The organism is Flavobacterium erigeronis (genome assembly GCF_054075165.1).
In genome coordinates this window covers 115,343-172,867 of record NZ_JBSKGP010000004.1, presented here as the reverse complement: position 1 = coordinate 172,867, position 57,525 = coordinate 115,343, and the positions used below count along the sequence as shown (strand labels likewise).

Genomic DNA, 57,525 nt, shown 5'->3' with positions numbered 1-57,525 from the left:
ACTTTATGATCATAATCGATATGCACCGCAATAATATTTCCTAATTATTAATCATCGGATTCAAATTTTCATCTTTATTTCTTAAATCCAATCCGCCTTCGTAAACTGATTTCAGATTGGTCAAATAAAAATGCCAGCCATTGGAACAGCCCAATCTAATGTATTGTTTAGAATAATCATCTGTTGGAATATTGTGGTGACGAAGTTCTACAATCGTATAACCTTCTGCTTCGCTTAGTTTTATATCCACTAGACAGCTTCCCTCAAAAGTAAACTGCAATTGGTCTTGTCCGTTGGCAGAAACGATTTTTCCTTTCATTGCGTCTTTGTACAAATGCCAAATCCATTCGTAACTAGTGTCTGTTAGAGCATTTTTGTCTTTGTCTAATGGTTGCTGAGTGGCATCAAAAAAAGAAACTTTTTCTAGAAACCATTTTTCCAATTCATTGGCTTTTGTCCAAGCATTATAAATATCTGAAAGAGTAGCTTTGACAGCTATTTTTTTTGTGAAAGAAGTCCAGTCGAAGTTTTCCATTACTGATTTTTTTAGTTGTTATTTTTTATTCTTATGAAGCTTTGGTAATTAGTTTTTTTTAAGGGTATTTTTTAATATTCTGTAATAATTTCCAATCAGGACATTGAAGATTTGCGGTTTTCAGCTTCAGATTTTCAATTCCGCCCAGATCTATAATCCAGTTTTCGATTTTCTCTTCAATATCAAAAACATTCCCTATCATATCTGATTTTCCACGAATTCCAATTGCTGGATAACTTTGTTCTAAAAAGTTGTTGAAAGAAATTAGAAAGACTTCTATATCATCGCTATCTACGTTTAAAATAACTGGTATTTCTCTTCGAATATATTCCAGGCAGATTACAATTAAATCATAATCCCAATTTAATTTTTCATAAATATTAAGTTCGATAGGAGTAAAACCAATATTGTTAGTCGATTCCATAATTGAAAGTGTTATGAAATATCACTTTTTCAAATGATTATTTGTTAACTATCAAATATATAAAATAGAATTTACTTTTATCTTTTATTGCTAATTACATGTTTGATTAAAACCGTCTGTGAATATTTTAGAAGCACTTCTCAATTATATAATCAAGTAGATTGTTTTTCTTTTTATAAGAAAAAAGTCATATCTTGCAAACTGATTATAATCGTATTATGATAACGGCAAATACATATTTAGTAAACAGTTCTTTAATGTGCTTAATGAGCGCATTGCTGTATTTGCATGACGATACTTTCTTAAAAAGCTCAAAAGACTTTATTCCATTTGCCCTGTCCTAACTCTAGACAGGGAATTTTCCATTAGTTATAGTTCGTTTTATAAATTTCCATTTTATTCAGGATATGATACGCTGAATGAGATAGAACTGCTCGGTATTCAGTGAAGAGTTGCATTTCATGCCTATGTAAAATGGAACAAATAAGAAAGTCATGTTACAAAATATAATACTAACAACAGGAACATACGATTTAATAAAAGACCACGTAAGAAGAAAAAAAGTTACCGTACAAGAAGAAGAATTATTGCTGAATCAATTAAAAAATGCCTCTCAAGTATTGCGTAAAAATCTGCCTGAAGACATTGTTTCGATAAACCGAAAAGTTACTTATAAAGACCATTTGAAAAATGAAGAAAAAACGATTCTTCTAGTTGGTCCTGCAGAAGCAAAAGCAAGCAAAAACAAGATTTCGGTTCTTTCAGACGAAGGAATTGCAATGGTGGGTTACAAAGTAGGCGACGTTGTAGAATGGCCAGCTAAAAAAGGAAATTTAAAATTAGAGATTTTAAAAGTAGAAGCTTAATATCTTTTTTAGTTTATTAAAAAACATCCCAAAAAGAAGATTTCTTTGCGGGATGTTTTTTTATAATAAAGATATGGAATGTAAAATCTTAATAACAAGATGTATACTTCAAAATCATCGTTCATTGAATGATTAAAATAAGTAAATTAGTTGCTCCAAAATTAAACATAACCAATTGTAAATGAGTATGAAACAAGCGGGAACTATAAATGAAGTCATTCTGTTATTGGACGAAATAATAGAAAGATCAAAACTGGAGCAAAGCAATCTCGGTTTATTTGCTATTTTATATCGTGAAGTTACGGTAAAAGTAAAAGAAGGCATTCATGCAGGCGCTTTTCAGAATGGCGAACGGATGGAAAAACTAGACGTTATTTTTGCTAATAGATATCTGAAAGCGTACTATCAATATCAAGCCAAAGAAAAACCATCAGAATGTTGGGGATTTGCCTTTGAACAAGCCGAAAATTTCTGGCCCATTGTCCTACAACATTTACTGCTCGGCATTAATGCGCATATCAATCTTGATTTAGGAATTGCTTCGGCTGAGGTAAGCACGGTAGAAGATATTGAAGATTTAAAACATGATTTTGACCAAATAAATTTCATTCTTAGCAGTCTAGTCGCAGGTGTCGAAAAATGCCTGATCAAGATTTGGCCAACGCTCACGTGGATTCTAAAAGCAACAGGAAAAATAGACAATTTCTTTATCGATTTTAGCATGGAAACCGCAAGAAACGGAGCGTGGAAATTTGCGAATGAATTTGTAGCTGTTCCACAAAAGGAAAGAGAAGCCTGCACACAATTAAGAGACCAAAGAATAACCGAAATCGCCCGATTGGTTTCAAATCCTGGATATTTTGTTAGCGCGGTTTTCAAAATCATTCGCATATTTGAAAGAGGAACTGTCGCTCAAAAAATAATAGATATGCAGATTATGGAAGAGAAGAATATGGAGTGTGTTGCGGCGTGATTTTGTGAAAGTTCAAAGATGTAAATAATAAAAAATTATCCTCCTTCTGCTGGTGCGAGCGTTTCGCTCGTACCTACTTTGCGTTCACGAGCGAGACGCTCGCGTGGGCGGGGTGATTTGAGAAAAACAGCTGGAATTTTGAAGAAATGTCTAGTCAAACCATAAAATAAAGGGTTAATCCAAAAAAGGTAAAGAAACAAATATAATCAAGGAACGTCACCTTCCTTTCATCTAAAAGATCATACTTACCGTATTTTGCTGGTACAACTAACTCTTTTTTCTGAATTGTTAAGCTTATAAATCGTAAAAATTGGTAAAGTAATAATGAAATAATAGTGCTTCTTAAACCAAGAGATGCATGGCCGTTTACAAAAGCTAATTCAGGATCATTTCTAAGAGAAAGAAATAGACTAAAATGTATAATTCCTATTGTAAGCCAGATTAAAAAATAATAAAAATTTCGAAGCGCTCTATATTGACCACCATAAATAAAAAATTGAGTTCCAAAAGTATAGAAAAACAATACTTGTTTTCGATCAAACTTGTTTAAGAGGAAAAAAGTCAATAAGAAAAAAGAAAGCAACAAATAAACACTAAGGGTAATGTAATTCCATTTGTTTAATTTGTAGCAACGAAATAATTTTTTTTCCATTAATGACGATTTGTTTTTTACTTTTCAATGCAATTTGCTTATAAATCCTTTAATCAATTCGCTTGGATGAATTGTTGAAGCTTGAGCAATTTTAAACAAAGTTTTCGATTTTATTTAATACTTTCTCTCTAATTGCTATAATAAGTTCTTGATAATTCTCAAAATGATCTGGACTAATTAATAATTCTTCACCGTTTTCTAGATATAGTTTGCTTTCAAAGTAACCTGTACTTATTTGTCCTGCACGAGAATAAGATCCTTGAACCCGTTCTGTTTGAACTCTTAAAATGGAAGAAAAAGGGATAAATTCTATTTTAGACGAAGCTAAAGTTGTTCTTTCTATTCCTTTTTCTGAAACAGTAATTTCGTTAACCGAACTAAGTTTATTAATATGAAAAAATATACTTAAAGCTAAAAAGAAAACCGATGCTAAAATTACGGTATAGTCCTCAGTGCGAAAACTGCCAAAGAAATTAGACAGACAAAAGAAATCAAATATGACGAAAAGTATGTTTATCCGAATCAAAAATAAGGTTCGAAATTTTGAATGTATTTTCATTTAAGTAATGTTTCAGCGTACGGATTTACATTAGGTCATTATGAGTAAAATTTACAAAAACTATTCACACAGCAAAGTATCGAAATCTACATGAAGTTGAGATGTATCTTGATCAATATTAACCCAATTGAAGTTTCTTAAAATATAAGCATTTCCTCCATCAATTTTAACCCATTCATCTATTCCTTTGGCAGCATTTGCTAGATCATTTTTTGGTGTCATTCCGATAGGAGCGATGTAGTTTCTATTTTGTGTTAAGAATTTACAATTGCTTGTTTCTATTTCTGATTGAGTAATGTATTTTGATTTTGTTAAAGTTGGAAGCGAATTATGTACTTGAAGAGGAGACATTGCTGTACAAGAAGTAAGAAATAAAATCAGTCCAATAAGATTTAGTTTGATTAGCTTATTCATTTATAGATGGGTTTAGTTTTATCAAATATAAGATATTTGTGTAATTTTTGAAAATCAGTTGTAAACAGCAGATTGAATACAATCACTTTAAACTCACTTGTAATCTCTAATTTCGATTCAAAGAAAAAACTAAAATCATGGAAGTGTAAAACACAGAAAGAGACGCAGAAATTGTTAGAATTAATAAATAAAGCGCAAAAGTCTAAGGGACGTCTGCGCTTATAGATTTATAGTTAATGAAAATTACTTTGTAATTGTGATAAATTGTAATTTAAAACTTTCAAGTTTAATTAAATAAAACATAGAAAATAATAATATCCATCCTATAAATGTTAAAAATAAATTGGTTAATGAGCTACCTATGAATTGTGCATATTGGCAAAAAAATCCAAAGAATATAAGCAGAATAAAGTTATATAAAAATGAACTTTTCAAACTCATTTTAAAACAGCCTGTTAGAAAGTTCCAATTTTCAAGATAATCCAAAATAATAGCTTTTGAAGGGTTTGATAAATCAATTACCACATTTTGGGAGAATTCAAGATTTATGATGATTTTATCACCTTTCATGTTGTATTTATAATTGTACTTTTCTAACATTTCTATAATTTTATTTTGTTCCATATTTATTGTTGTTAGTTTTTTTGTTTGCTATTCTCATAGGTTGGAAATTCATCTCCTATTTACACAGATATAGGTTCGCTTTAGGCGAATATTAATTAATTTTCTAATTTAGTAATAGCAGATAAGTCAATTTTCTCTGAACGAAATCGAAGATTAAATTGAGATTTTGGAAGATCCATTTTTACACCTGAAGTAGTATTGGTGTTAATTATTTAATGGAATCGTTTAATTTTATGAGATTATTTATTCGAAACAGTTGTAAAGTAAGTAAAAGATTATATTTTATCCTAGAAAATTGGTCTGTTTATTACTAACAAAATTTGTTTTTTACTAAATGCATATTTTAAATTAAGAATTTTAAATATCTTTGATTCATGAGCACAACAGCAAAACCAAAACATATCGGCAGAAATATTAGCCGAATTAGAGAACTAAAAGGTATGAAACAAGAAGCCTTAGCAATTGCCATTGGCGTAAGCCAGCAAACGGTTTCTAATTTGGAAGCGAGTGAAAATGTTGAGGAAGAAAGACTAATTGAAATTGCAAAAGTTCTTGAAGTTAGCGTAGAAGCGATTAAAAACTTTTCTGAAGAAAATGTGATTAATTATTTTAATAATATTTATGATCATGGTGCTTTTAATAAGCATTATGAAAATTGTACTTTCAATCCTCTAGATAAAGTTGTAGAACTTTATGAACGTTTGGTTCAAGCGGAAAAAGAGAAGAATGAATATTTAGAGAAATTGTTAGGAGGGAAGTAAAATTTTTTCTTTTTATTATAAAGGAAATGCGCAAAAGTTGAAAAGGCTTTTGCGCATTTTTTTATTTATCAGGTTTTGAATGCTAGCGCGAGCGTCACGCTCGTGAACACAATCAAAATCAATTTTCAAAACTTTGCGTGCACGAGCGGGACGCTCGCGCTAGCAGGGTACTAATTTTTAGTTCTTATTGATAGAAAATTTTTATTGTTTAGGTTTTTACCAAATTCTACAAATATTTCTCCGTCCGTTCTAGTTGTAAGACAATTTCTTACTTCAGTTGAACCATTTTTATAAGAGACTGCCAGCCCAGTTGATTTTTGGGAATACCTTGATGTAGCACTTGTGTCACAAAAACGACCATCTGAGATAATTGTTAATTTTGGATTTACAAGATTAATAAAATCATTGTTATATCCAGATTCTCTTCCATGATGCGGAGCTAATAATATATCTGCATCTTTAATTGCTTTTTTGAACGATTCTTTCTGCAAAAGTTCTTCAAAAGAACATTTTTCATTATCTCCAGGTATAATTACTTTAAAACCTTCAAACTCTAATACTGTAATTATACTATGATTGTTAAAGTTATTTTTATTACAATTTGTAGGATGAAATGTATTTATTGATAAACCTCCATAATTAGAAACGACTTTGGGATTATTTGTATTTTCAGCACTAATAGGGATATTATATCGATTATTAATTTCGCAGTATTTTTCAAATATGGGTTTGTCTCTATTTCTTATAGTTTTTGTGGCTTTTTCTTCCTGCATTACTTCTTCATCTGTTATATGGTTTGGTCTTAGTAAAACTTTCGGTGAAAGGCTGTCAAAATTTATAATATCTTCAATATGATCAAAATGTGGATGAGTGATGATAACATAGTCCAATTGATTAATATTCATATGTTCTTTAAGAAACATTAATGGACTAAATCCATTATTATTATCATCAAAAGATCCGATTCCTAGATCAATAACTATATGTTTACCATTAGGCGATTTGATGTAAGTTGCATGACCAGCTTGTACATCCCAAAAAATCATTTTTACAGTTTGATTCATTATTTCTCAGTTAAAAATTGTTCATAAAGTGTTTTCGCATAATAATTTCCAAATTTTTTTATAATGAATTTTGAAAAAATTACTGGAAGACTATAGATAAATATCAGTATAATTGAGGTGATTTCAAGAGTCTTATCTTTCGTGACATATGAATATATTAATATGACTACACTTATTATTAATGCAATTAAAGATCCTCCTATTAAATTTCTAATAAATCCATATTCGATATTATGTCGAAACAAGAAAGAGTTTCCGCGTAATAAATTTCGAATCTGAGAGACCGCAAAAACTATCTGTTTCTTTGACTCTTCTGTTTGTGAAATTTCATCAATTTCATTTTTTAATTTAATTTGAAACTTTTCGTTTATTTTTTTTCTTATTTTAGACTTTATGTTTTTATCCAATTTAGAATCTTGCCAAAGTATCATCTTTGTTGTAGGCATTTCTATTTCTTCTTTGAAATAAAATTTTTGAAATAATTCTTTTGAAACAATTCTATTTATTTGAACACTAAGAAATATTATTGCACCTGAAATTCCAAAGCTAGTTAAGGTTGGTAGTATTAAATATATTTGCTCTAAAGAAGGGTATAATTCTTTATTCAATACATAATTTATAAAGATAATTATTGGAATAGATGTTAAGATTGTAGGAAACAATCTTGCTCTAATGAAGTATTGATTCATATCTTAGTCTTTTATTAAATTAATTATTGAGATTTAACTAATATTAAAAATAAAATACGCATCAAAATCTTCATATAAAACTGGATCACTCCAATTATGTTTTTTTCGAAAATCTCTAGCAAATTCATAATTCTTAACATAAAAATAAATCTTTTCTGAAATATCCATTATAACATATCCAGCTTGATTATTTGTTATTCTTATAGGAGGGTAGCTATTGTATGCCAGATGTTTTGAACTTGCATTCCCAAATAAAGTTACACTTGGATTAAGGGTTTTTAGAAAATCATAATTTCTTCCCGAATCCCTCCCATGGTGTGGTGCAAATAGTACATCAATATTGGAAACTTCTTTTTGAAAATTATTAAGAATGTATTCCCATGTTTTGTCTTCACTATCTCCAGCAAATAATATTTTCCAATTTCCACCTCCAGGTTTTGGTGGAGTATATAAAAGGACATAGGAGGAATCATTCCAATTCTCTTTTTCATTACAATGTTTAATCAAATCAGTGGTAGGAGAGAGGATTTTTATATGATCTTCATTATAAAAACTATTATTGTCTGCTGCGTAGTATGTTAATCTTTTTGGATTTGTATATTTCGTGTCACGAATTTGTTTATAAAATTTCCAATCATCTATATTGTAACCTCCAGAATTTGCCTTATCTGAAATTTCTTTGGTATTACATGTGTCCCAAATGTTTTGAATTGAAAACTCTTCATAAAAGTCTTTAATTCCATCTAAGTGATCCATATCTGGATGAGTAATTATAAATCTAAATATTGAATTTATCTTAAACTTCTTAAGGTATTGAATAGGATTATCTGGGTCTTTTTTCTGTTTATAATCTTTTTTATCACTCGGTACTTGGGTTCTCAAGTACATATCCTTACGAATCTGCGAGTTGCGAACTCTGATTTCTTCTGCTGTATCATAGTCATTATAAGCATTACTTACATCAATTACCGAAACTCTACCACTATCATGTTGAATAATGTTACAGTCTCCTTCTAAAACATTTAAAAAGTGAATTTTTGACATATTGGTTATTTTTGGTTATATTTAAAATCTTCTCAAATCTAAATGATTAGAATTCAGTTGTTTTACGGAAAACCGTAAATACCTTATTAAAAATCTAATTTGTCTAACTCGATGTAAGCTTTATCATTTGGTTAGTTTAGTAATTCAAACATCGTGTAAAATTTAAATTCACGAGCAAGTAAAAACCCCTGTTTTTCAAAAACAAAACCGTCAAATTCACTTTCAAAAAACACAAAAAATCAATTCTAGAATTTTCGATAAAAATTTTGTAATTTTGCAGTCCAAATAAAGGAAAAGAAAATGTTAGATAGACTTCAATATGTAAAGCAGCGTTTTGATGAGATTTCGGATTTGATTATTCAGCCGGATGTTATTTCTGATCAGAAGCGTTATAAGCAGCTCAACCAAGAATATAAAAGTATTAAGGCTTTGGTTGAAAAGAGAGAAGAATACATTATAGTTTTGGCAAATATCGATGAGGCTAACGAAATTATTGCTGACGGTAGTGATGCTGAAATGGTAGAAATGGCTAAAATGCAGTTGGATGAAGCTAAAGACCGTTTGCCAGAATTGGAGGATGAAATCAAATTTATGCTGATTCCTAAAGATCCTGAAGATGCTAAAAACGTGATGGTGGAGATTCGTGCCGGTACGGGTGGAGATGAAGCGAGTATCTTTGCAGGTGACTTATTCAGAATGTATACTAAATATTGCGAAAGCATGGGGTGGAGAACCTCTGTTGTAGATATGAACGAGGGTACTTCGGGTGGTTTCAAAGAGGTTATTTTTGAAGTTACTGGAGAGGATGTTTATGGAACTTTGAAGTTTGAAGCGGGTGTTCACCGTGTTCAGCGTGTTCCTCAGACAGAAACTCAAGGTCGTGTGCATACATCGGCTGCTACGGTTATGGTATTGCCAGAAGCGGAGGAGTTTGATGTTCAGGTTGATATGAACGATGTTCGTGTCGATTTCTTCTGTTCGTCTGGTCCTGGAGGTCAGTCGGTAAATACAACGAAATCGGCTGTACGTTTAACGCACATTCCAACCGGATTGGTAGCGCAATGTCAGGACGAGAAATCGCAACATAAGAATAAAGATAAAGCTTTGATGGTATTGCGTTCTCGTTTATACGAAATGGAATTGGCTAAAAAGCAGGAAGAAGATGCTAAAAAACGTAGTTCTCAGGTTAGTTCTGGAGACCGTTCGGCTAAAATCCGTACATATAACTATGCTCAAGGTCGTGTAACCGATCATAGAGTTGGTCTTACGCTTTACGATTTAGGAAACATCATGAATGGTGATATTCAGAAAATCGTTGCCGAGCTTCAGTTGGTGAATAATATGGAGAAATTGAAGGAAGCTTCTGAGGTGTACTAATCGTACACAGGTTCAAAGTGACAAAGTAACAAAGGCTCAGAGGTTTTTCTCTGAACGTATAAATAAAGAAAAGCCGAACATTTTTGTTCGGCTTTTTTTATGGATAAAACTTAGAACCTAAGAATCTTTGGAAGTTGCTATTTTATATGGAAAGTATTTTCTTAAGAATTCTAAAATGTTAAAGAAAACTTAAAAAAATAACATAAATATTGCATTCCAAAAGCTTCGGGATAGTATCTTAGCCACTTAGAAACTAAAAATAAACCAACCAACCTATTTTTTATGAAGAGAACTTTACTTTTATTTTGCTTCTTTGGAAGCTTTTTTTATGCGCAATCGCAATCGTATTTCGGATTTCGGGATGATAATTATGCTGGAATTCAGTCGGCATTATTTAATCCGTCGAATATTGTAGATTCTAAATACAGAGCCGATGTAACGTTTGGATCTGTAAGTGCAACGGGACAAAATGATTTGTACGGTGTTAATTTTGCGAATGTGCTAGACGGCGGTTACGATCTGGATACGGAAGCGAGCAAAAATTTTAAATCGAACAACAGAGGAAATTTCAATATTGATATTATGGGGCCTTCTGTTATGTTCAATATTACGCCTGTACATAGTGTGGCAATTTTTACACGTGTACGAAGTGTTACCAATCTTGTCGGCATAAACGGTCAGCTTATTGATGAGGTGAACAAAGATGTTGACGTTTCTGAGAGTTTTTTAATTACAGGCGGAAATCCGAATGCGGTTACAAATTCTTGGGCTGAAGTAGGAGCGAGTTATGCTACCGTTTTGTTCAATCGTGATGATCATTTTGTGAAAGGTGGACTTACTCTAAAATATCTTATGGCAGGTGTTAACGGGTATATCAACGGAAATGATTTAAGCGTGGCTTTTACTAAAAATAATGCCAATCCTTCACAAAGCGAATATTATTCAACAGGAACTATAAAAACGGCTGCAAGTTATGATTATGAGAACGGAGACGATCCTAAATTTGATATGGCTTCGGCTGGAGTAGGAGTCGATTTAGGTTTTACTTACGAATATCAAACCAATTGTCATACTTGTGAAGGAAACCGCTATCAGTTTAAAGTGGCAGCTTCTGTAACGGATATCGGAAAGATTAATTACAACAACATTGTAGAGAATACTTATAATCTGACGGGAAGAGTAACACAGGAGGATATTAAAGATGCTGAAGATATTTTTGAATTTTTTGATGCCAATTATACCAAAGTTTCTTCTAGAAAAGGGGTAAAAGCAAATCTTCCAACGGCTTTGCACACCAATTTTGACTGGAATATCAACCAGAAGTTTTACTTGAATCTAAGCGGTGATTTTAGTTTGGTAGACGCCAAAAAAGTAAACGGAACTGCAATTGCCAATTCGGTAACTTTCACGCCGAGATACGAAACCAGACAATTTAGTTTCTACATTCCTGTAACTCACATGCAATACAGCGGAACAACAGTAGGGGCAGGTTTTAGAGCAGGTCCGTTATTTATTGGCTCAGGAACTCTTTTCTCTAATTTGTTTTCGAATAATTCAAAAGGCTGTAATATTTACGCTGGTTTGAAGTTGCCGATTTATCAAGATTATAGATAATAGTGACAAAGATTCAGAGTGTCAAAGTGCCAAAGGTTAAAAAGAACAAGGCGCAAAGGACAAAGAATTAATCTTTGCATCTTTGCACCTTTGTATCTTTGTGACTTATAAAAAATAAAAACCAACTTCCCCAAAAGTTGGTTTTTATTTTTTGTAAAATATATAGTGAAGGTGTTTTTTCATCAACCGTTTCCCCAAAAACGTATGATGAAAATTATACACCTAGAAATACTCTCGTATATTCAAAACATTTATATAGATTAGAGTAAACGTATACACCATTTTTTATCATTATTTCGCTAAACTTTTCCATAATATATAAATTTACGTTAACAAATTACTCTCTAGATGGTTCATATTGTGATGAATCTTCGTTTTCTTCAGAAGATTCTGGATGAGGTTTCGAAACCAGATTCGTTACGATAAGCTGAACGACTGAACCCAAAATACCTTTAAACATCGAGTCACCTTTTCCGACAATGAATCTTTTCGCGACATAACCAATTCCGATACTGATTACTGATTGCGCCAAGTGGCTTTTAAAACCAACAGTTTCGTTGATTTCTTCAACCGTATTTCGAATCAGGTTTATCGGTTTTAGGTTTTCCTTAAGTTCATCGATATGGTCTTTTATCGCGCACCATTCTGTATCCTGGCGAACTTCTAATTCCTCAATTTTTCGATTTAACTGATCAATATTGTAAATAGCCTCCATAGTCTTTTTATATGTATTAATGTTAAATCTAGTTTTTAGTTTCTTTTAAAATACTTGAAATAATAGTATTTCCTATCGGCGTTTTAATCAATTTATGATGTGATTTTACCACAACAATTACTAGAATAAGATAAAATAGTGCCATGATAAAAAAGCCGTAGTAATACTCTCCAAGTTCTTTTCCAATCCACAAACTTATTCCGATGTTTAGGAACAAGGTAAAAAATGCAACAACAATGCCAATCGCTATCTTAGATGCTAATGATGCGGCACCATCAGCCACTGAACATACTGTTTTTAGTTTTAATAATTCTAAACTTGTTTTAGCATAGTTTTCAGCTTTTTCATAAAGATTTAAATCCTCGTTTGTTGTTGCATTTGGTTCCATGATATAGGGTTTTATGGTTTGAAAATTTCACTAATTAATATAATCTATTAATAGTTTGATTTTACTGTTTTAACGTCATCTTTGATTGTGTTAAAATCATCTTTAACTTGGTTAAGTTTAGATTTTCCTTCTTCGATAATTTCTTTACCGTTTGAAGTGATTTTGTTTACTACACCATCAAATTTTGTTTTCAAGTTATCGCTATAATCTCTTGATTTATCTTTGATTTTTTTTCTTGTGTTTGACCCTTTGTCTGGTGCAAATAAAACACCTATGAATGCTCCCGCAGCTGCGGCTCCTAAAATTCCTAAAATTGTGCTACTAGTTTTCATAATAAATAATTTTAAATGATTAATATTGATAATTTGTTGATTTAATAAAATGTGATTTTTTAAATTTCGCGACCTTTTATAAGTCGAAGCAGTACGGCAATTATGGCAATTACCAGCAAAATGTGAATAATGCTTCCGAAACTGTAAACAAAGAACCCAAGAGCCCAAAGTATCACCAGAATCACTGCTAGTGTGTATAATAAGTTTGACATGGTTTTTTATTTTAGCGGTTAATAATTAATTTTTCGTTTAGTTTAACTTATACGATAGGTATAAAGTCAAGTTGCTGTTTCTAACATCAGGAAAAGTAACTGGTTCTCCTAGTACAGTTCTTTCTTTACCAACGGTTGTTAAACCATAATTGTAACGAACTCCGATACTAATTGGATCAAAATCAACTCCTACACCTGCAGCAATACCTGCATCAAACTTGTTTAAATTGTCTCTGTCAACTTCTTCATCGATTTCAATTCCGTCTCCAGTTACTTTTGAGCTTACTAAATAAGAGGCATAACCACCGGCATGAACATTAAAGTTCTTTGTAATATTTACTCTAACAAGCAAAGGAACTTCAATATAATTAAGTCTGAATTTAGCATCGCCTTCAAAAGGACCTGCATTATATTCTAGTTTAGCTCCTTTTGTAGTAAACAAAATCTCTGGCTGAATGGCTACAAAATCTGAAACAGGAAGTGTGGCATAAAAACCGGCATTAAAACCAGACAAAATATTGTTGTCGTTTACATCATCACCGCTGTCGATTAAGTTAGACATGTTATATCCCCCTTTTACACCGAATTCGGTTGTTACATTAGTGTCCTGAGCGTGCAGCATTCCAAATGATGCTGATAAAAAAAGTGTTAAGGCGCATAAAAAATTGGCTTGTAATTTCATGATAAATAATTTAGTTAATAGATAGATAATAGGCGTTTATTCATTTTGTTTTTTTAATCTTTCAGTCTCTCGTAAGAGTTTATATTGTTCGGGCAAAAATCTAAGAACAAATTCTAGAATTGCTTTGTCGTTTGTTTCTCTAGAAATGGTCTCAAGCAGCTCAATCTGGTCGCAGATTCCTTCTGAAACGGCATCCAAATAAATAGCATTAAAATCGTTGCCGTTAGCATCAATGAGGTTGTACAGGTCTCGTTTGTGCGTGGCGTTTATTTCAGTAATGACAATGAGCTTAGATGTGGCCATTTTGTTAAGTTCTTCCAACAATTGGTTTTCTTGAACTTCGATTCTTTTGCTTAATTCCTGAACAATTATATCTGAACTTTTCTGCTGTGCAATTTGACTTTTTGAAATAATAGATTTAGTGATATTCGCCGTTGAAATAAAAAAGAAAACTTCTGTTTCTTCTCTTTCATTTTTTGCAAAAGCCTGGTTTTTCAAAGTATTTTCAATCGGATTAATTTTTCTGCAAGACGTGATGCAAATAACTAACAAGAATGAAAAAAAGACTTTAAAATAAGCAGTCTTCATGGGGGGAATTACTTTCATTATTACTTCATAAAGTATTACATTACAAAGATGCTAACGAATGAAAGATTTTCCTTTACAGCATAAAAATGAAACGTTATATAATTCCCATAATAGAATTATATTTTGTTTTTATCCTTTTAAAATCAATGCTTTAAAGGGTTTTTGTTTAGAGCAAAAAAAAAGAAATTACAGATTTGACTATAATTTCTTTTTCTTAATCGTATAAAAATGGAAAGATTTTTTTCTTACAATAATAGAGATCCTATTTATGTGATTGGGTATTTAAGATTTAATCGGGAAGGAATACAGTAAAGACAGATCCTTTGCCTAAAGTGCTATCGGCTGTAATATGTCCTTTATGGTTTTCGACAATCTTCTTGCAGATCGCTAATCCGATTCCGGTTCCAGGATAATCTGTTTTGGAATGAAGACGCTGAAAAAGAATGAAAATTGTTTCTTTAAACTGCGGGTCAAATCCCATTCCGTTATCTGTAAAAGTAATTTTATGGAACTTCTTAACAGACTGTTCTAAAATTTCTGGATAATCAGAAGAGTTTACTTTTTCGCTAGAAATGGATATTTCAGGTCTAATGTCAGGCTGGCTGTATTTTAGCGAGTTTCCAATTAAATTGATAAAAAGCTGCTCGATCTGATACGGAATTACAGAAAGTTTCGGAAGTTTTGGAGCCGTAATAACCGCTTTCTTTTCTTCTATCATTTCTGCCAGTTCAGATTCGGCATTATTTAAAAGTTCATTCAAGTTTACTTTAATGAATTCTTTTTTAGTCGTATTTGTTCTCGAAAACAAAAGAAGATCGTCTATTAAAACGCGCATTCTTTTTGCAGAGCTTTCAATTTTTGTGATATAATTTTTGCCGCTTTCAGACATTACTTCTTTATCGGCATCAGAAACTCTGGAGATAAAAGTCTGTATTTTTCTAAGCGGTTCTTGCAAATCATGACTCGCTACGTGGTTAAAAGAAGCCAATTCTTTATTGCTTTTTTCCAACTCTTTATTACGTTCCTGAAGTTCGATATTAAGAAGATGTTCGTCTGTAATATCAAAATTAATTCCAAGCAAAATTTTACTGCCTTGCTGGTCGGTTACCAATTTACCAGTTGTTTTAAAGTAACGGACTTCAAAATCTGGGCGTATAATTTTATAGTATACAAACGGAAGATGTTTCTTGTCTATAATGCCATCTATTGCCTTTGCTACAGATTCTTTATCGTCTGGGTGAACATATTTAAGAAGTGTTGCTTTATTTGGAGCAAAAGATTTTGGTTCAAGACCCAATAATCGGAACTGATTGTCTGAAAAATCTATTTTATCAGAATCTAAATCCCATTGCCAAGTGCTGAATTTACCAATGCTTTCAGATTCAGAAATTAAACCGCTAGAGATTAAAAGTCTTTTATTGAATACTTTTAAACGCTCAAAATCACGGCTTATTTGTCTATAAGCTAGTAATATGAAACTTAAGGCAACTAAGAATAATGAAATAGAAAAAAGCGGACTTAATGAAATTTCGTCATCGTAAATTTTAAGTCTTTTTTTGAGATACGTTTTCTCGATATCGTTCATTTCGTCGACCTTAAAACGGATGTTTTCCATTAAGATCCTGCCGCCAAACATGTGGTTGTCCAGTTTTCTTTTGTCGTAAGTTTTAGGATCGCTGTACTTTAAACAATTTTCAAAAGAAACAAAACGCTGCGTAATGAGTTTAAAAAGTTTCTGCAGGTTTTCTTGCTGTTCCTTATTGTCGGCAGTAAGTTTTTTTAAGGTAATGAAAGAAGTATTTACCTTGTCGCGCGAATAAATATAAGGCGTTAAAAAACGGGCATTGCGAGTGATAATATATCCTCGCTGGCCCGTTTCTGCATCTTTTATCGCCGACATTAGTCGCTCGAGCTGTATGTTAATTTCGTAAGTATGCATAACCAGTTTGCTTGATTCATTCAAGTCCTGATTATGTTTGTAAGCAATGGAAGATAGAAATAACAGAATGAAAACTGCGATTACAAAAATAACTCTCAAAGAGTTTGAAGAATTAAAATTTGGTATCCATTTCATTGGTATGCTCTTATTTTAGTCGCAGCAAGAAATTATCACGGTTTAATCCAGAGGTATGATAATGCCAGTTAACAGTCACGACTTCATTAATTATTTTTTTTAATGTATTGAAATCGCTTGGCTTTTTGATGTAAATATTAGCGCCTTGAATAAATGTATCTTCAATATCTTCTTCAGAAGAAGAGGTAGAGTAAATGGCAATAATTATATCTTTTAAATGGTCCGTTTTTTTGATTTCAATCAAACATTCCTTACCTGTTTTCTTAGGCATGTTCAAATCTAGAAACAAAATATCTGGAAGTTTATTGTCTGGGTTCATTAAATGATCCATCAACTGCATTCCGTCATGAACAAAATTTACATTTGTCTGTATTTTTATTTCTTCAAACGCATCTTTAAAGAAAAGACGGTCATCTTCATCATCATCGGCCAATAAAATGTGTAATGCGTTTTTTTGCATTTTGATCGTGGTATTTGGGTTTTATTTTAAATTTTCTCTTCGTTTCTTAATAATTCTCTGAAAAGCAGACGGCGTAATTCCAGTCGTGTTTTTAAACTGCGTACTCAAATGCGCAACACTAGAGTAATTTAGTAAAAAAGCAATTTCGGTCAAACTCATTTCGTTAATAATAATCAGCTGTTTTGCTCTTTCAATTTTCTGCAAAATAATAAAGTTTTCAATAGAAGAGTATGTTACTTCAGAGAAAACATTAGATAAATATCCGTAACTGTGATTTAGCTTCTCTGCCAAAAACACAGAACTTTTGTAATTATTGTTGTCATCCATAAATACAAGCTCAATAATAGCATCTTTTATTTTTTGAACCAAGACACTTTTTTGATTTTCAACTACTTCAAAACCGCACGGAGCCAAATTGGTTTTTAAATTCTCCAGTGCTTCGGCATCAAGATTGTCTTCAATCTCAATTTCGCCAAATCCCAGAGTAGTAAAATTTATATTATTTTGTTCCAGGTTTTGTTTTAAATAAAGAGAGCAAATAGTGTTAATGTCGAACTTTATAAATAGTTTCATTTTATAGAAATTTGGTTAAAGATACTTATTTTATTTGTTGTTTTTGCTTTTAAATGATATAGAATTACAAGTAAATGTGATTTTAAAATAATTTTTTCAAAAAAATACCGTCTAATATTTTTACTAGACGGTATTTCCCTGATTGAGTTGCAAGGATTTACAAATCTGACAGGATTTGATGAAATTCTTCTTTTGTTTTTCCCAGTTTCTGCTGAAGTCTTCCATACATTTCGTCTTCTTTTCCTTCAGCAAACATCAAATCGTCATCTGTTAATTCAGCATATTTTTGCTTTAATTTTCCTTTTAACTCATTCCAGTTTCCTTTTATTTCTGTAGTATTCATGATGTCTCTTTTTATATTTATTTGTATTGTAAAATTGCAATTTATCTGCCAGCTTTGTGTTACATTTATTTTTCTGACTGTTGCATAATTTTCATTTTTTTTAAAACTACTCCTGATATCTTCTCAGAATCCAAGCCATTTTTTCGTGTTGCTGCAACAATCCAGTTACAAAATCTGCAGAACCGGCATCGTTGGTTTCGTCTTCAAAAACAGGGAGATAACCTCTAAATTCTGTTATAAGCTGTTCATGATTTTCTAAAAGTTCAGATAGCATATTTTTTTGCGAAGCATATTCTTTTGGAGATTCTTTTATGGTAGAATTGTCTATAAACTCTTTCATTGTACCAATTGTTTTTTCTCCTAATTGATTAATGCGTTCTGCGACTTCATCAATATTTGCTTCCAGAATGCGATATTGTTCTTCAAACAATTTGTGAAGTTCCATAAAACTATTTCCAGAAATATTCCAGTGAAATTTTCTCGTTTTTACATATAATGTCATCTCGTTAGATAAAATCGTAGCAAGAATAGAAGCGCTCTTTTTTAAGTTTTTTGGCGTAATTCCGATATTTGGGCTCATAATTGTATTTTTAATGTTGTTTTTCAAAGATACTTTTCAAGAGTTTTTTCGCTTTACACAATTTTTAATAGATGTTGTAGAAATTCAATGTTAATTAAGAAAATTAGAAAATTAGAAAATGTGTCAATTGGAAATTGATTTAAAGACATCTATATATTTATTATCTAATTATTTAATTGGCACATTTTCTAATTATCATTTTGTAATTTTGCCGCACAAGCAAAACACAATATGACAACACAACAATTACACGAACAAATTCTTCAAAAAAAATCATTTTTATGCGTTGGCTTAGATCCAGATTTAGCAAAGATTCCACAGCATTTATTAGAAACCGAAGATCCTATTTTTGAGTTTAATAAAGCCATAATAGATGCTACACACGATCTGACTGTTGGATATAAACCTAACACCGCTTTTTTTGAAGCATACGGAATAAAAGGATGGATGTCTCTGCAAAAAACAATCAATTATATCAACGAAAATTATCCTGATATTTTTACAATTGCAGATGCGAAACGCGGCGACATCGGAAATACGTCTAGCATGTATGCGAAAGCTTTTTTTGAAGATTTGAATTTTGATAGTGTAACGGTTGCACCTTATATGGGAAAAGATTCTGTAGAACCTTTTCTAGCTTTCGAAAATAAACATACCATAATGCTGGCTTTGACTTCAAATGAAGGCGCTTTCGATTTCCAGACTTTAAATACAAACGGAAAAGAATTGTACAAACAAGTTTTGGAAACTTCTAAAACATGGAAAAACAGTGAAAACCTAATGTACGTTGTCGGAGCAACAAAAGCAGAATATTTTACAGAAATTAGAAAAATTGTTCCCGACAGTTTCTTATTGGTTCCTGGAATTGGAGCGCAAGGCGGAAGTTTGTCTGAAGTATGCAAATACGGAATGAATGATAAAGTTGGTCTTTTGGTGAATTCTGCACGAGCAATTATCTACGCTTCTAAAGGAACTGATTTCGCTGAAAAAGCTAGAGAAGAAGCTTTTAAAGTACAGCAAGAAATGGAAGAGATTATTAATTCTAAGTTTTAAGTTTAAATGTATTAGCCACGAATTCACGAATTTTTTTTAATTCGTGTAGATTTAACTTCTAATTTCACTAATTCCACACACAAAATTAAAAAAAAAGAAGTTCGTGAATTCGTGGCTAAAAAAACTTCTTCCAAATAAACATGAAACAATTCACAGATCAATTAGGAACGATTCATTCCTTTGAAAATACTCCAAAACGCATTATTTCGCTTGTTCCTTCGCAAACAGAATTATTATATGATTTAGGTCTCGAAGAAAAAATTATCGGAATAACGAAGTTTTGTGTGCATCCGTTTCATTTTAAATCAACCAAAAAGATTGTGGGAGGGACTAAGAAGATTCATTTTGAAAAAATAAAACTTCTAGAACCAGACATTATTATCTGTAATAAAGAAGAAAACACAGAAGAAATTGTAGCTCAACTGAGCGCAATTTGTCCAGTTTGGGTAACGAATATTGTTACCATTGAAGATAACTTTCAAATGATTTCAGATTTCGGTCAATTATTCAATTGCAGAACCGAAGCGCAAAAGTGGAATAACAAACTGGCTTTCGCCTTGAGCGATTTCAAAAATTATGTTCAAGATATAAAGGAAAAGAAAGCGGCTTATTTTATTTGGAAGAATCCTTATATGGTTGCAGGAAAAGATACTTATATAAATGAATTGCTAAAACTGAATCATTTTAAAAATATATACGAAGACAAAGGTCGTTATCCTGAAATTGAGTTAAAGAAAATGCGTCTGGAAGGCGATCCTGATATTGTTTTTCTTTCTTCAGAACCGTATCCTTTTAAAGAAGAAGATGCTTTTGAAATTGGAAGATTTACGCATCACGCCAAAACCATTTTCGTAGATGGAGAAATGTTTTCATGGCATGGAAGCCGACTTTTAAAAGCTTTTGCTTATTTTAAACTGCTTCACGAAAGGCTAAAAAAATAGTTTCAAGTTTTTTAGTTTCAAGTTTCAAGTTGCTTCACGATGCGATGATTTAACCGCAAGGAGCGCAAAGAATTTACGCAAGGTTCGCAAAGTTTTTTACACAAAGCTTTGCGAACCTTTGCGTTTTCTAAAACAAAGTAAAATTAAAAACTTGTGTGCTTTGCGGTTAAAAAAATATACTCAAAGTAGAGGAACTTGAAACCTTAAACGTGAAACAAAATAAACCAAACTTTGTAAAAAAAAATAATGCCGGCATCTCGAAGACGCCGGCATTTATTTAACTAACCAAAACCAAAATAATAAATAACCAGTTTATTACATTACAAATGTCCGATATAAATCAAGATTATGCTGTTAACGTCTTGTTATTACTTTGTTGGAGATAAGTTAATGTTCGTGAGATTGTGTTTTTTAACCGCAGAGAGCGCAAAGAATTACGCAAGGTTCGCAAAGTTTTTTTCCGCAAAGCTTTGCGAACTTTGCGATTTATAAGCACAAAGTAAGATTAAAAAACCTTTGCGCTCTTTGCGTTTAAATCACCGCAAAGATTAGGACACAAAGCTTTGCGAACTTTACGCTCACTAAAGACAAAGTAAAATAAAAAAACCTTGCGAACTTTGCGTTTAAATTATGCTCAAAGTAAAGCAAAACTTGAAACCTTAAACCTGAAACAAAACAAACTTTTATAAAAAAAGAATGCCGGCATCTCGAAGACGCCGGCATCATTTAACTAACCAAAACCAAAATAATAAATAACCAGTTTATTACATTACAAATGTCCGACATATATCAATTTTATGCTGTTAAGGTTTTGTTATTACTTTGTTGGTCATAAGTTAAGATTTGCCGAATCGCTGTTTTGAGCTTTCTGTAACGTAAAATAATTTTTGATTATTAAAATATAATAACAATCAATTTTGTTTATGAATATGGTAAGAATAAGTTTGTATATTTGATAAAACATTAAAAATCAGCAAAATGGAATCAAACAAAAAATTAACAACCGCAACAGGAACTCCCGTTCCAGACAATCAAAACATTCAAACAGCTGGACCTCGCGGACCCGTCTTATTACAAGATTTTTGGTTTTTAGAAAAGATGGCGCATTTTGACCGAGAAGTCATTCCCGAAAGAAGAATGCACGCCAAAGGATCTGGTGCTTACGGAACTTTTACTGTAACACATGATATTACCAAATATTCAAAAGCTGACTTATTTTCTGAAATTGGTAAAAAGACCGAAATGTTTGTGCGTTTTTCAACTGTTGCAGGAGAAAGAGGTGCTGCTGATGCCGAAAGAGACATACGTGGTTTTGCCATGAAATTTTACACAAACGAAGGAAATTGGGACTTGGTAGGTAATAATACGCCAGTTTTCTTTTTCCGTGACCCAATGAAATTTCCTGACTTGAACCATGCTGTAAAACGTGATCCAAAAACCAATTTAAGAAGTGCTGATAACAATTGGGATTTTTGGACATTATTGCCAGAAGCCTTACACCAAGTTACAATCGTAATGAGTGATAGAGGTATTCCGAGATCGTATAGAGAAATGCATGGATTTGGAAGCCATACATTTAGCTTTATTAATGCGCAAAACGAAAGACACTGGGTAAAATTCCACTTAGTTTCGCAACAAGGAATTGAGAATCTATCTGATGAAGAAGCTGCTTTATTAGTAGGACGAGACCGAGAAAGCCATCAAAGAGATTTATTTGATGCCATTGAAGAAGGAAACTTCCCAAAATGGAAAATGTTTGTTCAAATTATGTCAGAAGAACAGGCTAGAACATATCGTTTCCATCCATTCGATTTAACTAAAGTTTGGTTAAAAGGCGATTTTCCGTTAATTCCAGTTGGAGAATTCGAATTGAACAAAAATCCAGAAAACTATTTTGCAGAAGTAGAGCAGGCCGCTTTTAACCCAGCGCATGTGCCGCCTGGAATTGGTTTCTCTCCAGACAAAATGCTTCAAGGACGTTTATTCTCTTACGGAGATGCGCATCGCTACCGTTTAGGGGTAAACAATTATCAAATTCCAGTAAATGCGTCGAGATGTCCGTATAATACTTTCCACAGAGATGGAGGAATGCGTGTTGACGGAAATAATGGAGGCCGTAAACACTACGAACCAAATAGTTTTGGAGAATGGCAGGACACACCAGAATTAAAAGAACCGCCATTGGCAATTTACGGAGATGCTTATGCGCATAATTTTAGAGAAGACGATAACGATTATTTTACTCAACCAGGTTTATTATTCAACTTACTGACAGAAGAAAAGAAACAGCTTTTGTTTAAAAATACCGCTGGACAAGTAGGAGGAGCACAGAAATTTATTCAAGTTCGTCATATTAGAAATTGCTATAAAGCCGATCCAGCATACGGAGCAGGAGTAGCAAACGCTCTAGGAATGACAATGGAGGAAGTAAATGCTTTTGATGATCCAAGATTGAACATTGTTGCTCGTTAAGATGCAAAGAAACAAAGTGACAAAGAAACAAAGGTTTTTATACTAGATTTAAAAAGAAACCCGATAAGTATTTAACTTATCGGGTTTTATATTTTAGAACAGATATTTAAGATAGCCAATAAACTTTGTCTCTCTGTCACTTTGAACCTTTGTCCCTTAATTAAGAAAACACCACCGTCTTATTACTATACACCATAGTTTTTCTTTCGGCGTGGAGTTTAATGGCTCTTGCTAAGACAATTCGTTCTAAGTCACGGCCTTTCATGATAAAATCTTCTACCGAATGAATATGCGAAACTCTGGCAATATCTTGCTCAATGATCGGACCTTCGTCTAATTCTTCTGTAACGTAATGACTCGTTGCACCAATAATTTTCACGCCGCGCTTAAAAGCCGAGTGATACGGTTTTGCTCCCGGAAAAGCAGGCAAAAACGAATGGTGGATATTGATGATTTTATTTTCGTAAAGTGAAATCACTTTCGGAGTAACAATCTGCATGTAACGCGCTAAAACGATAAAATTGATCTGATATCTTTTCAGAAGCTCAATTTGTCTTGCTTCGCCCTCTTCTTTATTGTCTTTGGTAAAAGGAACATAATGAAACGGAATATCAAAACGTTCTGCAATTGATCGCAAATCATTATGATTGCTTATAATCATCGGAATTTCGACACCTAATTCATCTGCGCTATAACGCCCTAAAATGTCAAATAAACAGTGATCGTATTTAGAAACAAACAAAGCCATTTTAGGCTTCTGTTCCTGATTATACAAATCCCAAGACATGTTGAATTTAGAAGCAAGGGTTTTGTCAAAATCTTCTTTAAAGCTTTCAATTGCAATTTTAGAGTTTGCAAACTCACATTCCAATCTCATAAAGAAAACATTTTGCTCCACATCAACATGCTGGTCAATGTACGTAATGTTTCCTTCAACTTTGGCAATAAATGTTGTCACTGATGCAATAATTCCTTTTTGGTCCTTACAGTGAATTAAGATGGTTATTTTTTGCATTTTGGTTGGTTTTTTGGTTTTGTTAGCCACAAAGGCACTAAAACTCAAAGTTTTTTCTTAGAACCTTAGCCCCTTAGTACCTTAGCAGCTTAAAAAATTACTTCTTATCCTGCATAGCAAACACCTTTTGCAATAAAGGCGTTGTTCTTGCAGAAATATCATTTCGAATATCTTTTTCTTCAACAGCAATCATTTTAAAAACGCCAGTTAAAGCCTGATTAGTTGTATAATCTGTCAAATCTGGATTTACTTTTTTTACTAATGGAATTGTGTTGTATTTTGTTATAATTTTTGTCCAAACCGCATCGGCGCCTACTTTTGCAAAAGAGTTTTTTATCACAGGGCTAAATTTTCCGTACAAAGCAGTAGTTGTACTGTTTTGCAAGTAATTAGTAGCCGCATTGTCGCTTCCTAAAAGAATGTTTTTAGCATCTGTAAAAGTCATATTTTTTACAGCCGAAACAAAAATAGGAGTAGCTTCTTTTACAGCATCTTCTGCAGCGCGATTCAACATTTTGATTCCTTCATCTGCAAGAGAGCTTAATCCTACTTTACGAAGAGTTGCATCTACTTTTTGCAATTCTTCTGGCATTAAAATTTTGACCGCTTCATTTTTATAAAAGCCATCCACAGCAGTTAATTTGCTCACTTGTTCTGTAATTCCTTTATTTAGCGCTTCTTTTAAACCAGAAGCGATGTCAACACCGCCAACCTGCGAAGAGATTTGTGGTAATTGATTTAAAATTTGTGGCACCTGCGCACAAGAATTAAGTGAAAAAGCAACGGCTAATAATAAAATTTTTTTCATTTGGGAGTTTTAATTTAAGTTTCAAAAATACTACTTATTCAAAAATAAAGCCATTATTTTATTTGATGAGCAGAAACAATTTGTTTCATAATTAACACTTGTCCCGCTATTCGTTGCAATCTTTTGCTTTTTAAAGAAAAAAGCAAAAGGATTTCCACTACTATCGGGGCTAGAGAAGAACATTTGGTTTTATAAGAAACAAAAAAATCACCTTATAAAAATATAAGATGATTTTTAAAGGAAAGCTTTTAAAAACTAATTAATACGATAGTTTAGATTGCGGCTTGTAAATTGGCTTGTTGGTGTTTAAATCTTTTAATATAGTTTCAGTATAATCTTTCCCACCTTTTATGAGATAAAATAAAGATTTTAAGATATAAATCGGCGTGTACGGAAAAATTCTCCAGCTTGCCGATAAGTTCAAAAAAAAGTGCTTCAATGCATATTTAAAAGTGCCCTCATTCGGGCGTATAAAGTAAATGTTAGACTCTTTAATCCTTTTTACCATTTCAGAAATAATAAAAGGATACATTATAAATTTTCCTCCCTGCTGAATTAAAACGTTTATCTCAAACATTGTAAGACCTTCTATATTATTTGTTTTCATAATAGTTTAGATTTTAAACATTTATAAAAAAAATGGGGCTTGAATGTTATAGTGCAAAAAAAAGAAAATTCTAAAAACACGAGTACCCTTAAAAGATTTTAGAATAACACTTTACGGTATTGTTTTTGCCCATTTCTTAAAAATAATAGAGAGAATTCATCAAATCTAATTCTGATAAATTCTCTCTAAAATTATTGGCGTAAATTATTGATTTACAATAGCATTTTCTTGAAGTGGTTCACCATTTAAAATGGCATCTTTTTCATAAACATCTTGAAAGAAACCAACTTCGCCTTTTTCATTTACCAATGAGGTAAAATAAGTAATGTAAATCGGTACTTTTTTAGACAGTTTAAAACTGTTTTCTACTTTACCCGCCATAGCTTTATCAATTTTTGCTTGAGTCCATTCCGGATAATCTTGCAGCATCGCAACAGCTAATTCTTTAGCCATTTTCACATTAATACATCCGTGGCTGAACGTTCTTTTTTCAAAATCGAATAAAGTTTTAGATGGCGTATCGTGCATATAAATGTCATCAGGATTTGGAAACATAAATTTTACTAATCCTAAAGAGTTTTCTGGTCCTGGTTTTTGTCTTACTTGACCGTTAACCATTTCCATGTTTTTCTCTGCAAGATAATTTGGATCTGCAGCAATTTTAGATTTCAATTCGTTTTGTACAATACTTTGCGGTACGGTCCAATACGGACTAAAAACGATTCTGTCAATTTCTCCATCAAAAATGGTGGTTTTAGTTAAAGGTGCTCCAACAAATACAGGTGAAGTCAATTGCACTTTTCCGTTTTTTACATAAACCAATTCGAAAGAAGGTACATTTACCAAAACATACTCATCGCTTGCAGCAATTTTGGCAGCAATTTCACGGCATCTTTCCATGTTCAATTTTAAAGTGGCAACCTTATCTTCTAGCGGAATATTCATTTCGTTAATATGTTCCTCTGCCAAAATATAATTTGGTTTAAAACCGTTACGAACTTTATATTTCATTACAGCATCCATCAATTCACGATCGTAAACATCGCTTTTAGAATCGGTTTTTAAATCTCCTAATAAATACAAACGGGTTCTAACTTGTGCAATTGTACTTGAAACAGCATCTGGGCGCAACTCTTTGTATGGAGTTTCTGCTGGAACAATAGGTTTCCATTTGCGTGATTTTTCTAATTTTTTATATTTTTTTAGAACATCTTGCAATTTATAGTATTGCTCATATTCCACTTTTGCATCAGATGCAACCGCTGTTGTTTCTTCTAAAGTGCTGTAGTTTAAAAAATCTTTCAACATAGCATCATAAGCTAGTCTTTTCTTATCAGCATTACTTTTTTTGGTGTAAACCACATATAATGAACTCAAAAGCATATCTGCATCTGTTTGAGAAAGCGTACTTTTATCTGATGAAGCACTAAATAATTGGTCAATTTCTTTTTGATAAGGAATTACCAAATCATTTGTTTTTTTTGCTTTTTCATATAAAACAGATCCAAATTCGTTGATTTCGTCTTCATCAAACCAGATGGTTCCTAGAGTTCTGGTTTTATACAGAGACATTACCTCTGATTTATATTTTTTCAAATCCGAGTATCTTTTAAAGAAGTCGTTTGAAACTTCGTTTACATCATCATTGTTATGGTAAACGGTTAAATGGTTTGAAGCTTTATATGTATGGTTCTTGTTTTCAATTTTGTTAAAAGAAAATACAAAAAAACTCAAACTTAAAATTACGGTGAATGAATAAAATGTTCTCATTTTTTTAATTTTTACGTTATTACTTTTTACGTAAGTTTTTGGTAAAAATTTGGGGCTTTTCTACAATGCTAAATTAATTTAGGAGTGCTCTAAACACGTTTTCTTATTTTATTTAAATGTTGCGAAATTGCCATGTCTTTAAGCTTTCTTTAACTATATCAATTAGTTAGCAGATTTGTTACCCCTAAAGGCTACGAAATCGATTTATTTTTGTTAACATAAAGCTATAGTCTTAATCAAATATTAAAATATTTTGTACATTGGTCGCTTAAAATTATCATATTCATAAAATGGAACAACAAATACCATATATTCCTAAAAATAAAGTAAGAATTGTTACTGCTGCTTCGCTTTTTGACGGACATGATGCTGCCATCAATATTATGCGCCGTATTATCCAGTCTACAGGTGTAGAGGTGATTCATTTGGGTCATGATCGAAGCGTTGAAGAAGTGGTAAATACCGCCATTCAAGAAGATGCCAATGCTATTGCCATGACTTCTTATCAAGGCGGACACAATGAATACTTTAAATATATGTATGATCTGCTTCGCGAAAAAGGAGCGGGACACATTAAAATCTTCGGAGGTGGTGGAGGAGTAATTCTTCCTAGCGAAATTGAAGAACTGCATGAGTATGGTATTACCAGAATATATTCTCCAGATGACGGCCGTTCTTTAGGACTTCAAGGAATGATTAATGATTTGGTACAACGTGCCGATTTCCCGATTGGAGATAAACTGAACGGAGAAATCGATCATATCGAAAATAAAGTGCCAACCGCAATCGCGCGTTTAATTTCGTCTGCTGAAAATTTCCCTGAAATTGCAAAACCCGTTTTCGATCAGATTCACGAAAATAATACAACTTCTAAAATTCCAGTTTTGGGAATTACAGGAACAGGAGGAGCAGGAAAATCTTCTTTAGTTGACGAATTGGTTCGCCGTTTCTTGATTGATTTTCCAGAAAAAACAATCGGATTGGTTTCTGTCGATCCTTCGAAAAGAAAAACTGGAGGTGCGCTTTTAGGAGACAGAATCCGTATGAATGCCATTAATAATCCGAGAGTTTATATGCGTTCGTTGGCTACGCGTCAGTCAAACTTGGCTTTATCTAAATATGTAGCCGAAGCGATTCAGGTTTTGAAAGCCGCAAAATACGATTTGATTATTCTGGAAACTTCAGGAATTGGGCAGTCTGATACTGAAATTATGGATCATTCTGACGTTTCTTTATATGTAATGACACCAGAATTTGGTGCTGCAACGCAATTGGAGAAAATCGATATGCTTGATTTTGCCGATTTAGTGGCGCTGAACAAATTTGATAAACGTGGCGCTTTAGACGCTTTGCGCGATGTTAAAAAGCAATATCAGAGAAACCATAATCTTTGGGATAAAAATCCAGACGAAATGCCAGTTTTCGGAACGATTGCTTCGCAGTTTAACGATCCGGGAATGAATACGCTTTATAAAGCGATTATGGATAAAGTGGCAGAAAAAACCGATTCTGATTTGAAATCGACTTTTGAAATCACTAAAGAAATGAGTGAAAAGATATTTGTGATTCCGCCAGGAAGAACAAGATATCTTTCTGAAATTGCTGAGAATAACAGAAATTATGATGAGATTGCAATTGCACAGAAAAAAGTAGCACAGAAATTATACGGAATCTTCAAAACCATAGAATCGGTTTCTGGAAAAGTCCCGCAGATTATAAAAGCAGGAATCGACGACGATAGCGTCTTCCTGAGCGGAGTCGAAGGACTTAGAGCTGCCGAAACACACGATGAAAATAGAATCTTTTTAAACCTATTACTAAATCAGTTTGATAAAGTAAAAATGGATTTAGATCCGTACAATTGGGAAATTATTCTGAATTGGGCAGATAAAGTAGCAAAATATAAAAATCCAGTTTACAGCTTTAAAGTTCGCGATAAGGAAATCAAAATCGCGACACATTCTGAAAGTTTATCGCATTTACAGATTCCGAAAATTGCTTTGCCTAAATATGAAGGCTGGGGCGATATTCTGCGTTGGAATTTACAGGAAAATGTTCCCGGAGAATTTCCATTTGCTTCTGGCTTGTATCCGTTTAAACGTGAAGGCGAAGACCCATCAAGAATGTTTGCGGGCGAGGGCGGACCAGAAAGAACAAATAAACGTTTTCATTATGTAAGTGCGGGAATGCCAGCCAAACGTCTTTCTACGGCTTTTGATAGTGTAACTCTTTACGGAAACGATCCAGATTTGCGTCCAGATATTTATGGGAAAATCGGAAATGCCGGAGTTTCAATCTGCTGTTTGGATGATGCTAAAAAACTATATTCAGGTTTCGATTTGGTTCATGCTTTAACATCTGTAAGTATGACGATTAACGGACCAGCGCCAATGCTTCTTGGTTTCTTTATGAATGCCGCAATCGATCAGCAATGTGAGATTTACATCAAAGAAAATGGTTTAGAAAAAGAAATCGAAGCGAAAATTACCAAATTATATAAAGAAAGAGGAATCGAAAGACCGAAATACCAAGGAGAACTTCCAGCTGGAAACAACGGTTTGGGATTAATGCTTTTGGGTGTTACGGGAGATCAGGTTTTACCTTTGGAGGTTTATAACGAAATAAAGGTAAAAACACTTTCACAAGTTCGTGGAACCGTTCAGGCCGATATTTTAAAAGAAGATCAGGCGCAGAATACCTGTATTTTCTCGACCGAATTTGCGTTGCGATTAATGGGAGACGTTCAGGAATATTTTATTACGAAGAACGTTCGTAATTTCTATTCGGTTTCCATTTCTGGATATCATATTGCAGAAGCGGGAGCGAACCCAATTACGCAATTGGCGTTTACGCTTTCAAATGGTTTCACTTACGTGGAATATTATTTGAGCCGTGGAATGAATATCAACGATTTCGGACCAAACTTATCATTCTTCTTTTCGAATGGAGTAGATCCAGAATATTCAGTTATTGGGCGTGTGGCTCGTAAAATCTGGGCAAAAGCCATGAAGTTAAAGTACGGAGCCAACGAAAGAGCACAAATGCTGAAATACCATATTCAGACTTCTGGACGTTCTTTACACGCGCAGGAGATTGATTTTAACGATATTAGAACAACGTTACAGGCTTTGTATGCGATTTATGACAACTGTAATTCATTGCACACAAACGCGTACGACGAAGCGATTACAACACCTACAGAAGAATCAGTTCGTAGAGCCATGGCGATTCAGCTGATTATTAATAAAGAATTAGGTTTAGCGAAAAACGAAAACCCAATTCAAGGTTCGTTCATCATCGAAGAATTAACCGATTTAGTTGAAGAAGCTGTATTACAAGAATTCGACAGAATTACAGAAAGAGGAGGCGTTTTAGGCGCGATGGAAACAATGTACCAGCGTTCTAAAATTCAAGAAGAAAGTTTGTATTACGAAACCTTAAAGCACAATGGAGATTTCCCAATTGTAGGTGTCAATACTTTCTTGAGTTCAAAAGGCTCGCCAACCGTAATTCCGGCTGAGGTAATTCGTGCCACAGAAGAAGAAAAACAATACCAAATTACCATGTTGGATAATCTTCATAATTTCCACGAAGCAAAAGTAAACGAGCATTTAAACCAATTACAAGAAGCCGCCATTAAAAACGAAAACTTATTCGATTATTTAATGGAAGCTACAAAGGTTTGTTCGTTAGGGCAGATTACTTCGGCGTTGTTTGAAGTTGGTGGGCAGTATAGAAGGAATATGTAAGATTTTATTTTTTAATAGATTTATGGAAAAACCTCTCAATTTTTTGAGAGGTTTTTTTAGCTTTTCTCATAAATATGTAATACACCTTCAATATCTAAGAGATACATCCGATTATTATTAAACCTTATAGATTTAATCTTATCTGCGTCTTCTATATGATTAATCAATTCATAATACCCATCATGAGGATTTATCGCTATAACAAAAGATTTTCCAGAGTCATAAACTCTATACCATAATAATCCGTCATGATAAACCACTTCATATCCAGACGCCCAATATGTTTTTCCTTTGTAATCGAAATTTGGTAGACTTGCATTCTCTCTGCCATAATCGAACATTGTTCCATCATCTAAATTGATTTTGTATAGTGACAAACTACTACATACATAGCCTATATTATCAACAATTTCGATAGTTAAAGCATATGTTTTTGTTGTCCAATTAACTTTTCCAGTAGTAATATCGATACTAGAAATCCCATTATTAGATGCAACTATTATAGCGTTTTTGTAAACTTTTAATTGTTTTATTTCACTTTCATTTCCAGTATAAAATATTGTGTTTATGTTTAATTTCCATATTTCTTTATTATCTAATGTAAAGACACCTATTAAACCTTTAGTACTTCTATATGATACAATTAAATCTTCTGACACGAACAATTGTACAAAGCCGAAACCTAAAGTTACAGGCATTTTTTTTAGAATCTTATTTGTTTTCAAATCAATCAACAAATAATATTCTAAATGGTCTACTTCACCATAACAAATGTATTTTGAATTAAATCTTTCTCCTTTAATATGTAGAATATAATCTAATGTATTTAGATTATAAAAAGAATCATTTAAATCCAAACTATACGACAAAATGGCTTTTTGATTTGTTAGGATTATATGATCTTTAAATAATTCAAAATCATAAGCAGTAAATTCTTTAAAAGAGTCCTTGATAGAAAAATTATTATCAAGTAATGTCAAAAAAGCTTCTTTATAATTTCCTTTTAAAAGAATTATTTCATCATTATGAAATTGGTATTTTAGTACTTCTTTTATTCTAGTTAAATATGTATACATTATTATTGGCGATTATAAAGATTTTACTAAAAATGAATTCGTTCTAATTCTTTTTCAAATATTTGATCTACTACTCTACGCTAGTTCAAATTTACTTGTGTATTCAAAGATAGGTTTATTTGTATGTAAGAAATTAATAATTTGCCTTAATTGTGCTAGAAGAGAGGAGAAATCATATTTGAGATTAGATAATTAAAATTGCCAATCTTTGTAGAGTTTCTCGCGAAGATTTTTCCTCCGTCGAAATGACAAGATTGTGGAATATTATCTTAAAAAATAAAAAACCTCTCATTTCTGAGAGGTGCATATATCTATTTTCAAGTTCTATTAAACTTAACTTTTTCTTGATGTTTTTGGTTTTCGTTTTAATTTTTCGATAAGAGCATCGGCTTTTGCATTTTCAGAAATAAAACGTAAAGATTCTGCGTAACGATAATAATAAACGGGATCTAAATCTGTGGTTAAAGCGAAGAGTTTAGTATACCATTCGGCAGCTTTTTCTAGTTCACATTGAGAATAAGAAGAATTTCCTAGTTTTTGAAATAAGTCGACAGATTTATAGCCTTTGGCAGCCACTTTTTCGTAGGTTTTTATAACATCGACATACGCGTATTTTTCGCCGACTTTGTCAGTTTTATAAAAGGTCTCATTTTGCGCAGTTGCACGAAATGAAAATACGATTAGCGGTACTAAAATGGCTAGTTTTTTCTGCATTGGTTTTAGTTTGACTTGTGGTATTTAATCGTATTTTGAATTGTTTTTGAATTTTTTTTTCACTGCAAAAAAACAGCTATCAGCAATAATAAACTGCATTTTTTTATTTTTATTATATGCTTAATACATTTTTTGCTGTACAAATATATGTAAATCAGGAACATAAAATGTTTTTGAACGATGTTTTTATAATTTCGTCGATTTTATAATGTATTAAAAATCAATTGATTTTGTTTCGTTCAGATTTAATATAACAACTTTATACTGCTAAAGAATATCAGGATGACTATAAAAAAATATCTGAATAAAATAGAATCTTTACAGAGTGAAAAAAATACAATTGTGTATTCTGATAATGCTGATTTGGAGTTTTACGTTCAAAAAATAAAACAAAATAGTGAGGAGCTGTCTTTTACTCTCGATATTTTTTTAAAGAAACGAAATTCAGAAACCACGATATTAAATTATGAGATAATAAAACTGTTTGAAAATAAGTTAGGATTGCTTTTTTTGGAAGAAGAAGCTGGAAATGTTTGTTTTGCCAACAGGGACGAAGTGCGAGAAGAATATCGGCAGAGTTTTAAATTGATGGATCTGTTGGATTACATTTATGCTTTTGCACATTCTTCTGTTTTTGCAGTATTTCAAAAAATAATTATACCATCAGAAACGGAACTTTTTTGGAAATTGGTAAAAATAGCGTCGAGTTTAAGAGAGGAATATAAATAAAAAAAGCAGCTCCTGGTACGAGCTGCTTTTAATTTGTAGGGGCAAAAAATTAACGACGGAAAGATGGACTCTGGTTAACAGATTGGTCTAACTTTACTGTCTTAACTTTTTTAGCAGCAACTTTGATTTCGTGTTTCGCAACTTTGTCGTTTGCTTTCACTTCAAGAACATAAGTTCCAGCAGGAAAACTTTCTAAACTAATTGTTTTTGAAACTTCTAACTTGTCTGCTGCAGATTCTCCCGCATAAAGTAAGTTGTGATTCTCGTCGTAGATAGAGAAAGATGCATTTTCTACAGTGTCTAAAGTAAAGCTAACTACTTTTCCGTTTCCTGTTTTGATATTTAAAATGTAATCACCTTTTCCGTCTAAGGCATAGGTAAACACAGTCGCTAAAAAAAAGGCAGCAACTAAACCAGCTTTGGTAAATTTTGTCATGTTTTTTTTAAATTGTTAATTACTAAATGTGGAACGCGTAAAACTACAAATACAAATTTAATTTTTAGCAATAAATTAGCAATTTTAAATGCTTAAGTTGTTGAATTGTAATTATTTCTGTACTTTGTTTGAACTATGTACGTAATTACTGGGATTGCGGTTTTTTGAATTTTGAATTTTTTTTAAGTGTTTTAAAAGCACTTATTTAATTAATAAGAATACTTTCCTAAAATCAACCCAGAGTATATTTGTCATTACTATTAGAAACAAAAAAAACAGCTCGATAACCTCACAGAGCTGTTTTCTTTAAACGTAATTTCAATTTTTTCTAACCTTAATTATACCTTTTGTGTATAATTCTTAGCGTGCAGCTACACTTGAATTTTTAGCAAAACCTGATTTGTAAACTGAAGAAATTGCATTTTTAGATAAAACGGCATTATCAGTAATTGTAATCTCATATTTTGCTTTTTTTACATTGTCTTCTACTTCTAAGAAATAAGTTCCTTCAGGAAATTCTTCTAAACTGAAAGTTCTTAAAATACCATCTTTACCAGATGCGCTTTCAGAGTAAATTAAAGTTCCGTCTTTGTCATAAATAGCTAAATTGGCTTTCGGTACTTTGTTAAGTGCGAAAGTGATCAGTTTTCCATTAGCTTTTAATACATGAAGATTAAATTCTCCATTTCCATCAATTGCGTAAGTGCTTATTCCTGTGAAAAGCAACGCTGCTACTAAACTCAATTTTGCAATCTTTTTCATGGTACTTAGTTTTTAAATTATTAGTTCTAATTCTCTGATGCTAAATTACTTATATAGTACTGTGAAAAATGCAACTGTATTTTCTGATTTCTATGCTATATTCTCATTTACGAAACCGTTATAGGTTAAAATTTGAATTATATTTATCGTTTTTGTTAATTAGGTTATTATTTTCTAACGTTTTTATTGATTTTAACTTTACAACGGGTTAAGGATTTCTTTACAAAAAAGCGAGTAAATTTAACCGCAAAGTTCGCAAAGGTTTTACGCAGAGTACGCTAAGTTTTTTTTGAGGAAATTTTATAAATAAAAAAGTTCGCAAAGCTATATGGATAAAGCTTTGCATTCTTTGCACTATTTTTTTTGGATTGTGTGTTTAACCGCAAAGTTCGCAAAGGTTTTACGCAGAGCACGCTAAGTTTTTTGAAGGAATTTTATAAATAAAAAAGTTCGCAAAGCTATATGGATAAAGCTTTGCGAACTTTTGCGTTTATATGCATAATTTTAAAATAAAATCTTTGCGAATCTCTGCGAAACCTTTGTGTGTCTCTGTGAAATAAATCCTTCATAAAAAGCAAAAAAAAAACAGCTCAATAACCACAAAGAGCTGTTTTTAAAACTTTTGAAAGTTTTTAAACTTACTAACTATCTAACCTCACTTTTATACTTTATGAAAGCATAACTTTTTTAGCGTGTTGCAACGCTTGTATTTTTGTCAAAACCTGCTTTGTAAACAGAAGAAACTGCTTTTTGAGTTAAAACAGAAACATCATCGCTTACTACTATTTCGTATTTTGCTTTTTTTGTATTGTCTTCTACTTCTAAGAAGTATGTTCCTTCTGGAAATTCTTCTAGGCTAAAAGTTCTTAAAATTCCGTCTTTACCTGAAGCGCTTTCAGAGTAAATTAGAGTTCCTTCTTTGTCATAAATAGCTAAGTTGGCTTTTTGAGTTTGGTTAAGACCAAAAGTGATCAATTTTCCATTAGCTTTAATTACGTGCAGATTAAAATCTGCTTCTCCATCAATTGCATATGTGCTTATTCCTGTGAAAAGCAATGCTGCTACTAAACTCAATCTAATAATCTTTTTCATGGTATTTAGTTTTTAAATTAATAGTTCTAATTCTCTGATGCTAAATTACTTCTGTTGTAAGTAAAAAAGCACAACTGTATTTTCTTATTTCTATGCTATATTCTCATTTACGAAACCGTTATAGGTTAAAATTTGAATTATATTTATCGTTTTAGCTAAATCGATTATTATTTTTCAACGTTTTTGATGATTTTTAATTTACATTGAGGTAAAGATTTGTTTAAAAATGTAGGAATTTTTGAAAAGCTTCTAAGATGCTAAGGAGCTGAGCTTCTAAGTTTATTAAGTTTGGATGTTTTAACGCAGAGGGCGCAGAGTTTTTTACGCAAAGAGCGCAAAGTTTTTTGAGAGAACTTTATAAATAAAGAAGTTCGCAAAGCTTAATGGATACAGCTTTGTGAACTTTGTGTTTTTATATGCGTAATCTTTAAAATAAAAATCCTTGCGTTCTTTGCGTAAATTATTTTATTTGGATTGTGTGTTTTAGCGCAAAGTTCGCGGAGGTTTTTCGCGGAGGGCGCTAAGTTTTTTGAGAATTTTATAAATAAAAAAGTTCACAAAGCTGTATGGATAAAGCTTTGCGAACTTTACGTAAATTATTTTATTTGGCTTGTGTGTTTTAGCGCAAAGTTCGCGGAGGTTTTTCGCAGAGGGCGCTAAGTTTTTTGAGGAATTTTATAAATAAAAAAGCTCACAAAGCTGTATGGATAAAGCTTTGCGTTCTTTGCGTAAATTATTTTATTTGGCTTGAGTGTTTTAGCGCAAAGTTCGCGGAGGTTTTTCGCAGAGGACGCTAAGTTTTTTGAGAATTTTATAAATTAAAAAGTTCACAAAGCTATATGGATAAAGCTTAGCGAACTTTGTATTTTATGTGCGTAATTTTTAAAATAAAAATCTTTGCGAAATCTCTGCGAAACCTTTGTGTATCTCTGTGAAACAAATCCTTCATAAAAAAGCAAAAAAAAACAGCTCAGTAACCACAAAGAGCTGTTTTTAAAACTTTTGAAAGTTTTTAACTTACTAACTATCTAACCTCACTTTTTATACTGTATTAGAGTATAAAATTTTAAGTGCCGTGAAGAATTGCACTTAACCTTAATATTTTCTTAGTTTAATGAAGTAGTTCCTTTTGAAGACAAAGTAGAACTATCTGCATTTACTGTAATGTCGTATTTTACTTTTTTGAAGCTATCAGCAACTTCTAAAATATATTTTCCTTGTGGAAATTCTTCTAAACTGAAAGTTCTTAAGATTCCAGTTTTACCAGAAGCGTTTTCAGTGTAAAGTAAATTTCCATTTGTATCATATATACTGATAACCGCTTTCTGTAATTGATTAATTCCAAAAGCAATTACCTTGCCATTTCCTTTTAATACATGAAGATTTAATGCTTCATTTCCATCAATTGCATAAGTACTCATTCCTGTTAGAAGTACTGCACATACTAAACTTAATTTCATAATCTTTTTCATATTCTATAGTATTAAATTTTTTTCTTTCATTTCTCTGATGCAAAGTTATAGCAGCATGTGTGGTATTTTAACATCTATATTTTCCAATTTATATGCTATATTCTCATTTACGAAACCGTTATATGTTAAAATTTGGCTTTAATGTTGTGTTTTTGTTAATTTGATTGTTTTTCTTCAAAGTTTTTCAAAAACCGCATACTTCATAAAATTTCCATTTTTCTTACAATTTTTAACATATTTATATAAAATCAGGTTTTAAATAGGATAAATAGAAAAAAAGTCAAGAAAAAAAATAAGACCCTAAAAAAAATTGGATTTTGATATAGATTTCTCAGTGTTAAGAACGTTATTTTAATGTAAAATTCGCATTTACGAAACCGTTATAGGTTAAAATTTAAATTATTTTAGGTGTTTTTGTTAAATTTGCTATTATTTTTTAAAGAAATTATCATGAAGACTATTGCCCCAGCTCTTGAAGTGATAACTAACTCATACGGAAGTTCTTTTACCTACGCTAAACACGCCGAAAAGACCAATAGTAAAGCTCATTTATGGCACTATCATCCAGAAATTGAGTTGGTTTATATAAATGGCGGCGCAGGAAAAAGACAAATAGGAAGCCATGTTTCTTATTATACCAATGGTAGTTTACTTTTAATAGGAGCTAATTTGCCGCATTGCGGTTTTACAAATGAGCAGACAGGAAATACAACTGAAACTGTAATTCATATAAAACCTGAATTTTTAGGTAGCGATTTTTTTGTTGCTCCCGAAATGAAAAGGGTGCAGAATATTTTGAAACAGGCTAAAGGCGGAATTGCTTTTGGCGGTGAAACAAAAAAACGTATAGGAAAGAAAATTGAAATGATGGAAAACGAACCGCCATTTCAAAGACTTATAACGCTTTTGAGTGTTTTAGACGAATTGGAATCGGCTCAGGAATATACCATTTTAAATGCCGACGGATTTTCGATGGAGCTTCAAACTCAGGATAACGATCGTATGAATGTGGTTTTCAATTTTGTGAAAGATCATTTTCAAGAATCGATTTCTATAGATGAGGTTTCGAGTCTGGTGAGTATGACAACACCTTCTTTCTGCCGTTATTTTAAGAAAATTTCAAACAAAACATTTACGGAATTTGTAAATGAATATCGTTTGGTCCACGCTTCTAAGCTTTTGGCAGAACAGCCAATGAGTATTAATGAAGTTTGTTTCGAAAGTGGATTTAATAATTTCAGCCACTTTAGTAAATCATTCAAACAATATACGGGTAAGAGTGCATCGCAATACCGACACGAGCATAAAATTATAATTAGCTAGTTTTTTTAGCTGGGATTTTTTTTAGCCGCGAATTCACGAATTAATTTAAAAAAATCGTGAATTCGTGGCTAATTTTTTTACGCCATAATTAGATTTTTTATCTGCAGAATCTCCAAAATCTGCGAGAGTAATTTTATATGCTCTCGCAGATTTAGCAGATCGAGCAGATTTTTATTTTTTTGCTATTGGGAAATCAGATTTTTTTAGATTCTTAAGGATTACTGACTACAAATGTCAATTAGTGAAATTATGAGTGATAAATTACACAAAGTATTTAAAATAAAATTCGTGAATTAGTGGCTATCTTTTTAAGCACAAACCACAAGTCGGATTTTTCATATATTTTATTCTGAAAAAAGTTATATTTACAAACCCTAATCAGAAAAAATATCAAAAATGAAAAAAATCAAAATGCTATTGTCTGCATTGTTACTTTGTCTAACCACTATGACATACGCTGCAAAAGTAGACACTTTACAAGTTGCCAGCACCGCTATGGGAAAAACCTATAAAGCTGCGGTAGTTTTGCCAAATTCTTATGCAAAAAGCAAATCTAAATTTCCTGTTATGTACCTGCTGCATGGCGCTTACGGACATTTTGGCGATTGGCTTAAAAATACTCCAAACAAAAAATTGGTTCATAATCTGGCAGATCAATACAATATGATTATTGTAATGCCAGAAGGAGAAACGTTTAGTTTTTATTTGGATAGTCCCGTAAACAAAGAAAGTCAGTTTGAGACTTTTATTACGCAAGAGGTAATTCAGAAAGTAGATAAAACCTATAAAACAATTGCAGGCAAAAGTGGAAGAGTAATTACTGGACTTTCAATGGGCGGACATGGAGCTTTATATTTATCTACAAGACATCCTGATTTATTTTGTGCAGCGGGAAGTATGAGTGGGGCAGTAGATATGGGAACGATGTTAAACAGAGAGTCATCTGCTCAAGTTGTAAAATTAATGCAGCCGGTTTTTGGAGATAAAAGCGGTAATACTGAATTATATGAACAGAATGCAGTAATCGGAATGATTGATAAAATAAAGGCAAATAAATTACCACTTATTATAGATTGTGGTGTAGATGATTTTTTAATTGAACCCAACAGAGAATTGCACAGAAGATTGGTTTATTCTAAAGTAGATCATGATTATACAGAAAGACCAGGGGCGCATACTTGGGAATATTGGGAAAATTCGCTTCCGTATCACGCCTTGTTTTTTAATAAAATACTAGCTAAGAATCAGCTTGGTACAAAAAAATAAAGATATTTTTATTTGAAAATAAGCCAAATCGCTTTTTTTGGTTTAATTTTTGGAATACCTTTATAGTATAATCCTTAAAAAAATAAAATTATGAAAAAGATACTTACCTTATTTGCAGTTATCGGTTTAATTGCATTTTCTAGCTGTGAAGGACCAGAAGGGCCTCCGGGACCTGCGGGAGAAGTTGCTCCAGTTATTGATGTGAATAATGTTAACTTTGCTTCGAATGGAGATGGAGAAGTTATAGACTTTGGTTTTACCCTTTTTCCAGGAGATGTAGTTTTGGCTTATAGAGCAACAGGGACAGCAAATGGAAGTACTGTTTGGAGCCCAATTCCAGAATCACATTATTATGATGATGGGACTTTATTTTTTACTTATAAATTTAATTTTAGCCGAGTAGATTTTGAACTTTATCTAGAGGGATTTGAATTGAATACAGTACCAGCTGATTTAAGAAATAATCAAAAATTTCGTATTGTAGTTGTTCCTGGTGAAGATCCTAGAATTAGTAATAAATCAGTTAATTTAAAAACATTAGACTATAATACTGTTATTGCAAAATATAATATAGATGACAGTAAGGTTAAAACAATTAATTTATAATTGAAAAACTTATATTGGATAAAAAAAGGAAATCAACACTAACGATTTCCTTTTTTTTATACATATATGTTTCTGAAAACTATTCTTTATCAGAATCTGTCAATATTTTTTCCTTTCCAAATTTCAGAGAAACTAAGATTCCAACTAAAAGAGATAAAGCTATAAATCCTAAAGAAGCCCATTCTGGAACGTGGAAGAAATCATGAAGCAGCATTTTTAATCCGACGAAAGCTAAAATAGCTACTAAGCTATATTCTAAATAACTGAATTTTGCCAGCATATTTGCTAAGAAGAAATACATAGAACGTAATCCTAGAATAGCAAAAATATTAGAACTAAATACTAAAAACGGATCTGAAGTAATGGCTAAAATTGCAGGAACACTATCAACTGCAAAAAGAACATCCATAACTTCAATCACAATCAGCGCCACAAATAAAGGCGTTGCAGCTTTCTTTGCAGTTTTCGTAGAAATAAAAAATTTCTCTCCATCCATTTCTGCAGTAATCGGCATAACTTTTCCTAAAGCTTTGTAAATAAAAGAGTCTTTTGGGTGAAAATCTTCTTCTTCGCCAGAAAATAGCATTTTTAACGCGGTGAAAATCAGGAATATTCCAAATACATAAGTCGTCCAGCTAAATTTATTGATTAGCATTACTCCAAAGAAAATCATCAATCCACGGAAAACGATGGCTCCGAGAATTCCCCAGAATAATACGCGGTGCTGGTATTTTTGCGGAATTTTAAATGAAGCAAAAATAATAGCTATAACAAAAATATTATCGACACTCAGCGAAAGTTCAATCAAATAACCCGTAATAAACTTCATCGAAGCTACGGCTGGTTTTAAGTTGTCTGGATTTGCAATATAATCTGTAGTATAAAGCCAGTAGATTACTCCTGAGAATAAAAAAGATAAGGTAACCCAAACGAGTGTCCATTTGCTGGCTTCTTTAGTACTAATAATATGTGGTGTTTTGTTAAAGACGCCTAAGTCTAAAGCAAGAATAAAAACTACAGCAAGTAAAAAGATAATCCAGACTATCATAATGGTTTTTGTTTAAATGATATACAAAGATAGCTTTTGATGTTAAACTTCAAAAATTAATTCAACTAGAAAAAGTTGTTTAAAGCTACTATTTTCTGCTTTATTGATTTAACTCAATAACTAAAACTATTGTCTCTATAATTTAGGAGCAAGAACTTTGTTAAAGTTTTAAACTTTGACAAAGTTGCACGTGTAATTATCTTCAAATCATTGAGAATGATAAAACAAAAACAAAAACAAAAAAAAGTGCCAGCAAATAAATGCTGGCACTTTTAGAATATAATTTAAGCTTTGAATTATAGAGCTGATTTAACAGTTTTGATAATTCTAGCAGCAATTTTGTATGGATCTCCGTTTGAAGCTGGTCTTCTGTCTTCCAACCATCCTTTCCATCCTTTTTGAACAGTCATTAAAGGAATTCTGATAGAACATCCTCTGTCTGAAACTCCATAAGAGAAATCGTGGATAGAAGCAGTTTCGTGTTTACCAGTTAAACGTTGGTCATTGTAAGCTCCGTAAACTGCGATGTGCTCAGCAGTAACAGGACGGAAAGCCTCACAAATTCTTTCGTAAGTAGCTTGATCACCACATGTTCTTAATACTTCGTTAGAGAAGTTAGCATGCATTCCAGAACCATTCCAGTCAGTATCTCCTAGAGGTTTTGGGTGATATTCGATATAGTAACCATATTTCTCAGTTAAACGGTCTAATAAGTAACGAGCAACCCAGATTTCGTCTCCAGCTTTTTTAGCTCCTTTAGCGAATAATTGGAATTCCCATTGTCCGCAAGCAACCTCTTGGTTGATTCCTTCAAAGTTGATTCCAGCAGCGATACATAAGTCAGCGTGCTCTTCAACTAGTTTTCTACCGTGTGTGTTTTTTCCACCTACTGAACAGTAGTACATCCCTTGTGGAGCAGGGTATCCTCCAACTGGGAAACCAAGTGGAAGTTGAGTTTTAGTATCCATGATGAAATACTCTTGTTCGAAACCAAACCAAAAATCATCATTATCATCATCAATTGTAGCTCTACCGTTAGAAGGGTGTGGAGTTCCGTCTGCATACATAACTTCAGACATTACTAACCATCCGTTGATACGAGTTGGATCTGGATAGATTGCAACAGGAACTAAAAGACAGTCAGAAGAACCACCTTCGGCTTGTTTTGTTGACGAACCATCAAATGACCAATTTCCAAGTTCTTCTAATGTTCCTTTGAAATTCTCGTGCTCTTCAACTTTAGTTTTACTTCTAAGATTTTGAGTTGGTTCATATCCGTCTAACCAAATGTACTCTAACTTAATTTTAGCCATAATAATATAAATTAATTTTTTTGTTTTTTTTCGTTGGGTCAAATATAGATTTATTTTTTTAGTCCCAAAAATTAGGGGGCTATTTTGTTTTATGAACTATAATTTTTTGGATAAGCGCAATTTTGGCAGGGGTATATTTTAAAAAAAGCAATTTTAATAACCTTAAAAATACAAATTCGTAATAATTACGGCAGATTTTTGAATTTATGAGTTAAGAAATTATGAAAAAATGTTTATTTAATCAATATTACCGTACAGTTTTGTTATATTTTTGTCATTTGTATTCATTATTCTTCATAAAAAGCATCTTCTGTTGAAAAATCGGTGACTAAAAATCTAGAATTAATGTTTAAAACAGGCTTATTTATTGTTTATATTTGTCACTTATTTTTTTAATGAAAATTAGTACGAATTTAAACTTTACATACCATGTCAACATTACGTTTTCAAGCTTTACAACAAGCTTCTAACAGAAAGCCGGTACATTTTGAAGAAATTGACCGAAAGTCTAATCTTTTCGGATCAAATGTGTTTAATGAAAAAGCAATGAAGCAATATTTGACTTCAGATGCTTTTAGAGGAGTGAGAGATGCTATTCAGCATGGTACAAAAATAGACAGAAAGCTTGCCGATTATATCGCCATGGGGATGAAAGAATGGGCACTTGCAAAAGGAGTTACACATTATACACACTGGTTTCAGCCATTAACGGGAACAACTGCAGAAAAACACGACGCTTTTTTTGAAACTTCTTATGATGGAAGCGATCCTGTAGAAAAATTTGGTGGTGCGCAATTGGTACAGCAAGAACCAGATGCATCGAGTTTTCCAAACGGCGGAATCAGAAATACTTTTGAAGCGAGAGGATATACAGCCTGGGATCCAACTTCTCCAGCTTTTATATATGGTACCACTTTATGTATTCCGACAGTATTTATTGCGTACACAGGAGAAGCTTTAGATAATAAAATACCTTTATTAAGAGCATTGTCTGCAATTGACGAAGCGGCAACAGAAGTTTGCAAATACTTTGACAAAAACGTAAAGAAAGTAACCGCTACATTAGGATGGGAGCAAGAATATTTCTTAATTGATAAAGCTTTGGCAAATTCTCGTCCAGACTTAATGATGACGGGAAGAACTTTATTAGGGCATACCTCTGCAAAAGGACAGCAGTTAGACGATCACTATTTCGGATCGATCCCAACTCGCGCGCTTACTTATATGAGAGATTTGGAGCAAGAATGTATGCTTTTAGGAATTCCTGTAAAAACGCGTCATAATGAGGTAGCGCCAAATCAGTTTGAGCTGGCTCCGATTTTTGAGGAAACCAATTTAGCGGTAGATCACAACTCTTTATTAATGGATGTAATGCAGAGAGTGGCAGAGCGCCATGATTTTAAAGTATTATTTCACGAAAAACCATTTAAAGGAGTAAATGGTTCTGGAAAACACAATAACTGGTCGTTAGCTACAGATACGGGAGTTAATTTATTGAGCCCGAGCAAAACGCCAATGAGCAATTTACAGTTTTTGACATTCTTTATTAATACGATTAAAGCGGTAAACGATAACGAAACTTTACTAAGAGCTTCTATCGCAACTGCAAGTAACGACCACAGGTTAGGAGCAAACGAAGCGCCGCCAGCAATTATGTCGGTATTTATTGGAGCTCAGTTGACTAAAGTTTTATCTGAATTGGAAAGCGTAACAACAGGAAAACTTTCGCCAGAAGAAAAAACAGATCTAAAATTGAACGTTGTTGGTAAAATTCCAGACGTATTATTAGATAACACAGATCGTAACAGAACTTCGCCGTTTGCTTTTACAGGAAATAAATTTGAGTTTAGAGCCGTTGGTTCAAATTCGAATTGTTCAAATGCAATGACAACTTTGAATGCTATTGTAGCAAAACAGTTAATCGACTTTAAAAATGAAGTAGAGAATCTGATTGACTCTAAAGACATGAAAAAAGATGATGCTATTTTCAATGTTTTAAGAGAATACATTAAACAATCTAAAAAGATTCTTTTTGAAGGTGATGGATACAGCGAAGCTTGGGAAAAAGAAGCAGCGAAAAGAGGTTTAAGCAATTTTAAAACAACTCCAGAAGCTATAAAAGCAAAAGTTTCTAAGCAAGCTTTAGATTTATTTGAGCAATTAGGAATTTTTAATCATGTGGAAGCCGAAGCACGTTACGAAATCGAATTGGAAGAATACACAAAAAAAATCCAAATAGAAGGACGTGTGTTAGGAGACATCGCGAGAAACCATGTGATTCCAACTGCGATTCGTTACCAAAATACATTGATTGACAATGTTAAAGGTTTAAAAGAAATTTTCGGAAAAGAATTTGAAACGATTGCAAAAGAGCAGATCGTTCTAATTAAAGAGATTTCAGGTCATATTGAAGGAATCAATTCAAAAGTGTTGGCAATGACAAATGAAAGAAAGAAAGCCAACCAATTGACAGATGCTCAAAAAATGGCAGAGGCGTATTGCAATAATGTAAAACCATACTTTGAAGATATTCGTAATCACTGTGATAAATTAGAACTTTTAGTAGATGATGAAACTTGGACATTGACCAAATACAGAGAATTATTGTTTACGAAGTAATATTTAGCTAACAATTTGTTAAAGCCTGTCTCAAAAAGACAGGCTTTTTTTGTTGTTATGTTAAAAATAAGATTGCTAATGAGTTTTTTTAGCAATTATATTCCTCTAAATGTAAATAAATTGTAATAAGTATCTTTTTTCCTATGAAAATTTTAGTGCATTTGGGCAGTTCATCGAGATAGTTTTACAGTTTATCGAAAAGAGGTTAATATCTTGTAAAATAGGTATTTATACGTGAACTTGTTTTGAATAAGTTTTTCTAATTTTGGTCATGAAGTTGAAAAAACAGATTTAAAATTTGTTTTTAAAACGGTTAAAAAGCCCTCTTTTTTTCCTCCCCCGGAATACAAACCTACAGAACCTACATAATAAGTTGTATTAATAACCAATTAAATATATTTATTATGAAAAAAGTAATTTTAAGCATCTCAGCGATGCTGTTTGTAGGAGTAGCGGCAATCGCTCAAGGCAACACCTCTTCAGTAAACCAGGTTGGAAATTCTGACACAGGTATTGTAAATCAAAATGGTCAAACCAACGATTCTAAAATCGACCAATTAGGAGATTCAAACAAATCTGAAGTTTACCAAGGAATTCAGCCAGGAGTTTACAATGCTAAAAACAACATAGCAGACGTAAAACAAAAAGGTAACAGCAACACTGCTTTTGTTTCTCAAAGTAACCATGACAACAAAGCTTACCAAACTCAAACTGGAGATTTAAACAAAGCTACAATCTGGCAAGATCAAATCGCTGGCCCAAGCAATGCATTAGGAGGATGGGACAAAGCAACTCAAGTACAAACAGGAAAAAGCAATACTGCTACTGTTGACCAAGGAACTACAGGTAACGAAAAACCAACTGGACTTCCATTCAACGCTACTCAGTTAGGACACGGTGCTGCAGTTAATGTTCCATTTGCACCTCACAGCCAAAATGATGCAACTCAAACTCAAAATGGAGACAATAACACAGCTTATGCAAGCCAAGGTGGGGTGAAAAACGTTTCTTCTCAAACTCAAACTTCTCCTTCTGGAACTTCTGCTGCTGATGGTAATAAATCTAACCACTATCAATACGGGGATGAAAATAAAGCTACTTCTGTACAAAACGGTACTAAATTGACTGAGAATACATTACAAATTGGAAACAAAAATACTGCTACTGTAACACAAACTGGTGCGGCTCACAACAGTATTGCTTTCTCAAAAGGAAACATGAATACAATTACTGTAACTCAAAGCAACTAACATGCTATTCTAAAAATGTGATAGCCGTAGAACGGTTATCACATTTTTTTAATTTAAATCAATCAAGATGAAAGCCTTCATTTTAAATATTGTATTTCTATTTGTTTTCTGTCCCTTGCTTTCAGCACAGGAAAAAGAAGATGGTTCGGAGTTTAAAAATTATAGTTCATCACTTTTTAATTCAAAAGAGAAAGCCTTCAGTGTGGTTTCAAATTTGAATAAAAATGAACGTGAGGAGTTAAATTCTAGAATTCAAGCTGGTGTAGTAATACAACAAATCGGCGATTTTAATAAGGTTCAGGCTTCTTTAAAATCTAACGATACAAAACTTGCTGTAGATCAAAACGGTGACAAAAACGCGCTGATTTTAGATAAAAATGCCAAAACAATCACACAAAGCGTTATACAGCAGGGTGACAATAACAAAATTTCAGACTTTACATTGCATACCAATTACAATGTAAATATGGAAATGATTCAAAAAGGTGATAACCAAAGTATTCAAAATATTGGTACCAATTCACTGTCCAAAAACATGAAAATTACCCAGACAGGAAACGGTGCATCAATAATTCTTATAAATAAATGATATGCATTTTTTTAACAGATATATAACCTCTTTTTTTCTGCTTTTTTCTTTTCTCATTTATGGGCAAGTTCCTCAAGATAAGATAAAAGCAAAATTAGAAATTGTACAAGTAGAAGGTACCGTAAAAATTACTGGTACAGCCGAAAATCTTACAGATGTAATTCGGAGTGCTGCGTACAGATTATCTGTAATAAAAAATAATAATAAAAGTAATAATCAGTCTAACAACGATCAAGTTGGTGTTTTTACATTGCAGCCCAATGAAATCCAAAAATTATCTAGCTCGCAGATTAATCTTTCGGCAGATGATGAAGTAATTGTTTTGCTATTGTTTTATGATGAAGATAAACAAATTATAGCAAAAGACAGAGTGGTGCTGGGTGAAGAAAAAAAAAAGATGATGTAATAGTGCTTCCCGTTGACGGATTTGTTTTGAAAGGTATTATAACCGATGATACCAAGACAAAAATGGGAAAAGATTTTTACGATAGATATTATTACAAATACAATGAACTTGGAATAAATGCAGAAAAAATAGTCACAATAGGTGAAGAATATAGTTTCGCGAGAAATACAGCCATTTCGATAATCATCGATAATGAAGTTATTTATGAATTTTTAGCACAGCCAAACGACGAATTTTTAGAAGCGGTTGCAGAAGAATCTGTAAACGCAACCTTTACTTATTTGAAAGAAAAAGAAAAAGAACGCAAATATTTCACTCAGTATTAATTTTATTATTAGCGCCATGAAATTTATTTTAACCTTCACAGTAGTACTCTTTATCTCTCCGTTTATAAATGCACAAGCTCTAGTTTATAAACCGGTCAATCCAGCTTTTGGAGGAGATACCTTCAATTATCAATGGCTTTTAAGTAGTGCCGAAGCACAAAATAAGCAAAAAGATAAGGCGGCAGAAACCAAAACGCAAACAGACTTAGAAAGATTTAAAGCCAATTTAAATTCGCAATTATTAAGTCAGATTTCCAGTTCTCTCTATAAACAGCAATTTGGTACAGATGGTATCAAAGAAGGCTCTTATACTTTCGGAAGTTATTCTGTCGATGTTTACCCTTCATCAGACGGATTAACGCTCAATATCTTAGATACCAATACAGGAGAACAAACCCAAGTAATCATCCCAAATCAATAACATGCGATTCCATTACTATCTAATCATTGTATTTGGATTTCTTTTTACTGGTTGCGGCGCTTATTATAACCAACCCACTGGAGTACAGAAAGCTGTTTTGGGAGAAGGTACGCCTGCGACTTCATTACTAAAAGATTTGCCAAAACCTAAGGAACAAGTCGTGGTTGGTGTTTACAAATTTAGAGATCAGACAGGACAATACAAACCTCAGGAAAACGGAAGCAGTTTTAGTACTGCCGTAACTCAGGGTGCAACTTCAATTTTGATAAAAGCACTAGAAGACTCAAAATGGTTTGTGCCAATCGAACGTGAAAATATCGGAAACCTTTTGCAGGAAAGAAATCTTATTCGAGCCACTAGACAAGAATATATCAAAAATGCAAATCCGAACGAACCGCAATTAACGCCCCTTTTATATGCTGGAGTATTATTGGAAGGAGGAATTGTTTCTTATGATTCTAATATTATTACCGGCGGATTCGGAGCAAGATATTTTGGCGCAGGAGCATCTGTAAAATACCGCCAAGATCGCGTTACGATATATCTGAGAATGATTTCTACCTCAAACGGAAAAATTTTAAAATCAGTTTATATCTCCAAAACCATTTTGTCTCAAGCAATTGACGAAAGCCTTTTTAGATATGTCAATTTTAAAAGACTTCTTGAAGTAGAAACAGGATATACAACCAACGAACCTGTGCACATGGCTGTAACAGAAGCCATAGAAAAAGCAGTAGAATCTTTAGTTATAGAAGGAATAAAAGATAATATCTGGGAAGCCGATGCACCAAAATGGCAAGTAGATAATTTGATTAAAGCCTATAATGAAGAAACCAGAACAGCAGAAGTAACCGAATTGTACGGAAGAACTCTTGAAAAAAGAAGAAGCAAATTTGGAATAGAACTTTCTGGCGGCGGAACTTTAATGGATGGCGATTACCGAGATCCGCTTTTCAGACCGTTTGGGCGTGGAGCTCTAAAATTTATGCTTACACCAAGTTTTACAGTAAGCGCTTCTACCAATGTAGTAAATCTTGCAAACAAAAATCTGCTCGACGTAGGATATATATCATACGACTTAAATCTGGAATGGATTTTACTTCCTAAAGACCGATTTACTCCCTATCTCTATGGAGGAGGTGGATTTGCAATGAACAGAAAATTTGAAAACACCTATAGTAAAGTTCAGTTTGGTGCTGGTTTAGAATATATGGCAGCAGATTACTTAGGCATTAAATTGTTTGCAGAACAGAATATCAATTTTAGTGATAATGTTGATTACAAAATAGCAGGGACCAGAGATGATTACTATTATAAATTTGGATTAGGACTGACGTTTTATTTCGGCGTGAAGAAGAAATAAGACAGTATTTCTGAATTTACAAAGTAATTAAGTTTAAAATTTAAAACAAGCAGCAATGAAGTATATATATAAAATAACGAGCATACTTTTTTTATTGTTTTTGGTTTCCTGCAGCGAAGAAAAAATTGGAGAATCTGAGTTTGGAACAGTAACAGGAAAAGTAGTCAACAGTGAGACTTTTGAACCAATGGAAAATGTCAAAATATTATCAAGTCCGACAACCAGCACTGTTTTTACAGATGCCGAAGGAAAATTTACAGTTTCAAACATAAAAACGGGAGAATATTCTTTTCAAGCTCAAAAAGATGGTTTTGTAGCAAAATTTGAAGCAGTTACCGTAACAGCAAATAATACCTCTGAAATTGTATTTGAATTGAGCAAATCTACTGCAAATAATAAGCCTCCAACAGTTCCGATTCTGGCAGCTCCAGTAGATAATAGTGTAAATCAACCAGTAAGTTTAGAATTAACTTGGACCGTAACAGATCCAGATAATGATGCAATGACGTATACTGTAAATTTGAGAAATGATAAAAATAGCGATGTAGCAGTTTTTGCAGACATAAAAGACAAAAAAATAGTACTCACAGATTTAATATATGGTGCTAAATATTACTGGCAGGTTTCTGTAAGCGACGGAATTAATACCCCTGTTTTAAGTACGGTAAGTGCATTTTCTACCGTTGCATTCCCTTCAACAAGACATTTATTTGTGAAAACTATAAGCGGAAATAATGTCATTTTTACCGCAGATGACGCAGGTAAACAATACCAATTGACAAGTTCGGAAAAAAATTACTGGCGTCCGAGACGAAATAATCAGGCTCAGAAAATAGCATTTATAGGAACAAGCGGTTCGCAAAATGATATTTATACAATGAATTTTGATGGATCAGATATTAAAAAAGTAACCAGTTCTGTTCCAATTGCAGGATTCAATTCAGACTATTTAGGCTATTCTTGGAATGCTTCAGGAAGCGAATTTATTTATCCGAGCTTTGATAAATTGTATCGAATTAAAAGCGATGGAAGCGGATTAGCCAAAATATTCCAAACACCAAACGGGAAATTTATTTCTGAATGCGATTGGAGTGCTGATGGAAGTAAAATAGCGCTTAAAGTAAACGATATAAACGGTTACGGTGTCGAAATTTACGTTATAAATCCTTCAGGAGTTATAGAAACGCAAGTATTAGCAGGATTGCCTGGAGCAGTCAGCGGATTGAATTTTTCGGTTTCTGGTTTAAAACTTGTTTACACGAGAGATGTTTCTGGATTTGAAAACAGCAATTATCGTCAATTAGATTCTAAAATTTTTGAATATAACTTTCTTTTAGGAAATTCATACGGAATTGCGACAGAAAAAGCTGCAGGAACAAACGATCTGGATGTGCGATATTCTCCAAACGAAGCAGAATTGATTTTTACGAATACCTCAAACGATGGAATTTCAGTGAAAAATATCGTGAAATGCGGAATAGGCGTAGCAAATTCTAGAACAACCTTATTTTCAGGAACAGCAATGCCTGATTGGGAATAAAAAATATATAGAAAATCCGCTTAAATTGTAGTCTGGTTTCATGCAGATTTACAGATTTAAGCGGATTTTTTAATATTCAAGATTATCAGATTCTAAGAGAAAACTTAGCATCTTAGTGCCTCAGTACCTTAGCGCCTTTAATCAGCAAGCCAAACCTTCATAACCAATTTTATTTGAGAAGATCGGCAGAAGATATACTTCTGCCGATTTTTTTATCAATCAAATAATCGAATACCGCAAAGAATTAAAAAAAGGGATTATCTTTGCACCACATCAACACAAACTAATTTTCATGAGTTCAGATTCTAGCAAAAGATATGCACAAAGAGGTGTTTCGGCATCAAAAGAAGACGTACATAACGCTATAAAAAATATTGACAAAGGTTTATTTCCGCAGGCATTCTGCAAAATTGTTCCAGATTATTTAACGCAAGATGAGGAGCACTGCCTTATCATGCATGCTGACGGAGCAGGTACAAAGTCATCTTTGGCGTATATGTATTGGAAAGAAACTGGAGATCTTTCTGTTTGGAAAGGAATCGCTCAAGATGCTTTAATCATGAATATTGATGATTTATTGTGTGTCGGTGCAACAGACAATATTTTACTTTCTTCAACTATTGGAAGAAATAAAAACTTAATTCCTGCCGAAGTAATTTCTGCAATTATCAACGGAACAGAAGAATTAATCAACGAATTAAAATCATTCGGAGTTACTATTCATTCAACAGGAGGAGAAACTGCCGATGTTGGAGATGTAGTTCGTACTATTATTGTAGACTCGACAGTTACGGCACGTATGAAACGCAGCGATGTTGTAGATAATGCCAACATTAAAGCTGGTGACGTAATTGTAGGTCTGGCTTCTTTCGGACAAGCTTCTTATGAAAAAGGGTATAACGGTGGAATGGGAAGTAACGGACTTACTTCTGCACGTCACGACGTTTTCGGAAAATATTTAGCTAAAAAATATCCAGAAAGTTATGATGCAGCAGTTCCAGAAGAACTAATTTATTCAGGACAAGTAAATTTAACTGATGAGGTAGAAAACAGCCCAATCAATGCAGGACAATTAGTTCTTTCTCCAACAAGAACTTATGCACCAATTATCAAAAAGATTTTAGATAAATATACTCCAGAAGATATTCACGGAATGGTGCACTGCAGCGGTGGAGCGCAAACTAAAATTTTACATTTTGTAAAAGATTTACACATTATAAAAGACAATTTATTTCCAGTTCCACCATTGTTCAAATTAATTCAAGAACAATCAAAAACAGATTGGAAAGAAATGTATCAGGTTTTCAACTGCGGTCACAGAATGGAGCTTTACGTTCCAGAAAGTATTGCACAAGATATCATTGAAATCTCTAAATCTTTCAATGTAGACGCACAAATCGTAGGTAGAGTAGAAGCATCAGATGCTAAAAAACTTACTATTACAAGCGAATACGGAACATTTGAATATTAAAAATATTGTAAACCATATAAGTTATATAAGTTAATTTTAATTTAGAAGAATCAATTGTCAGGCTGAGCGGAGTCGAAGCCACGTTCCAATTAAATCCTTCTTTTATATTTTCTTATATTACTTATATGGTTAAAAAAAAACACAACGATTATGTACGAATTACTTTTTTGGAGATATCTGGACGAAATTTACCTTAATAATCAGGAGGTTTATGAAGCTCTTCTTGAAAATGAAGAAGTAGAAGGTCTTGCTGTTCTTCAAACTGACGTAATCGTAAATAGAATTAATTCTGTTTTTTCTGATTGGGAAAGAGTCGATGAAAACAGCTGGAAAAATCCAAAAGGGAAAGGCGCATTTCAAGTTCTTACTACACCACAAAGCATCAAAATAGACTGCTACGGAACAGAAGGAAAAACCATGAATAAATTGGTTGAGATCATGGAAGAATTCAAATTACCTCTTTACGATCCGCAGGTTCCGGAACGTTACGATGAAATGAGTGAATAAGAATTATGAATTATGAGTTATGAGTTATGAAATTAATAAGCAACAATTCATAACTCATAATTTATAATTAAATCTACCCATCCTTCAAAAGCAAATTTTGTTCTTTTCTCAATTTAACAACCAATTGATCTAGATACGTTTTTATTTTCTGAGGAAGCGTATTCCAATTTTGATCTTTTTTGAAACTTCTGCAATCGTCTAATTCGCATTCGACAGCACGAATCACGTATTTTTTATTTTTATAAACCGTAATAATCTTTACGCGTCTTATTTCATCATATTCAGTTCTTGTGCCATAAACGATTACAGGATCAATATAACCATCGTTATCAAGATCTTTTGTACTGCAATATTTTGTCCAGAACCAAATGTTAGTTTCTTTCGGAACATAATCTTCGAGTAAATCATTAATTCTCCATTTTTCTAGAAATCCACCATGATCATTCATCACGCAAATTGCTTGAATTTTGGTATTTAAAGTATCTTTTTTAGAAATTGTTTTCTGATTTTCTGCTAAAACCAAATTGTATACACCACCTTTATCACTAAATTCAAAAGCTCTGTAAATAGGAAAATCGGTTACGCCTTCAAGTTCGCGCTGTGAAATTTCCTGTTTGGATAATCTGTGGCTTTCTGTTTTTTGAGAAAAAATAAATGACGAATAAAAGGAAAGTAAAATTAAAATATATTTTTTCATGCTTTTGCTAGGCTTTTAGTATATCAAAGATATTTAAACCTTTTGAGTTCTGCTAAAATTATGTTTTTTAGAATAGAAATTGTTGTATTTTTCTAGATTAAAACAACAACGAAGATTTCAAAGAAAAACAATAAAAATGATTACAATAAAACGGAGTAATTTTCTTCTCGGAGCGCTGATTTCAGTACTTTCCATAAATAATGCAATAGGACAGAAGAAGACGGCAGAAAAAGCAAATCTGATTCAGTACGTCGACCCAATGATCGGCACAGCAAAAATGGGACATACCTATCCTGGTGCAACAGTTCCGTTTGGAAGCGTACAATTAAGTCCGGAAACCGATACAATTGCCTACAGTTTAAACGGAAAATATAACGGTGAAGTCTATAAATACTGTGCTGGTTATCAGTATGAAGATAAAACCATTGTCGGTTTTAGCCATACCCATTTCAGCGGAACGGGACATTCCGATTTAGGCGATTTCTTAATTATGCCGACAACAGGAAAACTGCAATTAAATCCGGGTGTGGCATCAAAACCATTGTCGGGTTATAGGTCGGCATTTTCCCATTCGACAGAAAAAGCAGAACCCGCTTATTACAGTGTTTTATTGGAAGACCATAAAATTAAAGCTGAATTGACCGCAACAACCCGCGTAGGAATGCATCAGTATACTTTTCCAAAATCTAATGAGGCGCATATTATTCTAGATCTAACTTCAGGAATTTACAACTACGACAAAAAGAATGTTTGGACATTTGTTCGTGTAGAAAACGATACTTTAATAACAGGTTACCGTCAGACCAATGGCTGGGCGAGAACTCGAACGGTTTATTTTGCGATGTCATTCAGCAAGCCAATTAAAAGTTACGGACAAGCGGCGCAAGAAAAAAGTGTTTACAGAGGTTTCTGGGGAAGATTTGACCAAACGAAAAACTTTCCAGAAATGGCAGGACAAAACTTAAAATTGTTCTTTGATTTTGATACTAGTGAAGGCGAAAAAATTAAAATAAAAATGGCTTTATCGCCTGTAAGTTCTGCTGGAGCTTTAGAAAACATGAAAAAAGAAACGCCTGACTGGGATTTCGAAAAAGTAAAAAAACAAAGTCAGGAAGTTTGGAATAAAGAATTGAATAAAATTCAGATTGAAACCATTCAAAAAGAAGATTTGGTGAACTTTTACACAGCAATGTATCACGCTTTTCTAGGTCCAACAGAATACATGGATTTGGATCGAAATTATAAAGGACTTGATATGAATGTTCATAAAGCTGAAAATTTTACCAACTATACCAGTTATTCGCTTTGGGATACCTATCGTGCTTTGCATCCTTTATTTAATATTGTACAGCATAAAAGAAATGCCGATATGGTCAGTTCTATGTTGGCGCATTCAGATCAGAGTGTTCATAAAATGCTTCCAATCTGGTCACACTATGCCAATGAAAACTGGTGTATGATTGGCTATCATTCTGTTTCTGTCGTAGCTGATGCCATTGTAAAAGGCAATATTTCTTTTGATGCCGAAAAAGCGCTTCAGGCCTGTGTAAATACGGCAAAAGTTCCTTATTACGATGGCTTAGAATATTATATGAATAAAGGCTATGTTCCAGAAGATAAAAGCGGAGCTTCGGTTTCTAAAACTCTAGAATATGCTTACGACGACTGGGCAATTGCACAGGCGGCGAAGAAATTAGGCAAAACAGAAATTTATAATGAATTCATCAACAGATCGAAAAATTATAAAAATGTATATGACGAGAAAACAGGTTTTATGCGTCCGAAATTGAATGACGGCACTTTCAAGAAGGAATTTGATCCGCTTGATACACACGGGCAAGGTTTTATTGAAGGAAATTCTTGGAACTACAGCTTGTACATTCCACAAGATCCTGCTAGTATGATTAATTTAATGGGCGGAAATGAAAAATTTAAAGTTCGTTTAGATTCTTTATTTAACATGCATCTTCCAGATAAATATTTTGAAAACACAGAAGATATTACCCGAGATGGAATCATCGGAAATTATGTTCACGGAAACGAGCCTTCGCATCACGTAGTTTATTTATACAATTGGACAGATTCGCCTTGGAAATCACAAGATAAAATTAGAATGATTTTGAAAAAAATGTATCGAAACGGAGCTGATGGTTTAGGAGGAAATGACGATTTCGGACAAATGAGTGCTTGGTATATTTTCAGCAGTTTAGGATTTTACCCAGTCGCTCCAGGTTCTGACGAGTACGCATTGGGAAGTCCGCTACTGAAAAACGCTATTTTAAATTTAGAAAACGGGAAAACTTTTGAAGTTACAACAGTGAATCAATCCGATAAAAATGTGTTTGTTTCAAAAGTGCTTTTGAATGGAAAAGAACTTTCTAAACCATTTTTAAAACATGAAGATGTTATGAATGGAGGAAAGATTACGTTTTATATGACTTCAAAACCAAATAAAAGTTATGGATTATAAATTATGAATGTTGCCGTGATGTCACCCTGAGCGGAGTCGAAGGGCGTTCCAATTGGCTCGGGGCTTCTCCCGAAGTCTCGGGACGCTCAGCCTGACAAGAGAGATGTAAAAATCGAGAAAATTGTGCAATTCGTGAAATTCGTGGCGAAAAAAAAGCGAAATTTGCACTCTAAATAAAGAAACGAAATATGAAAATAAATTTAAAATCAGGAATCGATAAATTACTTTTCGGAATGAAGCAGAACGATGTAACCGCTGCTTTAGGAAAACCTGATAAAAACTATAAAGACGAAGACGACAACGTAATTTTTGTTTACAATGCATTAAAAGCAAGATTGACATTCTATCAGGAAGAAGATTTGAAATTGGGTTACATTGTAGCATCAAGCAATGATCTAGAAGTTTTCGGATTCAAATTAATCGGAAGAAAAATTGCTGATGTCAAGAAAGATTTCGCTGCAAAAGGAATTACAAAATACAATCAGGAAACTTTTGATACTTTCGAGAATTACTTCAACGAAGACAATTGGTTTATCCTTCAAACGGAATTTGATGAGGTGGTGAAATTCGAAATTGGAGCAATCATCAACAGTAAAGATGAATTTGACTGGAAATTTCCGGTGAAGAAATAGTTTAGTTTGTCATCCTGAGGAACGAAGGATCACACTCGGAGATCGACAAAGACAATAGCGTAAAGTTTGTCAGGCTGAGCGGAGTCGAAGCCCCGCAACGTGATTCAGCATGACGGGCTTCGACTTCGCTCAGCCTGACAAAACAAAAAACCGATAATCGTAAGATTATCGGTTTTTTTATGAGTTGCAATTAAAAAGAAATTATCCTTTTAACCATGCATTTTTAAGTTTCTCTTTTGAAGCATCAGTAGCTTTAAAAGTTTCAGATTCTTCGAAAGGCAGTTTTACGGTTCCTTTAATCGTTTCTTCTTTAGTACCACGTTTAACTTTAAGCGTAATAGGATCGTTTTCTTTCCAATTTTCACTTTCTGTAATCAAATCGTAAATGTTGTCTAAATTGTATGATTTGTTGTTTACAGCTAAGATTTTATCGCCACCT

General features: G+C 32.8%; 60 protein-coding genes (2 of these 60 only partly in view). 26 read left to right on the top strand and 34 right to left on the bottom strand.

Going from position 1 to position 57,525, the window contains the following annotated elements; genetic code table 11:
• On the top strand, window positions 1-34 hold the final stretch of the coding sequence (locus ACWA1F_RS09635) for a hypothetical protein (protein ID WP_456893569.1). The gene continues 968 nt to the left of window position 1, outside the view; the window shows 34 of its 1,002 coding nt (coding positions 969-1,002); its start codon lies off the left edge, out of view; its stop codon occupies window positions 32-34.
• 6 nt (window positions 35-40) lie between these two features.
• Here ACWA1F_RS09635 and ACWA1F_RS09630 read toward each other — a convergent pair whose 3' ends face one another.
• Both ACWA1F_RS09630 and ACWA1F_RS09625 read right to left on the bottom strand, forming a co-directional pair.
• Window positions 41-535, bottom strand: a complete 495-nt coding sequence (locus tag ACWA1F_RS09630) for an SRPBCC family protein (RefSeq protein ID WP_456893568.1) — start codon at window positions 533-535, stop codon at window positions 41-43.
• Window positions 536-593: 58 nt separating this feature from the next.
• Entirely contained in the window at window positions 594-959 is a 366-nt protein-coding gene (locus tag ACWA1F_RS09625; protein ID WP_456893567.1) for a hypothetical protein, read from the bottom strand.
• Window positions 960-1,453: 494 nt separating this feature from the next.
• Here ACWA1F_RS09625 and ACWA1F_RS09620 point away from each other — a divergent pair, with 494 nt between their 5' ends.
• Complete coding sequence (locus ACWA1F_RS09620) at window positions 1,454-1,825, top strand: GreA/GreB family elongation factor (protein WP_456893566.1); 372 nt, start codon at window positions 1,454-1,456, stop codon at window positions 1,823-1,825.
• Window positions 1,826-2,006: 181 nt separating this feature from the next.
• Window positions 2,007-2,798 carry a DUF5995 family protein gene (locus ACWA1F_RS09615; RefSeq protein WP_456893565.1) on the top strand — a complete coding sequence of 264 codons (792 nt, stop codon included), beginning with the start codon at window positions 2,007-2,009 and terminating at the stop codon, window positions 2,796-2,798.
• A gap of 154 nt (window positions 2,799-2,952) precedes the next feature.
• Here ACWA1F_RS09615 and ACWA1F_RS09610 read toward each other — a convergent pair whose 3' ends face one another.
• From ACWA1F_RS09610 to ACWA1F_RS09595, 4 genes are all read right to left on the bottom strand, one after another.
• Window positions 2,953-3,450, bottom strand: coding sequence for a hypothetical protein (locus ACWA1F_RS09610; protein ID WP_306156844.1), 498 nt, complete (start codon window positions 3,448-3,450; stop codon window positions 2,953-2,955).
• Window positions 3,451-3,541: 91 nt separating this feature from the next.
• Window positions 3,542-4,009 carry a hypothetical protein gene (locus ACWA1F_RS09605; RefSeq protein WP_456893564.1) on the bottom strand — a complete coding sequence of 156 codons (468 nt, stop codon included), beginning with the start codon at window positions 4,007-4,009 and terminating at the stop codon, window positions 3,542-3,544.
• A gap of 60 nt (window positions 4,010-4,069) precedes the next feature.
• The gene (locus tag ACWA1F_RS09600) at window positions 4,070-4,423 is read right to left on the bottom strand and encodes a hypothetical protein (protein ID WP_456893563.1); all 354 of its coding nucleotides are present in this window, start codon (window positions 4,421-4,423) and stop codon (window positions 4,070-4,072) included.
• Between the two features lie 243 nt (window positions 4,424-4,666).
• Window positions 4,667-5,047 (bottom strand): hypothetical protein, encoded by a 381-nt coding sequence (locus tag ACWA1F_RS09595; RefSeq protein ID WP_456893562.1) that lies wholly within the window; start codon window positions 5,045-5,047, stop codon window positions 4,667-4,669.
• 374 nt (window positions 5,048-5,421) lie between these two features.
• Between ACWA1F_RS09595 and ACWA1F_RS09590 the strand changes: the two genes are divergently transcribed.
• Window positions 5,422-5,808, top strand: coding sequence for a helix-turn-helix domain-containing protein (locus tag ACWA1F_RS09590; RefSeq protein WP_456893561.1), 387 nt, complete (start codon window positions 5,422-5,424; stop codon window positions 5,806-5,808).
• A gap of 170 nt (window positions 5,809-5,978) precedes the next feature.
• Here ACWA1F_RS09590 and ACWA1F_RS09585 read toward each other — a convergent pair whose 3' ends face one another.
• The 3 genes from ACWA1F_RS09585 to ACWA1F_RS09575 are packed head-to-tail and all read right to left on the bottom strand — an operon-like array spanning window position 5,979 to window position 8,605.
• Complete coding sequence (locus ACWA1F_RS09585) at window positions 5,979-6,872, bottom strand: ComEC/Rec2 family competence protein (RefSeq protein WP_456893560.1); 894 nt, start codon at window positions 6,870-6,872, stop codon at window positions 5,979-5,981.
• Entirely contained in the window at window positions 6,872-7,561 is a 690-nt protein-coding gene (locus ACWA1F_RS09580) for a hypothetical protein (protein ID WP_456893559.1), read from the bottom strand. The genes ACWA1F_RS09585 and ACWA1F_RS09580 overlap by 1 nt, the downstream gene beginning before the upstream one ends.
• A gap of 33 nt (window positions 7,562-7,594) precedes the next feature.
• Window positions 7,595-8,605 (bottom strand): ComEC/Rec2 family competence protein, encoded by a 1,011-nt coding sequence (locus tag ACWA1F_RS09575; RefSeq protein WP_456893558.1) that lies wholly within the window; start codon window positions 8,603-8,605, stop codon window positions 7,595-7,597.
• A gap of 300 nt (window positions 8,606-8,905) precedes the next feature.
• On the opposite strand from ACWA1F_RS09575, the gene prfA reads away from it, so the two are divergent.
• On the top strand, window positions 8,906-9,982 hold the full coding sequence (gene prfA, locus ACWA1F_RS09570; protein ID WP_125719152.1) for a peptide chain release factor 1: 1,077 nt from the start codon (window positions 8,906-8,908) through the stop codon (window positions 9,980-9,982).
• Between the two features lie 282 nt (window positions 9,983-10,264).
• Complete coding sequence (locus ACWA1F_RS09565) at window positions 10,265-11,596, top strand: DUF5723 family protein (RefSeq protein ID WP_456893557.1); 1,332 nt, start codon at window positions 10,265-10,267, stop codon at window positions 11,594-11,596.
• Between the two features lie 337 nt (window positions 11,597-11,933).
• Here the strand turns inward: ACWA1F_RS09565 and ACWA1F_RS09560 are convergent, their stop codons facing one another.
• The 11 genes from ACWA1F_RS09560 to ACWA1F_RS09510 form a co-directional block, all read right to left on the bottom strand.
• The gene (locus tag ACWA1F_RS09560) at window positions 11,934-12,311 is read right to left on the bottom strand and encodes a hypothetical protein (protein WP_456893556.1); all 378 of its coding nucleotides are present in this window, start codon (window positions 12,309-12,311) and stop codon (window positions 11,934-11,936) included.
• Window positions 12,312-12,339: 28 nt separating this feature from the next.
• On the bottom strand, window positions 12,340-12,699 hold the full coding sequence (locus ACWA1F_RS09555) for a hypothetical protein (RefSeq protein ID WP_306156825.1): 360 nt from the start codon (window positions 12,697-12,699) through the stop codon (window positions 12,340-12,342).
• A 47-nt stretch (window positions 12,700-12,746) separates the two neighbouring features.
• Window positions 12,747-13,031 (bottom strand): YtxH domain-containing protein, encoded by a 285-nt coding sequence (locus ACWA1F_RS09550; protein ID WP_456893555.1) that lies wholly within the window; start codon window positions 13,029-13,031, stop codon window positions 12,747-12,749.
• 59 nt (window positions 13,032-13,090) lie between these two features.
• Window positions 13,091-13,243 (bottom strand): lmo0937 family membrane protein, encoded by a 153-nt coding sequence (locus ACWA1F_RS09545; protein WP_141248143.1) that lies wholly within the window; start codon window positions 13,241-13,243, stop codon window positions 13,091-13,093.
• Window positions 13,244-13,280: 37 nt separating this feature from the next.
• Window positions 13,281-13,925, bottom strand: coding sequence for a porin family protein (locus tag ACWA1F_RS09540; protein ID WP_456893554.1), 645 nt, complete (start codon window positions 13,923-13,925; stop codon window positions 13,281-13,283).
• Window positions 13,926-13,961: 36 nt separating this feature from the next.
• Window positions 13,962-14,531 carry a DUF4142 domain-containing protein gene (locus ACWA1F_RS09535; RefSeq protein WP_456893553.1) on the bottom strand — a complete coding sequence of 190 codons (570 nt, stop codon included), beginning with the start codon at window positions 14,529-14,531 and terminating at the stop codon, window positions 13,962-13,964.
• Window positions 14,532-14,802: 271 nt separating this feature from the next.
• On the bottom strand, window positions 14,803-16,587 hold the full coding sequence (locus tag ACWA1F_RS09530; RefSeq protein ID WP_456893552.1) for a CHASE3 domain-containing protein: 1,785 nt from the start codon (window positions 16,585-16,587) through the stop codon (window positions 14,803-14,805).
• A 10-nt stretch (window positions 16,588-16,597) separates the two neighbouring features.
• Window positions 16,598-17,047: a response regulator gene (locus tag ACWA1F_RS09525; protein WP_125719171.1), complete on the bottom strand. Its 450-nt coding sequence runs from the start codon at window positions 17,045-17,047 to the stop codon at window positions 16,598-16,600.
• A gap of 21 nt (window positions 17,048-17,068) precedes the next feature.
• Entirely contained in the window at window positions 17,069-17,620 is a 552-nt protein-coding gene (locus ACWA1F_RS09520; protein WP_306156812.1) for a helix-turn-helix domain-containing protein, read from the bottom strand.
• A 157-nt stretch (window positions 17,621-17,777) separates the two neighbouring features.
• Entirely contained in the window at window positions 17,778-17,963 is a 186-nt protein-coding gene (locus tag ACWA1F_RS09515; RefSeq protein WP_012024385.1) for a CsbD family protein, read from the bottom strand.
• A 106-nt stretch (window positions 17,964-18,069) separates the two neighbouring features.
• Window positions 18,070-18,543, bottom strand: a complete 474-nt coding sequence (locus ACWA1F_RS09510; RefSeq protein WP_306156805.1) for a Dps family protein — start codon at window positions 18,541-18,543, stop codon at window positions 18,070-18,072.
• 231 nt (window positions 18,544-18,774) lie between these two features.
• Here ACWA1F_RS09510 and pyrF point away from each other — a divergent pair, with 231 nt between their 5' ends.
• The 3 genes from pyrF to ACWA1F_RS09495 all read left to right on the top strand — a co-directional run bounded on the left by pyrF (window position 18,775) and on the right by ACWA1F_RS09495 (window position 23,009).
• Entirely contained in the window at window positions 18,775-19,596 is an 822-nt protein-coding gene (gene pyrF, locus ACWA1F_RS09505) for an orotidine-5'-phosphate decarboxylase (protein WP_456893551.1), read from the top strand.
• Window positions 19,597-19,736: 140 nt separating this feature from the next.
• On the top strand, window positions 19,737-20,537 hold the full coding sequence (locus ACWA1F_RS09500; RefSeq protein WP_456893550.1) for an ABC transporter substrate-binding protein: 801 nt from the start codon (window positions 19,737-19,739) through the stop codon (window positions 20,535-20,537).
• A gap of 978 nt (window positions 20,538-21,515) precedes the next feature.
• Window positions 21,516-23,009, top strand: a complete 1,494-nt coding sequence (locus ACWA1F_RS09495) for a catalase (RefSeq protein WP_456893549.1) — start codon at window positions 21,516-21,518, stop codon at window positions 23,007-23,009.
• Window positions 23,010-23,169: 160 nt separating this feature from the next.
• Here the strand turns inward: ACWA1F_RS09495 and purU are convergent, their stop codons facing one another.
• The 4 genes from purU to ACWA1F_RS09475 all read right to left on the bottom strand — a co-directional run bounded on the left by purU (window position 23,170) and on the right by ACWA1F_RS09475 (window position 27,209).
• On the bottom strand, window positions 23,170-24,024 hold the full coding sequence (gene purU / locus ACWA1F_RS09490; RefSeq protein ID WP_456893548.1) for a formyltetrahydrofolate deformylase: 855 nt from the start codon (window positions 24,022-24,024) through the stop codon (window positions 23,170-23,172).
• Between the two features lie 97 nt (window positions 24,025-24,121).
• Window positions 24,122-24,832 carry a DUF4197 domain-containing protein gene (locus ACWA1F_RS09485; protein WP_456893547.1) on the bottom strand — a complete coding sequence of 237 codons (711 nt, stop codon included), beginning with the start codon at window positions 24,830-24,832 and terminating at the stop codon, window positions 24,122-24,124.
• Window positions 24,833-25,091: 259 nt separating this feature from the next.
• Window positions 25,092-25,439: a hypothetical protein gene (locus ACWA1F_RS09480; protein WP_456893546.1), complete on the bottom strand. Its 348-nt coding sequence runs from the start codon at window positions 25,437-25,439 to the stop codon at window positions 25,092-25,094.
• Between the two features lie 204 nt (window positions 25,440-25,643).
• On the bottom strand, window positions 25,644-27,209 hold the full coding sequence (locus tag ACWA1F_RS09475) for a L,D-transpeptidase family protein (RefSeq protein WP_456893545.1): 1,566 nt from the start codon (window positions 27,207-27,209) through the stop codon (window positions 25,644-25,646).
• A gap of 290 nt (window positions 27,210-27,499) precedes the next feature.
• Here ACWA1F_RS09475 and ACWA1F_RS09470 point away from each other — a divergent pair, with 290 nt between their 5' ends.
• Window positions 27,500-30,958 carry a methylmalonyl-CoA mutase family protein gene (locus tag ACWA1F_RS09470; RefSeq protein ID WP_456893544.1) on the top strand — a complete coding sequence of 1,153 codons (3,459 nt, stop codon included), beginning with the start codon at window positions 27,500-27,502 and terminating at the stop codon, window positions 30,956-30,958.
• A 56-nt stretch (window positions 30,959-31,014) separates the two neighbouring features.
• Here ACWA1F_RS09470 and ACWA1F_RS09465 read toward each other — a convergent pair whose 3' ends face one another.
• Window positions 31,015-32,034 carry a hypothetical protein gene (locus tag ACWA1F_RS09465; RefSeq protein ID WP_456893543.1) on the bottom strand — a complete coding sequence of 340 codons (1,020 nt, stop codon included), beginning with the start codon at window positions 32,032-32,034 and terminating at the stop codon, window positions 31,015-31,017.
• A 333-nt stretch (window positions 32,035-32,367) separates the two neighbouring features.
• The gene (locus ACWA1F_RS09460) at window positions 32,368-32,748 is read right to left on the bottom strand and encodes a tetratricopeptide repeat protein (RefSeq protein ID WP_456893542.1); all 381 of its coding nucleotides are present in this window, start codon (window positions 32,746-32,748) and stop codon (window positions 32,368-32,370) included.
• Between the two features lie 282 nt (window positions 32,749-33,030).
• On the opposite strand from ACWA1F_RS09460, the gene ACWA1F_RS09455 reads away from it, so the two are divergent.
• Entirely contained in the window at window positions 33,031-33,477 is a 447-nt protein-coding gene (locus ACWA1F_RS09455; protein ID WP_456893541.1) for a hypothetical protein, read from the top strand.
• 49 nt (window positions 33,478-33,526) lie between these two features.
• On the opposite strand, the gene ACWA1F_RS09450 is transcribed toward ACWA1F_RS09455, so the two are convergent.
• From ACWA1F_RS09450 to ACWA1F_RS09435, 4 genes are all read right to left on the bottom strand, one after another.
• A complete protein-coding gene (locus ACWA1F_RS09450) occupies window positions 33,527-33,913 on the bottom strand; it encodes a secretion protein (protein ID WP_306156779.1) in 387 nt (128 codons plus the stop codon).
• Between the two features lie 360 nt (window positions 33,914-34,273).
• Window positions 34,274-34,675, bottom strand: a complete 402-nt coding sequence (locus ACWA1F_RS09445; RefSeq protein ID WP_306156777.1) for a secretion protein — start codon at window positions 34,673-34,675, stop codon at window positions 34,274-34,276.
• A gap of 687 nt (window positions 34,676-35,362) precedes the next feature.
• On the bottom strand, window positions 35,363-35,767 hold the full coding sequence (locus ACWA1F_RS09440; RefSeq protein ID WP_456893540.1) for a T9SS type A sorting domain-containing protein: 405 nt from the start codon (window positions 35,765-35,767) through the stop codon (window positions 35,363-35,365).
• Window positions 35,768-36,873: 1,106 nt separating this feature from the next.
• Window positions 36,874-37,239 (bottom strand): T9SS type A sorting domain-containing protein, encoded by a 366-nt coding sequence (locus ACWA1F_RS09435; protein ID WP_456893539.1) that lies wholly within the window; start codon window positions 37,237-37,239, stop codon window positions 36,874-36,876.
• A 450-nt stretch (window positions 37,240-37,689) separates the two neighbouring features.
• On the opposite strand from ACWA1F_RS09435, the gene ACWA1F_RS09430 reads away from it, so the two are divergent.
• The 3 genes from ACWA1F_RS09430 to ACWA1F_RS09420 all read left to right on the top strand — a co-directional run bounded on the left by ACWA1F_RS09430 (window position 37,690) and on the right by ACWA1F_RS09420 (window position 40,434).
• Window positions 37,690-38,562 (top strand): AraC family transcriptional regulator, encoded by an 873-nt coding sequence (locus tag ACWA1F_RS09430; protein WP_306156771.1) that lies wholly within the window; start codon window positions 37,690-37,692, stop codon window positions 38,560-38,562.
• A 396-nt stretch (window positions 38,563-38,958) separates the two neighbouring features.
• A complete protein-coding gene (locus ACWA1F_RS09425) occupies window positions 38,959-39,828 on the top strand; it encodes an alpha/beta hydrolase (RefSeq protein ID WP_456893538.1) in 870 nt (289 codons plus the stop codon).
• Between the two features lie 90 nt (window positions 39,829-39,918).
• Entirely contained in the window at window positions 39,919-40,434 is a 516-nt protein-coding gene (locus ACWA1F_RS09420) for a hypothetical protein (protein WP_456893537.1), read from the top strand.
• A gap of 79 nt (window positions 40,435-40,513) precedes the next feature.
• Here the strand turns inward: ACWA1F_RS09420 and ACWA1F_RS09415 are convergent, their stop codons facing one another.
• Together ACWA1F_RS09415 and ACWA1F_RS09410 are read right to left on the bottom strand one after the other, a co-directional pair.
• Window positions 40,514-41,482: a TerC family protein gene (locus tag ACWA1F_RS09415; RefSeq protein WP_306156766.1), complete on the bottom strand. Its 969-nt coding sequence runs from the start codon at window positions 41,480-41,482 to the stop codon at window positions 40,514-40,516.
• Window positions 41,483-41,778: 296 nt separating this feature from the next.
• Complete coding sequence (locus tag ACWA1F_RS09410) at window positions 41,779-42,795, bottom strand: glutamine synthetase beta-grasp domain-containing protein (protein ID WP_012024410.1); 1,017 nt, start codon at window positions 42,793-42,795, stop codon at window positions 41,779-41,781.
• Window positions 42,796-43,224: 429 nt separating this feature from the next.
• Between ACWA1F_RS09410 and ACWA1F_RS09405 the strand changes: the two genes are divergently transcribed.
• The 10 genes from ACWA1F_RS09405 (at window position 43,225) to ACWA1F_RS09360 (ending at window position 53,287) form a co-directional block, all read left to right on the top strand.
• A complete protein-coding gene (locus ACWA1F_RS09405; RefSeq protein WP_306156759.1) occupies window positions 43,225-45,414 on the top strand; it encodes a glutamine synthetase III family protein in 2,190 nt (729 codons plus the stop codon).
• Window positions 45,415-45,818: 404 nt separating this feature from the next.
• Window positions 45,819-46,664 (top strand): hypothetical protein, encoded by an 846-nt coding sequence (locus ACWA1F_RS09400; protein ID WP_456893536.1) that lies wholly within the window; start codon window positions 45,819-45,821, stop codon window positions 46,662-46,664.
• Window positions 46,665-46,731: 67 nt separating this feature from the next.
• Entirely contained in the window at window positions 46,732-47,253 is a 522-nt protein-coding gene (locus ACWA1F_RS09395; protein WP_456893535.1) for a hypothetical protein, read from the top strand.
• A gap of 1 nt (window position 47,254) precedes the next feature.
• A complete protein-coding gene (gene csgH / locus ACWA1F_RS09390; RefSeq protein ID WP_456893534.1) occupies window positions 47,255-47,659 on the top strand; it encodes a curli-like amyloid fiber formation chaperone CsgH in 405 nt (134 codons plus the stop codon).
• A 2-nt stretch (window positions 47,660-47,661) separates the two neighbouring features.
• Window positions 47,662-47,985, top strand: coding sequence for a CsgE family curli-type amyloid fiber assembly protein (locus tag ACWA1F_RS09385; RefSeq protein WP_306156751.1), 324 nt, complete (start codon window positions 47,662-47,664; stop codon window positions 47,983-47,985).
• 16 nt (window positions 47,986-48,001) lie between these two features.
• Window positions 48,002-48,406, top strand: coding sequence for a curli assembly protein CsgF (locus ACWA1F_RS09380; protein WP_456893533.1), 405 nt, complete (start codon window positions 48,002-48,004; stop codon window positions 48,404-48,406).
• A 1-nt stretch (window position 48,407) separates the two neighbouring features.
• Complete coding sequence (locus ACWA1F_RS09375; RefSeq protein ID WP_306156747.1) at window positions 48,408-49,769, top strand: CsgG/HfaB family protein; 1,362 nt, start codon at window positions 48,408-48,410, stop codon at window positions 49,767-49,769.
• Between the two features lie 55 nt (window positions 49,770-49,824).
• Window positions 49,825-51,309 carry a carboxypeptidase regulatory-like domain-containing protein gene (locus ACWA1F_RS09370; protein WP_456893532.1) on the top strand — a complete coding sequence of 495 codons (1,485 nt, stop codon included), beginning with the start codon at window positions 49,825-49,827 and terminating at the stop codon, window positions 51,307-51,309.
• Between the two features lie 292 nt (window positions 51,310-51,601).
• Window positions 51,602-52,780 (top strand): AIR synthase related protein, encoded by a 1,179-nt coding sequence (locus ACWA1F_RS09365; protein ID WP_456893531.1) that lies wholly within the window; start codon window positions 51,602-51,604, stop codon window positions 52,778-52,780.
• Between the two features lie 150 nt (window positions 52,781-52,930).
• Window positions 52,931-53,287, top strand: a complete 357-nt coding sequence (locus tag ACWA1F_RS09360; RefSeq protein WP_456893530.1) for a hypothetical protein — start codon at window positions 52,931-52,933, stop codon at window positions 53,285-53,287.
• 73 nt (window positions 53,288-53,360) lie between these two features.
• Here the strand turns inward: ACWA1F_RS09360 and ACWA1F_RS09355 are convergent, their stop codons facing one another.
• On the bottom strand, window positions 53,361-53,984 hold the full coding sequence (locus ACWA1F_RS09355; protein ID WP_456893529.1) for a M949_RS01915 family surface polysaccharide biosynthesis protein: 624 nt from the start codon (window positions 53,982-53,984) through the stop codon (window positions 53,361-53,363).
• Window positions 53,985-54,120: 136 nt separating this feature from the next.
• Between ACWA1F_RS09355 and ACWA1F_RS09350 the strand changes: the two genes are divergently transcribed.
• Together ACWA1F_RS09350 and ACWA1F_RS09345 are read left to right on the top strand one after the other, a co-directional pair.
• Window positions 54,121-56,454 (top strand): GH92 family glycosyl hydrolase, encoded by a 2,334-nt coding sequence (locus tag ACWA1F_RS09350; protein ID WP_456893528.1) that lies wholly within the window; start codon window positions 54,121-54,123, stop codon window positions 56,452-56,454.
• A gap of 188 nt (window positions 56,455-56,642) precedes the next feature.
• Complete coding sequence (locus ACWA1F_RS09345) at window positions 56,643-57,086, top strand: hypothetical protein (protein WP_125719238.1); 444 nt, start codon at window positions 56,643-56,645, stop codon at window positions 57,084-57,086.
• Window positions 57,087-57,287: 201 nt separating this feature from the next.
• Here ACWA1F_RS09345 and ACWA1F_RS09340 read toward each other — a convergent pair whose 3' ends face one another.
• Window positions 57,288-57,525 carry the 3' portion of a M61 family metallopeptidase gene (locus tag ACWA1F_RS09340; RefSeq protein ID WP_456893527.1) on the bottom strand. 1,619 nt of this gene lie beyond the right edge of the window, so the window shows 238 of its 1,857 coding nt (coding positions 1,620-1,857); the start codon falls outside the window, past its right edge — the gene reads right to left on this strand; its stop codon occupies window positions 57,288-57,290.

Bases quoted from the DNA above. Each gene is read 5' to 3' on its own strand.
- ACWA1F_RS09630 (WP_456893568.1), bottom strand. From the start codon at position 535: ATGGAAAACTTCGACTGGACTTCTTTCACAAAAAAAATAGCTGTCAAA.
- ACWA1F_RS09625 (WP_456893567.1), bottom strand. From the start codon at position 959: ATGGAATCGACTAACAATATTGGTTTTACTCCTATCGAACTTAATATT.
- ACWA1F_RS09620 (WP_456893566.1), top strand. From the start codon at position 1,454: ATGTTACAAAATATAATACTAACAACAGGAACATACGATTTAATAAAA.
- ACWA1F_RS09615 (WP_456893565.1), top strand. From the start codon at position 2,007: ATGAGTATGAAACAAGCGGGAACTATAAATGAAGTCATTCTGTTATTG.
- ACWA1F_RS09610 (WP_306156844.1), bottom strand. From the start codon at position 3,450: ATGGAAAAAAAATTATTTCGTTGCTACAAATTAAACAAATGGAATTAC.
- ACWA1F_RS09605 (WP_456893564.1), bottom strand. From the start codon at position 4,009: ATGAAAATACATTCAAAATTTCGAACCTTATTTTTGATTCGGATAAAC.
- ACWA1F_RS09600 (WP_456893563.1), bottom strand. From the start codon at position 4,423: ATGAATAAGCTAATCAAACTAAATCTTATTGGACTGATTTTATTTCTT.
- ACWA1F_RS09595 (WP_456893562.1), bottom strand. From the start codon at position 5,047: ATGGAACAAAATAAAATTATAGAAATGTTAGAAAAGTACAATTATAAA.
- ACWA1F_RS09590 (WP_456893561.1), top strand. From the start codon at position 5,422: ATGAGCACAACAGCAAAACCAAAACATATCGGCAGAAATATTAGCCGA.
- ACWA1F_RS09585 (WP_456893560.1), bottom strand. From the start codon at position 6,872: ATGAATCAAACTGTAAAAATGATTTTTTGGGATGTACAAGCTGGTCAT.
- ACWA1F_RS09580 (WP_456893559.1), bottom strand. From the start codon at position 7,561: ATGAATCAATACTTCATTAGAGCAAGATTGTTTCCTACAATCTTAACA.
- ACWA1F_RS09575 (WP_456893558.1), bottom strand. From the start codon at position 8,605: ATGTCAAAAATTCACTTTTTAAATGTTTTAGAAGGAGACTGTAACATT.
- prfA (WP_125719152.1), top strand. From the start codon at position 8,906: ATGTTAGATAGACTTCAATATGTAAAGCAGCGTTTTGATGAGATTTCG.
- ACWA1F_RS09565 (WP_456893557.1), top strand. From the start codon at position 10,265: ATGAAGAGAACTTTACTTTTATTTTGCTTCTTTGGAAGCTTTTTTTAT.
- ACWA1F_RS09560 (WP_456893556.1), bottom strand. From the start codon at position 12,311: ATGGAGGCTATTTACAATATTGATCAGTTAAATCGAAAAATTGAGGAA.
- ACWA1F_RS09555 (WP_306156825.1), bottom strand. From the start codon at position 12,699: ATGGAACCAAATGCAACAACAAACGAGGATTTAAATCTTTATGAAAAA.
- ACWA1F_RS09550 (WP_456893555.1), bottom strand. From the start codon at position 13,031: ATGAAAACTAGTAGCACAATTTTAGGAATTTTAGGAGCCGCAGCTGCG.
- ACWA1F_RS09545 (WP_141248143.1), bottom strand. From the start codon at position 13,243: ATGTCAAACTTATTATACACACTAGCAGTGATTCTGGTGATACTTTGG.
- ACWA1F_RS09540 (WP_456893554.1), bottom strand. From the start codon at position 13,925: ATGAAATTACAAGCCAATTTTTTATGCGCCTTAACACTTTTTTTATCA.
- ACWA1F_RS09535 (WP_456893553.1), bottom strand. From the start codon at position 14,531: ATGAAAGTAATTCCCCCCATGAAGACTGCTTATTTTAAAGTCTTTTTT.
- ACWA1F_RS09530 (WP_456893552.1), bottom strand. From the start codon at position 16,587: ATGAAATGGATACCAAATTTTAATTCTTCAAACTCTTTGAGAGTTATT.
- ACWA1F_RS09525 (WP_125719171.1), bottom strand. From the start codon at position 17,047: ATGCAAAAAAACGCATTACACATTTTATTGGCCGATGATGATGAAGAT.
- ACWA1F_RS09520 (WP_306156812.1), bottom strand. From the start codon at position 17,620: ATGAAACTATTTATAAAGTTCGACATTAACACTATTTGCTCTCTTTAT.
- ACWA1F_RS09515 (WP_012024385.1), bottom strand. From the start codon at position 17,963: ATGAATACTACAGAAATAAAAGGAAACTGGAATGAGTTAAAAGGAAAA.
- ACWA1F_RS09510 (WP_306156805.1), bottom strand. From the start codon at position 18,543: ATGAGCCCAAATATCGGAATTACGCCAAAAAACTTAAAAAAGAGCGCT.
- pyrF (WP_456893551.1), top strand. From the start codon at position 18,775: ATGACAACACAACAATTACACGAACAAATTCTTCAAAAAAAATCATTT.
- ACWA1F_RS09500 (WP_456893550.1), top strand. From the start codon at position 19,737: ATGAAACAATTCACAGATCAATTAGGAACGATTCATTCCTTTGAAAAT.
- ACWA1F_RS09495 (WP_456893549.1), top strand. From the start codon at position 21,516: ATGGAATCAAACAAAAAATTAACAACCGCAACAGGAACTCCCGTTCCA.
- purU (WP_456893548.1), bottom strand. From the start codon at position 24,024: ATGCAAAAAATAACCATCTTAATTCACTGTAAGGACCAAAAAGGAATT.
- ACWA1F_RS09485 (WP_456893547.1), bottom strand. From the start codon at position 24,832: ATGAAAAAAATTTTATTATTAGCCGTTGCTTTTTCACTTAATTCTTGT.
- ACWA1F_RS09480 (WP_456893546.1), bottom strand. From the start codon at position 25,439: ATGAAAACAAATAATATAGAAGGTCTTACAATGTTTGAGATAAACGTT.
- ACWA1F_RS09475 (WP_456893545.1), bottom strand. From the start codon at position 27,209: ATGAGAACATTTTATTCATTCACCGTAATTTTAAGTTTGAGTTTTTTT.
- ACWA1F_RS09470 (WP_456893544.1), top strand. From the start codon at position 27,500: ATGGAACAACAAATACCATATATTCCTAAAAATAAAGTAAGAATTGTT.
- ACWA1F_RS09465 (WP_456893543.1), bottom strand. From the start codon at position 32,034: ATGTATACATATTTAACTAGAATAAAAGAAGTACTAAAATACCAATTT.
- ACWA1F_RS09460 (WP_456893542.1), bottom strand. From the start codon at position 32,748: ATGCAGAAAAAACTAGCCATTTTAGTACCGCTAATCGTATTTTCATTT.
- ACWA1F_RS09455 (WP_456893541.1), top strand. From the start codon at position 33,031: ATGACTATAAAAAAATATCTGAATAAAATAGAATCTTTACAGAGTGAA.
- ACWA1F_RS09450 (WP_306156779.1), bottom strand. From the start codon at position 33,913: ATGACAAAATTTACCAAAGCTGGTTTAGTTGCTGCCTTTTTTTTAGCG.
- ACWA1F_RS09445 (WP_306156777.1), bottom strand. From the start codon at position 34,675: ATGAAAAAGATTGCAAAATTGAGTTTAGTAGCAGCGTTGCTTTTCACA.
- ACWA1F_RS09440 (WP_456893540.1), bottom strand. From the start codon at position 35,767: ATGAAAAAGATTATTAGATTGAGTTTAGTAGCAGCATTGCTTTTCACA.
- ACWA1F_RS09435 (WP_456893539.1), bottom strand. From the start codon at position 37,239: ATGAAAAAGATTATGAAATTAAGTTTAGTATGTGCAGTACTTCTAACA.
- ACWA1F_RS09430 (WP_306156771.1), top strand. From the start codon at position 37,690: ATGAAGACTATTGCCCCAGCTCTTGAAGTGATAACTAACTCATACGGA.
- ACWA1F_RS09425 (WP_456893538.1), top strand. From the start codon at position 38,959: ATGAAAAAAATCAAAATGCTATTGTCTGCATTGTTACTTTGTCTAACC.
- ACWA1F_RS09420 (WP_456893537.1), top strand. From the start codon at position 39,919: ATGAAAAAGATACTTACCTTATTTGCAGTTATCGGTTTAATTGCATTT.
- ACWA1F_RS09415 (WP_306156766.1), bottom strand. From the start codon at position 41,482: ATGATAGTCTGGATTATCTTTTTACTTGCTGTAGTTTTTATTCTTGCT.
- ACWA1F_RS09410 (WP_012024410.1), bottom strand. From the start codon at position 42,795: ATGGCTAAAATTAAGTTAGAGTACATTTGGTTAGACGGATATGAACCA.
- ACWA1F_RS09405 (WP_306156759.1), top strand. From the start codon at position 43,225: ATGTCAACATTACGTTTTCAAGCTTTACAACAAGCTTCTAACAGAAAG.
- ACWA1F_RS09400 (WP_456893536.1), top strand. From the start codon at position 45,819: ATGAAAAAAGTAATTTTAAGCATCTCAGCGATGCTGTTTGTAGGAGTA.
- ACWA1F_RS09395 (WP_456893535.1), top strand. From the start codon at position 46,732: ATGAAAGCCTTCATTTTAAATATTGTATTTCTATTTGTTTTCTGTCCC.
- csgH (WP_456893534.1), top strand. From the start codon at position 47,255: ATGCATTTTTTTAACAGATATATAACCTCTTTTTTTCTGCTTTTTTCT.
- ACWA1F_RS09380 (WP_456893533.1), top strand. From the start codon at position 48,002: ATGAAATTTATTTTAACCTTCACAGTAGTACTCTTTATCTCTCCGTTT.
- ACWA1F_RS09375 (WP_306156747.1), top strand. From the start codon at position 48,408: ATGCGATTCCATTACTATCTAATCATTGTATTTGGATTTCTTTTTACT.
- ACWA1F_RS09370 (WP_456893532.1), top strand. From the start codon at position 49,825: ATGAAGTATATATATAAAATAACGAGCATACTTTTTTTATTGTTTTTG.
- ACWA1F_RS09365 (WP_456893531.1), top strand. From the start codon at position 51,602: ATGAGTTCAGATTCTAGCAAAAGATATGCACAAAGAGGTGTTTCGGCA.
- ACWA1F_RS09360 (WP_456893530.1), top strand. From the start codon at position 52,931: ATGTACGAATTACTTTTTTGGAGATATCTGGACGAAATTTACCTTAAT.
- ACWA1F_RS09355 (WP_456893529.1), bottom strand. From the start codon at position 53,984: ATGAAAAAATATATTTTAATTTTACTTTCCTTTTATTCGTCATTTATT.
- ACWA1F_RS09350 (WP_456893528.1), top strand. From the start codon at position 54,121: ATGATTACAATAAAACGGAGTAATTTTCTTCTCGGAGCGCTGATTTCA.
- ACWA1F_RS09345 (WP_125719238.1), top strand. From the start codon at position 56,643: ATGAAAATAAATTTAAAATCAGGAATCGATAAATTACTTTTCGGAATG.